A 56,064-nucleotide genomic window follows, 5' to 3' on the forward strand; every position below is an offset into this window, starting at 1 on the left:
ATTCATAGAGATCCGGGGCGCCTGCGAACACAACCTCCGCCAGCTGGACGTGAGCATCCCACGCGACCGACTGGTGGTGATCACCGGCCTGTCCGGCTCGGGCAAGTCATCGCTGGCCTTCGACACCATCTATGCCGAAGGGCAGCGGCGCTACGTGGAGTCGCTGTCGGCCTACGCCCGCCAGTTTCTCCAACAGATGGAAAAGCCCGACGTCGACTCGATCGAGGGACTGTCGCCGGCGATCTCGATCGAGCAGAAGTCGGTGTCGCGCAATCCGCGCTCGACGGTGGGGACGGTGACCGAGATCTACGACTACATGCGGCTTCTGTTCTCTTCGGTCGGGACCCCGCATTGCACGAAGTGCGGCCGTGAGATTCGCCCTCAAACGGTCCAGCAGATGGTGGACCGGATACTGGCTCTGCCGGAGCGAAGCCGCGTGGTTCTGTACGCGCCCTACGTTCGCGGCAAGAAGGGCGAGTACCAGAAGCAGCTGGCACAGATGGCGAAAGATGGGTTCGTGCGAGCTCGAATTGATGGAGAGATGGTCGATCTCGGGGGTGAGCCACCGAAACTGGACAAGCAGAAGAAGCACTCAATCGATATCGTGATCGATCGCCTGGTCATTCGACCCGGACTCGAGGGCCGGTTGGCGTCTTCGCTCGAGACCGCGCTCAAGGTGAGTGGTGGTTTGGTCATCGTGGCGCCCTCGGGCGTTGCCGAGGAGACCCTCTCACAGGATTATTCGTGCGCGAGCTGTGGTACCAATCTCGCCGAGATCACCCCCCGACTGTTCTCATTCAACAGCCCCTACGGAGCCTGTTCGAAGTGTTCGGGCCTGGGCACGATCATGGCGGTGGACGAGGATCGTGTGATCGCGGACCCGGAACGATCGATCGATGCCGGAGCGATTGCGCCGTGGCCGTCGAGCAGCAAGTCCTGGCGCATGCGCATGATCAGGACTCTGGCGAAAGAGATGCGCTTCGAGCTGTCCGAGCCGTGGAACAAGCTCCCCAAGAAGGCGCGCCAGGCGATTCTCTATGGCAGTGGCGACAAGGAGCTGACCTTCGAGCTGAGCGGAAAGAAATCGAGCTACAAGTGGACCGGGGCCTACGAGGGCATCATTCCGGTCCTCGAGCGACGTTACAAAGACACCGACTCGACGTCGATTCGCGCCGAGATCGAAAAGTACATGGCGGTACACACCTGTCCGGAGTGCGACGGACGTCGGCTGCGCCCGGAAGCCCTGGCGGTCAAGGTCTCAGGTCGCTCGATCGATCAGCTCTCGGATCAAACGGTCGATGAGCTGGGCGAGTTCTTCTCGGGCTTGAAGCTGGACAGGCGTGAAACGGCGATCGCCGGCAAGGTCGTGCAAGAGATCCAGGACCGTCTGGGATTCCTCCGAGCTGTGGGTGTCGGCTACCTGTCCTTGGACAGATCGTCGGGCACCCTCTCCGGTGGGGAGAGCCAGCGGATTCGTCTGGCCACGCAGATCGGCAGCAAGCTGATGGGGGTGCTCTACGTTCTCGACGAGCCTTCGATCGGGCTTCACCAGCGCGACAACGCGCGACTCCTGAAGACTCTCAGAGGCATGCGCGACCTAGGCAACTCGGTACTGGTCGTGGAGCATGACGAAGAGACCATCCGATCGGCGGACTGGGTGATCGACCTGGGTCCCGGCGCGGGCATTCACGGCGGCGAGGTGGTCGCCCAGGGCACCCCGCGGGAGGTCGAGGAGCACCCCGATTCTCTCACCGGGCACTACCTGCGGGGCGATCTGCACGTGCCCACGCCCGGGAAGCGAAACCTGCCCGGCGGACGCACGCTGGTGGTGAGCGGCGCCAGCCACAACAACCTGAAGAATCTGACGGTCGAGTTTCCGCTCGGACTCTTCATCGTCGTGACCGGTGTCTCGGGCTCGGGCAAGAGCAGCCTGGTCAACGACATTCTGTACCGAGCACTGGCCCAGCGCTTCTACCGGGCTCAAGAGCGCGCCGGCAAGCACACCCGGATCGCCGGTCTCGAGCACTTGGACAAGGTGATCGCCATCGACCAGAGCCCGATCGGGCGAACGCCGAGATCGAACCCGGCCACCTACACCAACGTCTTTCAGCACATCCGTTCGCTCATGGCGAAGACGCCCGAGGCGCGTATGCGCGGCTACAAGCCGGGGCGTTTCAGCTTCAACGTCAAGGGGGGGCGGTGCGAGGCCTGCAAGGGAGATGGTCAGATCAAGATCGAGATGCACTTCCTCCCCGATATCTACGTCACTTGCGAAATCTGCGGCGGCAAACGCTATGGGCGCGAGACTCTCGAGGTTAGGTACAAAGGCAAGAATATCGCCGAGATTCTGGACATGCCGGTGGAGGAAGCGAGCGAGTTCTTTCGCAATGTGCCGCCGGTGGCGCGGATTCTCGGCACCCTGAACGAGGTAGGCCTCGGCTACATTCGACTGGGTCAACCGGCGACGACGCTCTCGGGCGGCGAAGCCCAGCGGGTCAAGCTCGCTCGCGAGCTCTGCAAGCGCGCCACCGGCCGGACGCTGTACCTTCTCGATGAGCCCACGACCGGCCTGCATTTCGATGACGTCGGCAAGCTCCTGCGACTTCTGCATCGGCTGGTCGAGACCGGAAACACAGTCGTGGTGATCGAGCACAACCTCGAAGTCATCAAGACCGCGGACTGGATCCTCGATCTCGGTCCGGAAGGCGGCGGCGAGGGCGGGCATCTGGTGGCCTCAGGTCCGCCCGAGAAGGTCGCCAGAGTCAAGCAGAGCCACACCGGACAGTACCTGAGAAAGGCGCTCTAGGCCGGGCGGCCGCGTTCGGATCCCGCAAAACGCTGCAGCGAAAAGACTACCTCGAGTCGGCACGGCAGACGCCGAGGCCGCCTCCCGGATGAGTGCGGCAAAAAGCCCAGGCTAGAATAACGCCGTGAGCTCGCCGCCACGCTCCAGCCTCGCCGAAAAAAGGAGGATCCTCCAGCTCGAGACGCTGAACGACCTCGCGGTGGCACTGCACGCGCACCGGCCGGAGCAGGAGCTGGTGGATGAAGTGCTCGAGCGCGTTTGCGCCGTGCTCGATCCGGCGGCCGCGGTGGCGGTGACCCGGGACGCCTACGGCGATCCCCGTGCGGTTTCCGGAGTGGGGTGGGTAGGCGGTCCGCCCGATGCGATCGCCCTCTTTGCCGAACCGGTCTGGAATGAGCTTCTGGCGAGCGGCCAGACCATCGCCCTCAAGGACGGCAAGCTCGCCGGACGCCCGTTCGAAGCTCTGGTGGCGACACCCGTCGCCTATCGCGGCGTTTTTCTGGGTTATCTCGCGCTGCTGGACAAGGAGACTCGCGGTGGAGACAGCGCCGAGCCGGACAGCTCGAGCTTTCCTCCCGAGGATCGGCGCTTTCTCGAGGCGGTGTCGGCGCTGGCGGGCGTTGCGCTGGATGGCGCTCGCCAGCTCGAGAGCCTGCGCGTCCAGAAGGACCGTCTCGAGGAAGAGAACCGTGTGCTCAAGGAGCTGTTTACGGCCGACTTGGAAGATCGGCGGATCGTGGCAAGAGCGCCGGCCATGCGCCGTGCCCTGGAGGTTGCCGAGCGCGTCGCTCCCCGTGGCGTCAGCGTGGTGATCCGTGGGGAGAGTGGGACCGGGAAGGAGTTGGTCGCAAAGCTGCTTCATCTCCGCTCGGGCCGACCCGGTCCGTTGGTGGCGGTAGACTGTGCAGCGGTGCCCGAGACACTGCTCGAAAGCGAGCTGTTCGGCATCGAAGAGGGGGTCGCAACCGGCGTTACCGCCCGCCGAGGCAAACTCGAACTCGCCCACGAGGGGACGCTGTTTCTGGACGAGATCGGTGACATCCGTCCGGAGGTTCAGGTCAAGCTGCTGCGGGCGCTTCAGGAGCGAGAGGTGGTTCGGGTTGGAGCGCGGACTCCGATTTCAGTCGACGTTCGTCTGGTGGCCGCGACCCATCGAGATCTCGAGCGATTGGTGAGCGATGGCAGCTTTCGCCAGGACCTCTACTACCGCCTGAAGGGTGTCGAGATCCAGCTACCGCCACTGCGCGAAAGAAGAGAGGACATTCCTCATCTGGTCCGCCACGTGGTCGAGAGTTTCTGCCAACGAGAGGGCATACCGGTGCTCCGCGTCCACCCGGACGCGTTGGCTCTCCTCCTTGCCTACGATTTCCCGGGCAACGTTCGGGAGTTGCAGAACATGATGGAGGCGGCTGTCTCTCTGGCCGACGAACAGGTAACCGCAGAAGTGGTTCGTCCGCTGCTCGGTGAGGCCGGGGGCGAGGGGCCGAAGGCCCTGGATCTCGGTGCGGTCGAGCGCCAGCACATCGGCAAGGTGCTCCGGCTCACAGGGGGCAACAAGTCGCGGGCCGCCCAGATTCTCGGAATCGATCGCCGGACCCTGCAGCGGAAGGGTTTCTGATTGCGACATAATGCCCGATATGGGACAATGTGCCCCATTCGGACTGAGATTGAGCCGAAACAGCGCAGGCTACGGCTTCCTGTGAGTGCCAGACCTCAGAGCCGCGGCAAGATGTCGCAGCCTGGCGATTCCTGCGCTCGCATCGCAGCTTGAGCTCGAAGCCTCTAACTGTTGATTCTGCGCTTGTTAGCCACCGATCACCCGGGTGTAGTTGGGTTGGCAGCGCCGTTGCTGTTATCGGCGACGTCCCAGGAGGTTCGCATGCTCGAAGCGCTTCGCAAGGTCCTGCCGGTTGTCTCGCCCGTCTCGATGGACGTGGTGATTTCGTTGGGAACTCTGGTCAGCTTCGCGTGGCTTCTTGCCAACGGCTTTGTTCAGCCCCTCGCCGTATACCTTCTCGAGCTCTATTTGGCACTGTAGACTGCCGGTTCGCCAACATCGGATAGAGTCGTGCGCTTGAGGTTCGTGTAAGGATGGCTAGCCACGCCGTGCTGAGGGAGGTCACTTTGACGCTTCCGATGGTCGCCGACATGGAGATCGCGGCGAGCAAGACGGCGACCGCAATGGCGGAGTTCATGGGACTTGCCGCTGACAAGACAGATGAGGTTCGTATGGCCGTCGTCGAGGCGTGTATCAACTCCTTCGAACACAGTCATGCCGATGACAGCCGCGTGTACCTGACGTTTGCGGTCACCGGCAACGAAGAACCTGAGAAGCTGTTGATCACGGTCCGCGACACCGGTAGGGGATTCGAGCCCACGGAGGTCGCCGAGCCGAAGATCGAGGAAAAGCTGAAAGCCGAGCGCAAGCGCGGTTGGGGCCTGAAGATTATCCGCGGCTTGATGGACGAGGTGGGTATTGAGTCCGACGCCGAAGGTACTACGATCACCATGGTGAAGTACGCTAGGCCGGGAGAGGAAGATGACTGACACGTTGAAAGTGACCCTGAAAAAGCGCGATGACCTTTCGGTGATCTATACCGAGGGCTATATCAACAACCAGGGGGGTGAGGAGATCGCCAAGATCGCCTACCGGCTGATCGACGAAGGTGAGAAAAAGCTCCTGCTCAACCTCGAAGGCACGAAGATCGTGAACTCGATTGGCATCTCTATCCTCATCGAGATCATCGAGCGGATTCTCGAGATCGACGGCAGGCTCGGCTTCTGCTCTCTCACCAAGACCATCGCGAAGACGTTCCACATCATGGGACTCACCCAATACGCCGACATCTACGAAGATGAGAACGGCGGCGTCGCCGGCATGACCGGATAGGACGATGCCGCAACCGGTTCCGACGGCTTCGCCAGCGGACGCCTGGGAAGAGCTAGCCGACGCAAGCCAGGGGCGGAAGGCCGAAAGAGATCTCCTCAGGCAGCTGCTCCGGATCCTGATGGGGGAGCTGGGGGCCAGCGTCGCCAAGCTGGTTCTGAACGGAACCGTCAGTTCGCAGCCCGAGCTGGTCGTGGCGTCGGATGGCGAGACATCCGGCGGGAGCGAAGCCCTTGAGGTTCCGGTCCCGGGCGGAGCGGTCTGTTTCGAGGGACTTCCCGCCGGCTCGGCGGCCACCGAGATCGACGGGCCGCGCCGGGCGGCACTCGCGGCCGCCGTAAGAGCTTTTGACCAGTCCGAGCATGTCAAGCGCCGCCAGTTCGAAGTCAACTATCGCGGCGTCGAGCTCGATGCACTCTATGACGTCGGTCTCGCGATCGCTGCGACCCTCAACCTGGACGAGCTCTCCGAAGAGATCTTGCTGCGAGCGGTTTCGCTTCTCGACGCTCGCCGAGGTGCATTCTTCGGCAGCGCGGCCGACGAGTTTCGTCTCGAGCAGACCTTCGGTGGCAGCGCCTCGGAACGGGTCCCGGCGGGGGAGCTCGAACGGTTGCTGACGGGCCAGACTTCCAAAGCGTTCGAGGTCCTGCCGGGGAGCGAGCACCTTCTGGCCGTGCCCATCCGGGTCGAAAGGGAAGTCAAGGGCCTTTTGGTTGTGGCAGACAAGGAGAGTCGCGAAGGTGTCGGGCCTTTCGGCAGCTCAGACCGGCGCACGCTGGAGCTCTTTGCGAATCAGGCCGCGATTGCTCTCGAGAACGCCTACCTTCATCGCCAGGCCTTGGAGAAAGAGCGCCTCGAGCGAGAGGGCGAGCTGGCCGCGGGTATTCAGAAACGACTCCTGCCGGAGACCACACCCGAGGTGCACGGGTTCGAGCTGACGGGATGGAGCCGGTCGGCCCGGACGGTCGGTGGTGACTACTACAACTACATCAGGCTAGAAGAGGGCACCTATTTCGTGGTGCTCGGCGACGTTACCGGCAAGGGAATGCCGGCTGCGCTGCTGGTCTCGACGCTGGATTCGGCCTTGCGACTCTTGTTGAACCAGGGCCTCCGCCGAGAAGACCTGCTGTTCGCCCTGAACAGACACATTTTCAACTCCTCGGCCTCGAACACATTCATCACCCTGGCCGCCCTCGAGCTCGATTCCGCCACGGGACGAGGCCGATACGCGAGTGGCGGCCACAACCCCTCACTTTGGCTGCGCGCCGGACAGGCTCCGCGAAAGCTTGGAGCCACGGGCCTGCCAATCGGTCTCTTCGAGCGGGCGACCTACAGCTTCGAGGAGCTCGAGTTCGAGAGCGGCGACCTACTGTGTCTCTATAGCGATGGCATCACCGAGTGCCTTTCGGCCAGCGACGAAGAGTTCGGACTGGAGCGACTCGAAGTCAGCCTCACCGAGCGCTTTGAGCGTCCTCTGGCCGAGACCGCCGATTCGATCTGCGATCAGATGACCGAGTTCGGGGCCGCGGGCCCCCGGGGCGACGACCAGACGGTGGTCCTGGTTCGAAAGAGCTAGCGCCCCTCGAGTCGTTGACGAAGGGCTAGGCGGTCCACGATCGCGACGACCAGTTTCGCCTGGCAGACTTTGCGCTCGCCGACCCAGACCTCGCCTTCCAGCCGGGCCGTTCGCCGGCTCGAGGCTTCCAGGCTTACCCTGTAGCTCAAGGTCTCCGCCGGCCGGGCGGGCGAGTGAAACCGCGCTCGCTCGATCTCCAGACCCAGGACATGGCTGTCTTGGGGCGCCGGGAGGTTGTAGCGCACGATCAGACTGCCGGCCTGGGCTAGCCCCTCGCCGATGAGGACACCCGGCATTACCGCGAGGTCGACGAAGTGCGAGCGCAGATACCTGGACTGCTCCGGAACGAGAAAGCTCGCTTCGACGTCTCGCGCGGTCAAACGCGAGACACGATCCACGAACAGGAAGTCGTCGCCGTAGGGAAGGACTTGCTTCAGCGCGGCACGGTCGAGACTGCCGTCGGGATGGCGCAGCGCGTCGATTACCGATCGGCCTTCAGCCATCAGACCGCCTGACAACCAGACAAGCATTGGTGCCGCCGAACCCGAAGTTGTTCGACACGACGGTATCGAGGCCGTCCTCGCGACACTCGGTAACCAACGACAGGCCCTCGACGGCGGGGTCGGGGTTATCGACGTTGATCGAAGGGGCGATGAACTCGTGCTCGATCATGCCCAGACAATAGATCAGCTCGAGTGCGCCGGCTGCGCCCAGACCGTGGCCGGTCATCGACTTGGTCGAGGAGAAAGGCGGCAGAACCCGGCCGAAGACCCTTTGCAGTGCTCGAACCTCGGCGAGGTCACCTTGAGCGGTCGAGGTCGCGTGGCAGTTGACGTAGTCGACCGCTTCCGGCTCGATTGCGCCATCGCGCAGGGCCAGGCTCATGCATGCGGCGGCCTGCTCTCCCTTGGGCTCCGGTAGCACCAAGTCATGGCCATCCGAGGTCGCCGCGTAGCCCACGATCTCGCCTCTGATGCGAGCGGTTCGCCGGCGCGCCGCCTCGAGCTCCTCGAGAATCACGATGCCGGCTCCGCCACTGATCACAAAGCCGTCGCGTGCGGCGTCGAACGGTCGCGAGGCTTCAGTCGGCCGGTCGTTCGAGTGGGTCGAGAGAGCCAGGCGCAGGGACTGAAACGAGGCGGTAATGAGCTCGCTCACGTCTTCGCCTCCGCCCGCAATGGCGCGATCGACCACGCCCGCGCGGATCAGCTCCGCAGCGTGGCCTATGTTGTGCGCGGAAGTGGCACAGGCGGAGCTGATGGAGTAGCTTGGTCCGCGGACCTTGAAGACGTTGGCCACGGTCGCGCTTGCAGAGCTCGACATGCCGCGCAGGAGCGTGTACGGGTCGATGCGCCGGAGTCGACCGGAGAAGTAGAGCTCACCGGCTCTTCGGACCGCGTCAACGCTGCCTACGGCGCTGCCGATGATGCAAGCGCAGCGGGAGTCTTGAAGTTCTCCGTCGCCCAGTCCGGCATCGGTCACGGCGTCCCGCGTCGCCAGGGCGCAGTAGAGGGCACCGTCGGACATCCCGGGCAGGATCTTCTTGGGCAATCTGGCCGCCTGCTTCTTTGTGTCGATGTCGACGATGGCGCCGGCAATCAAGCTCCTGAGGCCGTGATCGCGCCACGCGGGCATCGCGCGCACGCCGCTGCGGCCCTCGCGAAGCGATCCGACCACGGTCGCGTAGTCATTGCCCAGGGGCGAGATCAGCCCGACTCCGGTTACCGCGACCCGGCGTTTCACCTCTTGGGTTCCAGCAGCTTGATGACGTCGCCGACGGTCTGAAGCGACTCGAACTCGTCGTCCTCAACCACAATGCCGAACTCTTCTTCGAGATCCATGACCAGCGTCAGCGCTTGGAGGGAGCCAATCTCGAGGTCTTCGCGCAACGAAGTCGCGTCGGTCACCTCGGTGGCCTCGATCTCTAGGTCTGAAGCCTCGATCAGGTATCGGATGGCTCTCTCGCGCGTCGATGGAATGTGTGCGCTGCCTGCCATGATCCTGACCCTATCGGACTCTCGATCTATCGAATGATGGCCGCTTCGATGGCCAGACCCGGACCGAAGCCGAGTGCCACCAGGGGGAGCTTCGCCTCCGCTCGGCGCAGCTTCTCGAGCAGGAACAAGACCGTTGGCGAGGACATGTTGCCGTAACGCTGGAGGATCTCGTATGAGGCCGCGAGGGCGTCGCGCTCGAGGCCGGCTGCTCGCCCGACGGCGTCGAGGATCCGCGGACCGCCCGGGTGGATCGCCCAGGACTCCACGCCCGGTATCGAAAGGCCATTGCGGGCCAGCCATTGTTCGAGCCAGGGCCGGACATGGTCGTGGATCAGATTCGGTACCCGTGCCGACAGCGTCATCTCGAAACCGTGGTCCCGCACGCGCCAGGTCATGGCGTCTTCACTGTCGCTCATAATTCGCGATCCGTTGGCGGTCACCTGCCAGGCTTCGGAGTGGCCGTTGCCGACCGCTGCTCCGACCACGGCGGCCGCGCCGTCCGAAAAGATGGCGTTGGCGACGATCTGCTCCGGATCCCAGCCGTAGTGGGCGTGAAGGGTGCAGAGCTCGACGGCGCAGAGCAGCACAAGCGCATCCGGGTCGGCTTCGACGAAGGACCGCGCGACTCGCAGTCCGTTGAGCGCCCCATGGCATCCCATGAAGCCGATGTGCGAGCGTTCTACGTCCGCTGGGAGTCCGAGCTGTCTGATCAGCGCCACGTCGACTCCCGGTGCGCTCAAGCCGGTGCACGAGACCGTGACCAGGTGAGTGACGGCGCTCGGACGCATCCCCGCGTCGTCGAGGGCCGACCGTGAAGCCCGCGTCGCGAGCGGAGTGGCCTGCTCCTCGTAGCGCTGCATGCGCTCGGCGGTCGTGGGACCGCGGTCGCCCTCCCCGCGCCAGGCGGGGAAGAAGCCCTGGTGGCTGCCGGGTTGGTCTTCGGGTCCGTCGTCGAGGACGCTGTGACGAGACGCGACTCGGGTCCACCGGTAGAGCATCGTGAGCATTCGCTCGCGTTCGCGGTTGCTCGGGAACAGGCGCTGGGCGACCTCCGCGGCCCGCCGCTGCGGCACCGGTTGACCCGGGACCGCGGTGCCGAAGCCGAGGATTGCGAGGCTCAAGGGGCTTCCTCCCCTGGCGCGGCGTTGAGATGGGTCATGAGCGGCTTTGCGAGTCCGGGTGCCGTCCCGAGCAACCGGGTAGCCGAGAGAACCAGGAGCGGCTGTCGCAAGGCCCAGGCGACACCTCGGCACCAGTGTTGCCGGCGAGCTATCCGGCGCTGATACCTTCGTCGCCAATGCCGTTCGAGAGAATCGTGCCAGTCGCGCGCCCCGCTCGCCGCGAGCGGAGCGACTTCGCGCGCGGCCTCGAGGGCCCATGAGATGCCCTCGCCGGTGAAGGGCTCGACGTATCCGGCGGCGTCGCCGATCAGAAAAACCCGCTCAAAAGAAACTCGCGGGGCCCGTCTGCTGAGGGCGGCGGTGCCGCGCCAGTGGCAAGACGAATCCCCCACGTCCGGTAGACCGGCTTCGGCAAGTAGGTCCGCGATGGCTCCCCCGAGTCCCCGACCTTCTTCGATCGCCTCACGGTCCAGAGCCGCCGCGACACTCAACCGGCCGGCCTCGGCCTTGACCAGGCCGACGTAGCCAGAGCGACCCACCGCCATGTGGATTACACCGGCTGCATACGAGTGGTGGATATCCTCGACGACCGCACCGGCTCCGATCCGGGACCCTGGAACCGAGTGGGATCTGGTTTCGGAACTGGGGCCGAGAAAGCTGCCTCCGAGGCCATCAGCGGCGATCACGACTCGTGCTTCGATCTCACACTTCGCATGCGGCAGCCGGACGAGCCGGGACTTCGATTCGACGGTTCCCAAAACCGCTCTCGAGCCGGGAAGGAACTCGACACCGGCGGTGATGGCTGCCCTGACCAGTGCAGCGTCGAAAGCGGAGCGTGACACCGCGATACCGCGCGGTATCGAGAGCCTCACGGCTCGGCCGCCGGTCCACAGTTCGAAGCGATCGAGCGGTTCACCGCCGAGCGAAGCCGGCTCGTCTCCCAGACCCGAATCCGTCAAGAGAGCCAACGTTCTGCCGTTGAGACAGCCGCCGCAGACCTTGGGACGCGGGAACCACTGGCGGTCGATTAGCAAGACGCGAACGCCGGTGCGCGCCAGCTCGCGGGCGACAAAGGCGCCTGCCGGCCCGGCGCCGACCACCGCGACCGGCCATATCGTGGCCGCCGCCTGGGCCGCCTCGATGGTGGCCGCCGGACTCAGCTCCGTCTCCAGGTCAGGAGAAAGCGCTCCGGGAAGCGGCGCAAAATGTTCGCTCGGTCGAGGCCCGCGCGCGCGGCGAGGTTAGTCATTTCCTCGAGCGTAAATGCCGCCGCGACCGATCGAGGGCCATCGGTGTGAACGACCGGCGAGCGGGTCAGAAACTGGCACCCGGCCACGGCAAACGCGTAGCCGAGTCGGCTGCGCAGGAGATCACTTATTTGAACCAGTCGAATCGCCGACGCCCTCAGGGCAACAAGGAAACTCACTGCCTGGCTCTCGCTCAGGTGGTGAAGAAACAGTGAGCAAACAACGGCGTCGTAGTGCGGGAGTCGATGCTCGATGACGTCATGTTCAAAGAAGCCTACCTCGGCGCCGCGCTGAGCTGCGCGTTTGCGCGCGTACTCGAGCGCCGTCGGACTCATGTCGCAGCCGTCCACCTCGAGGGCGACTCTACGGCGTTTTGCGGTTTCGCTGAGAGCGATGGCCACGTCTCCTCCTCCGCAGGCAGCGTCGAGCACTCGAAAGGTCCGTTTCTCGCTCCTCGTCGAGAACTTCTCGAGCTCCGGCCAGAAGTGCCGAGCCGTGCCCGAGACTCGGTTGATTCGGTCGAGCCCCCGGAGCGCCTGCCGGTGCGCGGCCGGTTCGAGACCGGGTTGGTCCATGATCTCCGGCTGCCGATCTCGATCCCGGAGGGAGCGGAAGGCTGGCGCTGTCATTTCGGTCGAGACAGAGCGCCCGCTAGGTTTTGGGTGTGACCGAGCTCAGCGCAACCGGAGGAGCGCTGATGCCGCCGGTATAGCCGTCATTTCCGAGCCGCCGAGCCGTATCGGCGCCGAGGCCGGCCAAGCCCGAGAATGCGCGTAGCAGGCTGTCTTCCCAGATGAAGTCCGGAACCGCCGGGCCAAGCGCTCCGTTCTGGATCAATCGTACGCCGCGGGCACGGGCCCTGAAGCCGACTCGCTGCGGTTCGAAGCACTCGAGGTTCTCGAGCCAGCCGATCCAGAGACCGCCGTCGGCCGCGGCCAGGAGATCGTCCGCCGATTCCGTTCCGGGCATCAAGAACAAGTTCTCGGCTCGAGCGTTGTTGCCCCCGATCGCATGGGCCGTGGGTGGCAGCCCCAGCACCGCCGCCTGCCTTTGATCCAGGGTAGGCGTCTTGGGCGCGCCTTTTGCGATCAGGTCCACCGGATGTTTGGCCGTGCCTTCGAGGTCGAACGGAAAGGGAAGCCCGGCCGGTTCGGTGCCGTCGTCCTTCAGGTTGAGCTGGCGGTCAAAGACCTGGACGTTGATGTGCTCCCGCAAGAAGCTGGTGCCGTCGTAGTACGACATGGCTGAAAACGAGGTCTGGTTCAAGAGATCGACCAGCTCGATCGTCGTGGTCGGCGACAGCAACGCCGGCAGTGGCCCCGCGGGCAACTCGGTCGGCGCTCCGGTCGCGTGCCGCCTTTGCGCGCGCTCGATCAGCGCCTCGGCTTCGAGGGTGCGGAAGCTGCGCGAGGCATCCAGGCTGCGCCCCGCGCCGGGTCTACGACCGGTATGGACCTCCATGCCGATCGCCGTCGCCTCCGCCGTGCGCCGGACCTTGCGGCTGTTGAAGACCAGCACTCGAGCGTGAGTCCAGGTGACCTGGAGGTTCTGGCGCCGGGCAGGGAGCTCCAATAACCAGGATCGCATTCGTTTCGGGCTCATGCCCGCAATCTCGGGATCCAGCAGCGGACCTTTGTCTGGAAGCTTGGTGAGATCGGCCGGAAGGTGAGGCAGCCCCGATAGGGGCTCGCGCACCCGAGCCTGTCCCATCGCGAAACGAACCGCGTCCGACAGCTGCCCGATCTCGGCGGCTCCGGTGCGGAAGCTCCCGACTCTGCCGAGGTCGAGCACGCGCACCAACACGGTGCGCTCGGGTCGGACCTTGAGCTCGACCCGCCTGTTCTGCCGCCTGGCGGCCCCGCGTCGCACTTCCAGCCAGACGACCTCGGTCTCGTCGGCTGGAGAGTGGTCGAGGACCGTTTCGATTCTTTCGGCGATGTCCTCGACCTCGAGGAGGGGGGTGGCCGGTTCCTCAGGAGGTAGCTCAGCCGGCCGCTCGGCGGGCTTTGACTGGGATCTCGATCTCGATCGCCTCCGTCTACGCGGCATGTTCGGCTCCATTGGTGGTCAAAGTGGTGAGAGCCGCGTTTCCCTCACGGCTCGAGAGTACGGATCGGGTCAAGCGCCGCGAGAGGTTCGCGGTGCTCCGTGTCCTTGTGCGGATGTAGTTGTCGCTGGTGCCGTGCCAGACGCCCTGCGTTTCTCTCTCCCAGAGCACCTCGGAGAGAGAGCCCAGCTGGCTGTCGACGAAAGCGCGCTCGCCTTGCGCGGCAACGGCCAGAAGCTGTCGAACCCTTTCCTTCTTCGCCGCGGCGTCAATCTGCCCCGCTAGGCCGGCGGCTTCGGTACCCGGCCGGATCGAGTAGGGAAAGACGTGAACTCGGGCGAAGTTCAGGTCGCGAACAAAGGCCAGGCTTTCCTGGAACTCGGCGTCACTTTCCCCGGGGAATCCCACGATCACGTCGGTGGTGATGGCGATACCGGGGACTCGTTTTCGCAGCAGAGCAACGAGGTCGGCGAACTCTCCGGCACCGTAGGGGCGTCGCATGCGCTCGAGCGTGGCGGAACTGCCACTTTGAAGTGACAAATGGATGTGGCGGCAGAGGCGCCCCGACTCAAAGACGCCCAGAAGTCTTTGGTCGAACTGCCAAGGTGCGATCGAGGTCAAGCGCAGCCGGCGGGCGGTGGTCTCATCCAGGAGGCGCACGACAAGATCGAAAAGGCCCGTGTCTCGCCACCGATACGAGGAGATCTGTACGCCGGTAAGGATGATCTCGGGATATCCGGCTCTGACCAGCTCGCGCACCTCGGTCACGATATCGGCGGGAGGGCGGCTTCGCTGGCGCCCGCGGGTCGTCGGGATGATGCAAAAGGAGCAGCGCACATTGCAGCCGTCTTCGATCTTGACGAGGGCTCGCGAGTTGCCGAACTCGACCGCTGCGTAGGGCATATCGGCTTCGTCGGGTCGAGCGATGGCGGTGCGCTCCAACTCGGGGAACGCGCACCGAACCGCCTCTAGAAGCCGCTCCTTGTCATGATTGGGCACGATGAGATCGGCGCCGGTAGCCGCGCGCGCCCGGATCTCGTCCTCGGCTACGTAGCACCCGGTCAGGACGGTTCGAATCTCGGGGTTCAGCCGCCGCCCTCTGCGCGCGACCTTTCTCGAGTCGCGCGCCGCGACGTGCGTCACGGTACAGGTATTGACCACGTGCAGATTGGCGGAAGCCAGATCTCGCGTGACGCGGAAACCGGCTTGGCTGAAGTCGCGGGCCAGATGCTCGAGCTCCGCTTGATTCAGCTTGCATCCCAGATTGGTGAAACAAACTTGCATGGGCGCTGGAGAGGATATCGAACCCGGCCGCTCTCCGGCTACGACTTCGGTCGGCCGCATGAATCCGCCTGCGCCGGCCATATAATCGCGGGAGCTGGCCTCGCCCTTGCAGTCGAATCATTTCGGTCGGCAGGTCGGTAGAGGGCGTGAGTTTGCATGCGAAGAAGACACTGTTATTTGTTTCGCTGTGAGTCTGTTTTCGTGGCCGGCGCCGTCCCTGCCTCAGGACGCCGGCGAAAGCGTGTCGATGGGCGCTCGATGATCTTACGCAGAAGTCGTGCTTTTCCGATGGTCTTGATTGCCATTTTGGCTATGCTGGGCCTGACGGCAGAGCCGGATATGGCGTTCGCTCAGACACCGGAGAACGACCCTTTTGTCGCGGATCGGCTGGATATGGTCGAGAGGCAGATTTTCGCGCGCGGCATCGAGGAAGAAAACGTGCTCGAGGCCATGAGAAGCGTACCCCGGCACCTCTTCGTGCCCGAGGAGCTTCGCGACCAGGCCTACGTCGATTTTCCGCAGCGGATCGGGTCGGGCCAGACGATCTCGCAGCCTTACATGGTCGCTCTGATGACCGCCCTCTTGAACCTGGAAGGCGGCGAGAAGGTTCTGGAGATCGGCACCGGCTCCGGGTACCAGGCGGCGGTACTGTCGGAAATGGGGGCGACGGTCTACACGATAGAGATCCGGAAGGAGCTTGCCGAGCAGGCAAGGGGTACGCTCGACCGACTCGAGTACGGAAATATCCACTACCGAGTCGGTGACGGCTATCAGGGTTGGCCGGAGGCAGCTCCGTTCGATGCCATCGTCGTCACCGCGGCGCCGCCCGAGATTCCGCAGAAACTGGTCGAGCAGCTCGAGGTGGGCGGCCGGCTGGTCATTCCCGTCGGCCGGTACTTCCAGGACTTGGTGGTGGTCACGAAGGGCGAGGACGGCGTCAAAAAGCAGCGGGTTGCCGCGGTCCGATTCGTACCGATGGTCACCGACATCGATTGAACGAGCGCTCTTTGGGCAAGGTCCTGGTCATCACCGGCGGAAGTCGGGGCATCGGTGCCGCGACCGCCCGGCTCGCCGGCGAGCGCGGCTATGACGTCTGCATCTCGTACCGGGAACGGCACGAGGCGGCTGCCGGCGTGATCTCGGATCTCGAGGCTTTGGGACGCAGGGCGATTGCGGTTGCCGCGGACGTCGGTGTGGAGTCGGAAGTCGTGGCGCTTTTCGAAAGGGTCGACGCAGAGCTGGGAACCCTCGACGCCCTGGTTAACAACGCTGGGATTCTCGAGACCCAGCAGCGACTCGAGCGGATCTCCGCGGCTCGGCTCGAGCGCGTTTTCGGTACCAACGTCGTGGGCTCGTTTCTGTGCGCGAGGGAAGCGGTGCGGAGAATGTCGACGAACAACGGAGGCAACGGCGGCGCGATTGTCAATGTCTCCTCGATCGCGGCCAAGCTGGGCTCTGCGGGAGAGTACGTCGACTACGCCGCCTCGAAGGGCGCCATCGACACCTTCACCATCGGCCTGGCGGGTGAAGTCGCCACCGAGGGGATTCGCGTCAACGCGGTCCGCCCCGGCTTCACCTACACCGACATTCACGCCTCCGCCGGGGAGCCGGACCGGGTCGAGCGAGTCAAGGAGCTCGTTCCCATGAAACGCGGAGGCCAGCCCGAGGAAGTGGCAAAGGCGATTCTCTGGCTGCTCTCGGACGAGGCGTCCTATTCGACCGGGACTTTCATCGATGTCTCGGGCGGCAAGTAGTGCCCGAAGGCGGCTCGGATCGGGCCCGCTCGGCAGCCGTCTTTGGCGGTATCGACATCTACCTCCTCGACCAGATCCTCCGGGGCCGGATCCGGTCTGGGATGACCGTGTTCGAGGTTGGTTGCAGTGGTGGACGCAACCTCGTCTACCTTCTTCGAGCCGGTTTCGAGGTCTACGGCGTCGACCCGAACGGCGGTGCCATCGAGAGCCTCCGGCTTTTGGCAGGTGAGCTGGCTCCCGATCTTCCCGCCGCGAACTTTCGGCCGGAGGCGATCGAGGAGACGACGTTCCCGCCGCATTTGGCCGACTTCGTCATCAGCTGCGCGGTCTTGCACTTTGCCGGCGATGATCGGGAATTTAGGGAAGCACTGGACGCTAGCTGGAGGATTCTGAAGCCGGGCGGAATCTTCTTCTGCCGGCTGGCCTCGACCATCGGTATGGAGGATCGCTTTCGGCGCCTGGAGGGTCGCCGATTCTCACTGCCCGACGGGAGCGAGCGCTACCTCGTGGATGAGGCGATGCTGTTGGACCTCACCGACCGGCTCGGCGGAGAGCTCTTGGATCCGATCAAGACAACCGTGGTTCAGGACCAGAGATGCATGACCACCTGGGTGGTGCACAAGCGCGCGTGATCGAATCCGCCAGTATCAAGTTTCGCCATGGCCTTCGGCATGGGACGAGAACTCCGACCACCCGGCATGGTCTCTTCAGTTCTCGCGATGTGGCGCATCGGGAAACAGCCGCCCGTTTTCGGGCGGATCGGCGATGTCGCGGCCGGCGGTGGCCTCGGTGGATTGGCGGACGGTCCCTTCGATTCCCGCGGGCGCTTTGAGATCTCGCTTGGTTTGGAGTGTGACCATCATCTCCTCGAGCCGTCGGCCCATGGGCATGAGGCGGCGGTCGTAGGAGCCGACCGCGCGGTTGTAGGCGTTCAATGCGGTGGCCAGGCCGCGCCCCATGTCCGAGAGGTCGGTGCCGAACTTGGCGGCGCGCTCGTAGAGCTCGCGAGCTGCGGCGGCGATGGCCTCGGCGTTTTCAACCATGGAGCTCTGTTGCCAGTAGATCGCGACGGTCCTGAGCAGAGCCACGAGAGTGGTCGGCGTCGCGAGCAGTACCTTCTGGCGAAGCGAATCGACCTGCAGATTGGGATCGCGCTCGAAAGCCGCGGCGAGAAAGGGGTCACCGGGCAGGAACAGGACCACCATGTCGAGGTCGCCCTCCAGGCTCTCGGCGTAGGCCCGGGCCGCGAGCGTCTTGACGTGGTCGCGGACTGCTTTGGCATGGCGATCGAGCGCCGCTTCTCTCGCCTGCGGGGCGGTGGCCTCCTGGGCCTCGAGGTAGGCGTTGAGCGGGGCCTTGGCATCGACCGCGATGCGGCGTCCGCCGGGAAGGCGAACCACCATGTCGGGGCGGCTGCCATCGGAGAGCGTCTCCTGCTCGACGAAGTCGCAATGCTTGCTCATGCCGGCTAGCTCGGCGACGTTTTTCAACGCGACCTCTCCCCAGCGCCCGCGAACCTCCGAGCCGCGCAGAGCCGAGGCCAGCGAGGTGGTTCTCTCCTGCAGGCCTTCAGTGACCAGGGCGAGCTGCCTCATCTGCTGATCGAGGCGCGAGTACGCTTCGGTGCGAGCGCGCTCGAGCTCGACAGTGCGCTGGTCGAGGCGCTGCAAGCTCTCGCCGAGCGGCTTGACCAGGTCCTCGATCGAGCGGCGGCGCTCGTCGAGATCCTTGCCGGATTCCGCTCGAGCCGTTTCGAGCCGCTGGCCGGCGAGCGTCAAGAACTCCTCGATGTTGCTCGTCATGGCGCGGTGAGCGAGCGCTTCGAACGCCTTCTCGAACTCCTGCTTGGCGGCCTCGAAGAGCCGGCCGCGCTCGGTCGCTACGGCCAGCTGACGGTCGAGATCGCGGACGGTCTCCTGGGCAGCATCGAGCTCGCTGTCGAGCTCTCGCCGGCGCTGGGTCTCGGTCTCGGCGGCGGCTTCGGCTACGGCGAGCCTTCCAGCGACCCCTGCGCCGGCGGCGCCGTACTTCCGGCCGAGGTAGTAGCCCAGCAGAACACCCAAACCGGCGCCGATCAGCAGAAGGCCGAGGCCGGGAAGGAGTGGTATCGAAGATGTCATCAAGAATGGTGGAGCAGAAGGGACTTGAACCCTCGACCCCCACGTTGCGAACGTGGTGCTCTCCCAGCTGAGCTACTGCCCCACAGGAAGACGCAGTTTACTACGTTTGGCAACCGGTCCACCGCCTCGATCTCTACGGGAAGCGGCGCTAGGACCGCCAGCAGCGGCTTCGAAAATCAGTCGGGAGGGGACACCAAGGAATGGTGTCCCCGATTGGTGTCCCCGATTTCCGCCTACCACTTCACCTTGGTGCCGCTGTACGGGAGCCTGGCTCTGGGGAAACCGCGCGTCTCGAGCTCCGCGGCGAGCACCTTGCGGGCCGGATCTTCGCCGTGATTCAGGAAGATCCTCTTGGGCTTGCCCGGCAGCGACTCGACCCAGCGCTGAAGCTCGTCGCCATCGCCGTGAGCGGACAGACCGTGAAGGCTCATCACCTCCGCGCGAACGGGCACCGTCTGCCGGTGAATCGCGACTGTCTCGGCACCATTCACCAGCGCGCGGCCACGCGTGCCCCCGGCCTGGTAGCCGACGAAAACGACCGCGGACCTTTCATCCGGGAGCAGTCGTTTCAAGTGGTGGACGACGCGGCCGCCGGTGGCCATGCCGCTCGCCGCGACGATCACCGTGGGTTTGCGACGCCGGTTGAGCGCCTTCGACTGCTCGACGCTCCGGCAGCGGTTGAAGCGGTCGGGACCAAGTCCGCTGATCTCTCGCTCGATGAGCTCGGCCAGCTCTTCGTCGTGCTCCTGCTTGGCCTGACGATAGAGATCCGTCGCCTTGATCGCCATCGGGCTGTCGAGGAAGACGTCCTTGGGATCCAGATCGCCCGACTTGACCAGGCCGGCGAGGTGATAGAGGACCTCCTGAGTGCGACCCAGGGCGAAAGCGGGAATGACGACGGTGCCGCCTCGCTCGAAGACCCGCCTGATCGTCTGTCGGAACTCCTTTGCCGGGTCGGTCCTCTTGTGATCGCGGTCGCCGTAGGTCGACTCCAAAACCAGAGTGTGCGGTGCGTTCGCCGAGGGCTCGGGGTCCTTGAGAATCGGAACACCGTAGCGACCGACGTCGCCCGAGAAGAGCCAGGTGCGATGCTTTCCGTCGGAGCCCTTGGCGCTGATCTCCACCGAGCCGGCGCCGAGCAGATGGCCGGCGCGCGCGTACCTGAAGACGACCCCGGGCGCGACGTCGTACTCGTGTTCGAAGGCGCGGCGCTTCAGAAGCCTGAGGGTCTTGCGAGCGTCGTCGGCCGTGTAGAGCGGCTTGGGTTCCTTGTGCTGGCTGTAGCCCTTCTTGCGGGCGTAGCGAGCCTGCTCCTCCTGCAGATGGCCGGCGTCCTGGAGGATCAGCGAAACCAGCCCTCGACTGGCCTTTGAGCAGTAGATCGGGCCCTGGAATCCCTCGGCGACGAGGCGGGGCAGGAGTCCGGTGTGATCCAGATGGGCGTGGGTCAGAATGACGGCCTGGAGCTCGTGCGGACGGAACGCGAACTTGCGCCAGTTGCGCCGCTCGAGCTCGTCATCGCCTTGATACAGTCCGCAGTCCACCAGGACCGAGGTCTTCCCCCACCGCAGGTAGGTACAGCTTCCGGTGACGGTGCCGCAGGCTCCCGAGAATATAACTTCGGACATGAGTGACGAGCCCCCCCCATCGAACGAGGTCAGCTTATCACCGCTGCAACCGCCTCCTTGGACGGTGCGTTGGACGAATCTGCTCGACAGTGCGGTGCGAATACCGTTCACCCGGATCACGTTTGGCCTGGACGTGATCCTGGGCTTGGTGCCGATTGTCGGCGACTTTGCCGGCCTGATGTGCGGCGTTCCGATTCTGGTGGTGGCGGTCCGGAGAAGGCGTCCCTTTGGGGTGATCCTTGCCATGCTCGCCAATGCGCTTCTGGACGCGGTGGTGGGCTCGATACCGCTGCTAGGGAATCTGTTTGACTTGTTCTGGAAGGCTCATCAGAAGAACCTGCAGCTGCTTCAAGAGCCGGGTTCCTTGGCGCTGGTCCTCAGAGAGGCGTGGTGGAAGCTGGCCGGACTGATCGCCGTGGTCGCGCTGTTGCTGATCCTGGCGGTTTATCTGGTGGTCGTGTTCTTGTGGTGGTATCAGAGGTTCGTGAGTGGCTGGGGCGTGACGGGAATAAGTTAGAGGGGCGATCCAGGCAAAACCATTTGGTAGGGGACACCAAGTGGCTGGGGCTGTTGGGGCGATGGCGCATGCAAAAAGCAGTCGGGAGGGGACACCAAGGAATGGTGTCCCCGATGATGGTGTCCCCGAACGTGCTAAATTGAGTGGCAGGCGGACAACGGAGGAACCCATGGCAGAGAACATCGACAAAGGCCCCCCTGAAGACGCGGCCGAGCGATTGGAGTCGGCTCGCGAGAAGTTCGGTGAAGTCGTCGAGAGCAAGATCCGCGGCATCAAGGACGGTGCCGGCAAAGCAACCCAGAGCGTCAAGGAAAAGGCCGAGCGCGTGTCCGCCGGGGCGCGAGAGAAGTATGAAGGCGCCCGCGAGGGAGCGCGCCATGGTTACGAGAAGGTGACCAAGGATCTCGAGCATCTCGGTGAAGACGTCAACGAGTACGTTCGTCAGAACCCTGGCAAGGCCATCGCGATGGCGGTCGGAGCCGGTTTTCTGCTCGGCATTCTGCTGCGCGGCCGCCGAGAATGACCCGGACCTTCGAAGGTTGGCACTGACCCTGCGCAGGAACCGAGAGAGGTTGCCGGCGGAGGCCGGTCAGACGAGAACCTCGCTGGCCGACGAAATACTCGACGAGATCCTTCCCGAGGAGATCGACTGGCGCCAGCTGGTTTGGAGTTATCCGAAATCGACCCTGACACTGGCCGCGCTCGGCGGCTACTTGCTCGGGCGATCGCGCGGACGCAGGCTGTTCAAGGCGGCCACCGAGTACGTCAGCGAAACGGTCAACGACGGCTTCAACGAGTTCTTCGGCCGCAAGGTTCTGTAGCCGCACTGGCCCGCATTTCACACCCATCCCGACTGCGCAGCCGGACTCCGGCGCGCTGGAGTCTTTTTCGGATTGCGTAGAGTTCTTCACATCTCGGACGTCCACTTCGGTCCGCCGCACTTGCCCGACCTGTCGAAATCGATCGTGGGAATGGTCAATGTTCGAAGGCCCGATCTGGTGGTTGTATCGGGGGATCTCACCCAGAGAGCCAAGCCCGAGCAATTTCGGCAAGCTCGGGCGTTTGTCGACAGCTTGCCGGTGCCGTCGATCACGGTTCCCGGCAATCACGACGTGCCGTTGTGGCGCGTCTGGGAGCGGGTGTTCAACCCATACGGTGCCTATCGCAAGAACTTCGACAACAACCTCGAGCCACTCTTCGAAGACGAAGAGCTGTTGGTCATCGGCATCAACACCGCGCACGGCTGGACTTTCACCGAAGGCCGGATTCGGCTGGCGCGACTGCAGCGAGTGGCCCAACGGCTTGAGCGTGCGCCGGAGGGCCTGTTCAAGGTTGTGGTGGCTCACCACCATCTGATTCCTCCGCCCCGCTTCGGCACCCAGCGAGTGCTGTCGAACGCGGCGGAAGCGGTGGACCTCTTCTCGAGCGCCGGGGTCGATCTCATTCTCTCGGGTCACCAGCATCAGTCCTTTATCGCGAACTCCGAGGAGTTCTACCCCAAGGGGCGACCACCGGTGGTCATCCTGCACTCCGGCACGACCACCTCCAATCGGGGGCGAGGCAGTGAGAAGGACAAGAACACCTGCTACTGGATCGAGCTGGACAGTGAGCTGATCCGGGTTTCGCTGCTGCGCTGGGAAGACTCGCTCCACCGATTCACCGAACAGAGCCGACATCTCTATCCACGCCAGAAAAGGGTGCCGTATTCTCTCGAAGGGCTCGGCTTCGGCTCGTTCGACAGTGCCGATTGATTCTCCCCGATACACCATTGATCGCTGGCTCGGCCCGCTCCGGGGCATCGAGCGGTACCGGCTGGACAACGGACTGGAGGTTCGGCTGGTGCCTAGCTCGCAGGCCCCGATTGTGGTCGCGTCTCTCTGGTATCGGGTAGGCGCTCGGGACGAGCCCCCGGAGTACAGCGGCATCGCTCACTTTCTCGAACATATGATGTTCAAGGGCAGCGACCGCTTTCCCATGGGCTCGATCGATCGACTGACCCAGTCACTCGGCGGTGACAACAACGCCTTCACGAGCCATGACGTAACGTCGTACTACTTCAGCTTCGCGAGCGAGCACTGGCAGACCGCGCTCGAGATCGAGGCGGACCGCATGGAGCACTTGACTCTGGACGAGCGCGAGATCGAGCGCGAGCGCGAGGTGATCCTGGAAGAGATCTCCATGTACGAGGACGATCCCTGGGATGCCCTGGAACTGCGCACCAGGGAGACCTACTACCGGGGCTATCCCTACGGGCGACCGATCCTGGGGAGGCGCGAGACCGTGCGAGCCATCGACCGGAATGCGCTCGAGAGCTTCTACCGGGCCAACTATGGTCCCGACAATGCGGTTCTGGTCTTGGCCGGCGACCTCGGAGGCGGGGCCCTGGCCGAAGTCGAGACTCGGCTCGGCAAGCCGAGGCCGATTGGCATCGACCGTCGAGCGCCGCGAGGCTCATTCGCCATACCCGATGAGCTGCGGCGAGTGCGCCACGACAAGGGCAGGAGCCCGCGTCTTCTGGTGGCGCTGCCGGCGCCGCGGGCGGACCACGATGACTTCGCTCCCTGGCGACTGTGGATGACGGTTCTCGGCGGGGGCCGCTCGAGCCGCCTGCATCGGCGTCTGGTCGACGAAGGCAAGCTCTGCAGTGCGATGTCCGCCGAGTTGACCGAGGCGGCCGGGCCCGGTGTCGCGATGATCAGCGCCGAGCTGCTGCCCGGAGTCGAGCCGGCGCGAGTCGAAGACCTGGTCCTCGACGGACTCCGTGAGCTGCTGCGCCATCCTCAGTCGCCGGTCGAGCTCGAGAACGCCAAGCGCATGCTCTTGGCGGATTGGGTTTTCGGCCTGGAGCGCATCCTCCGTCAGGGACTTGCGGTCGGACAGGCGGAGGCGGTATTCGACGCGGGCTATCCGGAGCGCCACCTACGCGGTCTCCTGGGCTGCGAGTCCGAAGACCTCGAGACCGTGGCTCGCCGCAACCTGACCACGGCCGGCGGAGATCTCGGAGGGGTGGTCGGTTGGGCCCGGGCGGGAGCCGACTGAAATGGCATCGATTCGAGTTCGGCGGGTTCCGGGTGCGCCGGTGGTCGCGGTTCGGGTGTGGTTGCCCGGGGGTAGCACCGCGGAGACGTTGCCGGGCCAGGCGCTGGTGAGCGGCAGGCTTCTGCTCGAGGGCACGCGAACGAGAAGCTGGCGAGTGATCTCGGAAGCGGCGGAGAAGCGGGGAGCCGCGATGGTTGCCGACGCCGGCTACGAGGCTCAGGGTCTTGCGATCGACGCGCTTGCCGACGACTGGGAGCTGGCTCTGGACTGGGCTGCCGAGTTGGTTCTAAGCTCGGTCTTTCCGCAAGAGCGCTGCCGATGGCTCGCACGACAGGCCGCGGCAGAGCTCGAACAGCTTGCCGACCATCCGGACGTCAAGACTTCGTGGGCTTTCGCCCGGCAGCTTTACGGCACAGGGGCTCGTGGCCGCCCGCTTCAGGGCAGCGTCGAGAGCCTAGAGAGTCTGGAGGCCGAAGCCTGCGAGTCCTTTCACCGGTCTTGCTTGCAGCGAGGTGCCATCGTCACCGTCGCCGGAGACATTGTCGAAGGCGCCGTCGAGGCCAAGCTCCTCGGCCTGTTCGGCGGCTTGCCGAGTCCCGGCGGCCTTCCCTCGACACCCGCGGACTCCGGCGGCGAGACCGTGTCTCATCAAGAGGTCGAGCTCGAAGAGTCCGAGCAGGCGCATTGGTTTGGAGGCGCCGTGACCGCATCGCGCAGAGATCCCGACTACTGGCCCCTGGGCCTGGTGGGGATCGTCCTCGGTGCCGGGGGGCACCTGAACGGACGGATAAGTCGTCGGGTCCGAGAGCTCGAAGGTCTGGCATACAGCTGCAGCATTGCCACCGTCGCCGGCGCCGGGCGCGAAGCCGGCAGCTTCACCGTTGCCGCGGGAACCTCGCCCGAGCGCGTCGATGAGGTGGGAGTGGCCGTCGCCGAGGAGCTCGAGGCTCTGGTGCATGATGGAGTCACCCAAGAGGAGCTTCGCGATGCGCGTGCCTATCTGCTTGGAAGCGAGCCGTTTGCGCGCGAGACCGCTCGCCAATGGGCCACGCTGCTGGCTCAGGCCGAGCTCTTCGGCGTTCCCCTCGACGATAGCGGCTGGGTGACCGATCGCTGGCTCGCCGTAACCGAGGGGAGGGCTCTCGAGGTGGCGCGCCTGCACCTCGATCCCCGCCGCCTCAGGGTGACCGTAGGGAGGGGACACAAACTCTAATGCGAGGCCCGAACTGCGAGCCTACCTGGACTAGAGTCGCATTACGAATTGTGTCCCCTACGGCGGCAGGACGAGGTAGACGTCCGAGGGCGGGTCCAGAAAGCGCATGCGCCCGGTACCGCGGTCGACCTCGAGCTCCAGGGGTGGTTCGCCGCCGAGGCCGACGGTGACCCTGAGGTCGCTGACCGAGCAGTAGCTGCCGTCCGTGCGGGCGGTACGACTAATGGCGCGCTTGGACTTGGTCAGCACATGAACGCGATCCCCTCCTTTTGTGCGGGCGATTCCCAACCATCGCTTCCCCGGCGCCGCCTGGTTGGCGAGCATCCGGGCCGGGCCGTTGTTGTTGAAAACAACCAAATCGACGCCGCCGTCGTGATCGAGGTCTCCGGTCGCCAGTCCTCGACTGACCTCTGACAGAGTGAAGGCTTCGCCGGCGCTGGAGGAAACTTCCTCGAACGATCCGTCACCGCGATTGCGATGTAGCTGATTGGGCTGGTCGAGAGGGTAGATGTCGCCCTGCGCGGCCAGATCCAGAAGGATTCGTACTGCACCGTTGGCGATCGCGAGGTCCGGCCAGCCGTCGTTGTCGAAATCGATCGGAGCCACACCGAAACTGGTGTAGGGCATGCTCGGTGCCGCCAGGCCGGTCTCCCGGCTGCGGTCTTCGAACAGGCCGTCGCCGAGATTGCGATAGAAGGTATTGGATTCCTCGGCCAGATGAGTGAGGAAGAGATCTTCGCTGCCGTCGCCGTCGAAGTCCGCGGCGGCGAGTCCCATGCTCGCTTCGGGAGAGCCGTGTCGATTCAGCGCGGTGCCCGAGAACAGGGCGTCGTCGGCGAAGGTGCCGTCGCCGCGGCCCAGCCACAGGTGGTTGGCCTCACCGTCGTTGGCCACATAGAGATCGAGCCGGCCGTCGCCGTTGAAGTCGCCGGAGATAACGCCGAGGCCGGCGCCGCGCGCCCGGCCAACTCCCGACTTCACCGAGATGTCCTCGAAGGTCCCGTCGCCCCGGTTGCGCAAAAGCAGATCGCTTTCCGACGTAAAGGCGCTCGGGCCGCAGTAGTCCAGTGCCGACGTCGAGGCGAAGCATCTCGGGTTCTCGTCGACGTCGAACTGCACGTAGTTCGCCGCGAACAGATCGAGGTCTCCGTCCTGATCGATGTCGACGAAGGTCGCGCTCGTACTCCATCTGGGGTCGTCGGCGCCGCTTCCGGCAGTCACGTTTTCGAACGACCCATCACCGCGATTGCGCCAGAGCTGATTCGAGCCGTAATTGGTGAGATAGAGGTCGAGGTCGCCGTCGTCGTCGTAGTCGCCGGCCGCGAGGCCCATGCCGTAGCCGGTGTCGCGAAAGCCGGCGGTGACCGAGACGTCGACAAAGGCGGCGGCAGCCTTTCCTGCCGCGGTCTCGTGGAGGTCATTGCGATACAGCCGATCCCCGAGCGGTTTGTCAATCGGAAAGAGCGCCTGGTCGAGTGTCTCTCCGGTTGCGAGAAGCGTCCCCTGGCGGAAGAAGAGGTCGAGGTCGCCGTCACCGTCGAAGTCGACCAAGCCGCCGCCCTGCCCGGTCATTTCTGGGAAGTAGAAGGCTCCTACCATGCCATTGAAGTGGCGAAAATCCAGCCCGGCCTCGGCCGAGCGGTCCTGGAAGGTCGGCTTGCCCGTTGCGGCACTCAACGCCGCTGCGCCGGCGACCAGAATCAGAACCCCGGTGATGGCTTCGCCGACTCGGAATGTTCGCGTGTTGTTATCGTGAGATTCGCACAAGGTCGCTAAGCCTAGCATCGAGAACGGGATGGACGGACTGCCGGCAACTTTCCACAGTTGCTGTGGAAAACACTGAGGAAATGGATGTGGAAAAAGCACGGATCGAAGCTCACGACGCGGGTTCCAACGGATTGAACAAGGGATTGTGCAATGATTCTAAGTAGTTGAATCCTTGCGACTTATGGGAATCACGCGAACTCGCTCGAGACCTGTCGTGAGGCTCCCCCGGCTTTTCCACAAGAGATTCTGTCCAGTACCTAAACGTCTGTGGATCAAGAACTTAGCTACCGCGCGGATTGCCGGTCTGTGAATTGCCGCCCTTGGTTGCTATAGTTCGCGCCGCGCTTCGCCCCGCCGCTGGCTTCCTGAAGATGACGGAACCCGATTCACTCAGAAGATCGCCGCTCGATGCCGAGCACCGGGCCGCCGGCGCAAAGATGGCCCCGTTCGCCGGCTGGAGCATGCCAGTGAGCTACACCGGCGTCATGGAGGAGCATCGGGCGGTTCGATCGACGGCCGGTCTCTTCGATGTTTCGCACATGGGAGAGGTGATCGTAGCCGGGGGACAGGCCGAGGCGTTCTTGCAGCTGGCAACGCCCAACGACGTCGGCAAGCTCGAGCCGGGGCAGGCTCATTACAGCTCGTTGTTGACCGAGGCCGGGACCTACATCGACGATCTGCTCATCTACCGGTTGGCCGCGGAGGAGTTCCTGCTGGTGATTAACGCCGCCAACGCCGAGAAGGACCTCGAGCATCTCCATGCCGTCGCCAGGCGTGAGTTCGGAGACGGCGCCGATCTGTCGATTCGGGACGCGACCGATTCGTTCGCGCTTCTTGCGCTGCAGGGACCGCGAGCCGCGGCGCTGCTGACTCCGCTGGCCGACGAGCCGCTGGATACGCTGGGCTACTACCGTTGCAGATGGAGCTGCGTGGCGGGCAGGAAGGTTTTTCTCGCCCGTACTGGATACACGGGTGAGGACGGTTTCGAGATCTTCGTCGATGCCGAAGCCGCGGGCGGGCTCTGGCGGGAACTGATGACGGCCGGCCGGAGCCACAGTCTGGCGCCGGCAGGATTGGGTGCCCGCGATACCCTCCGAACGGAGGCCGCGATGGCCCTCTATGGCCACGAGATCGACGACACCACGACGCCATTCGAGGCGAGGTTGGGATGGACGATCAAGCTCGACAAGGGGCCTTTTGTGGGGCGCGACGCACTGATCGAGGCCAAGTCCAGGGGTCCCGCTCGCAAGTTGGTCGGGTTCGAGATCACCGGTCGTGGCATCGCGCGCCAAGGCTACTCGGTGTTCGTGAACGGAGCTTCCGTGGGCACGGTCACTAGTGGTACCTTCAGTCCGACGCTCGAGAAGGCGATCGGCATGGCTTATGTGCCGAGTGAGTTAGCCCGGGTCGGGCGTGAGATGGAGATTGAACGGCGTGGGCGCAGGCTCTCGGCCGTGCAGGTGAAGCTACCGTTCTACAAGCGCGAAACGACCTAACGCATGAACCCTGGGGGGTTGAGAGATGTATCCGCAGGACTACAGATACTCGAAAGACCATGAGTGGGTGCGAGACGAGGAAGACACCGTCGTCGTAGGCATCACGGATTTTGCACAGAGCGAGCTCGGCGACGTCGTCTACGTGGAGCTGCCCGAGGTCGGTGCTACGTTCGAGACCGATGATGAAGTCGGGACGATCGAGTCGGTCAAGGCCGTGGCGGAAGTCTATACGCCCCTTGCGGGCGAGGTCGTAGAAATCAACGAGGCGCTGGTCGACGGACCCGAGAAGGTCAATGACGACCCCCACGGCGAAGGCTGGCTGTTTCAGCTGCGGGTCTCGTCGCCCGGACAGGCCGACCAGCTCATGACGGCCGAGGCCTACGAGGCCTTTATTCAAAGCGAAGGTTGACCGGCGGCGGAATCAGAGCTTCGGCACGAGCCGAGCTCGGGATGCTCCTCTTCTTCTTGATCTGCTGGGTAGTGTTCTGCGTCCATGCGCTGGCCGGGTACCCCCTGGCCGGCTACCTGCGCCTCAACCTCTACCACCTGTATGGACTGGCGGCGAGCGGCGGTTGGCTCCTGGGCAACCTCGCGGTCGGTCGGGAGCGACGCTTCGAGCGCCAGGGCGGCGATCCGCTGCCACCGGCGACTCGTCGACGCCTGTTCTTTCTGGAGCTGCTGGCTCCGGGCGGAGCTCTCTTTCTGTTGTGGTCGCTCGCGCCGAAGCCGATACGGATCGGGGTTCCGATGGCGCCGATCTACGCGACGGGAGTCTTCGTCCTGTTCTTTCTCGTGCCGGTGAGCCTGAAACGCGTGTTCGGCCCCAAATAGCCAGCCGGCCTCCCGCTCAGCGACCTAGGCCCTCGTAGCGGTCGAGCAGCATGGCGTCGCCGTACGAATAGAACCTATAACCGCGCTCCACGGCGAGCCTGTAGGCGTCGAGCACGCGCCTCCGGCCGGCGAATGCCGAGACCAGCATCAGCAGCGTAGAGCGCGGCAGGTGGAAGTTGGTCAGCAGCCGGTCCACCACCTTGAACTCGAAGCCGGGCTTGATGAAGAGCTCGGTCGAGCCCTTGGCGGCAACGAGACCACCGGGTGAGCGCACCGCGGACTCGAGGGTCCGTACCACCGTTGTACCCACCGCGACGATCTGGCCGCCGCTCGCCCGGGTCCTCTCGATTGCCAGAGCGGCGCTGTCGTCGATCTCGAAGCGCTCGGATTCCATTGTGTGGTCGTCGATGCGGTCGACACTCACCGGCCGGAAGGTCCCGGGCCCCACGTGGAGAGTGAGCTTGGCGACTCCGATGCCGCGCGCCTCGATTCTCCCCAGCAGGTCCCGGTCGAAGTGAAGACCTGCGGTTGGAGCCGCGACCGCACCGGGGACCTCGGCGTAGACGGTCTGATAGCGGTCGCGATCGGTGTCGGTGTCGTCGCGGGCGATGTATGGGGGCAAGGGCACATGGCCGAGTTCCGACAGATGCCGTACCGGGGGCGAAGAGAACCGAAGCAATAGGCGATCCGGCGCCAGGTGCTCGAGAACCTCCACCCGCAAGTCGTCGTGGAAGAGAATCCGAGTGCCTGGCCGCATCCGCTTGCGCGGCCGACCCAGACAGATCCACTCGCTGGCCCGATCGATTCCTGCCTCGGGGTCGCGAGGAGCGACCAGGAGGATCTCCGCCCGACCTCCGCCCGGCCGCCGGCCAAACAGGCGAGCCGCGAGGACGCGGGTGTTGTTGACCACCAGAAGATCCCCGGGGCTGAGCATCTCCGGCAGTTCGGAGATCTGATGATCCTCGGGCCGGCCGATCGAGGGCACGGTCAGCAGGCGGCTACGACCGCGCTCGAGCGCCTGCTGAGCAATGAGCTCGGGGGGCAGATCGTAGTCGAAATCCGATGTCAGCACTGGCCTGATCTTCTCACCAGCGTTCGTTGCAGCAGAGCGTTGGTGAGAAGGCCGGGCTAAGAGGCCTCCGCCGGGCCTCGCCGCAGCCGGGACTGCAGATCGTCCCCCACCAGGTTGAAGGCAACGACTGTGATGACGATCGCAAGCCCGGGCAGTGTCGACGTCCACCAAGCGGTCGCGATGTCCGGAACACCGTCGGCAATCATGTTGCCCCATGACGGCGTCGGCGGCCGGATACCCAACCCCAGAAACGACAGCGCGGCTTCGAGGAGCAGGACGTCACCGATTCTGAGCGTGGTTGCCACCACGACGGGAGCCGCCGCATTGGGTAGCAGGTGACTGATCAGGGTTCGCAGCTGGCTCGCGCCGGAGGCTCTCGCCGCGAGGGCCATTTCGGTGTTCTTGAGCCGCAGCAACTCGGCTCGCACTAGCCGACCCACGGACATCCAGCTGGTCGCACCCAGGACGACGATGACGGTGATCGGACCGGCATTCAGGAACGCTGCCAGGGCGAGTAACAGAAAGAGCCTGGGGAAGGCGACGAAGCCGTCGACGAGTCGCATGAGCGCGGTGTCGGCTAGCCGTCCTCCCACGGCGGCCGCGCTGCCGACGATCACGCCCAGGAGACTCGCCAGCACGGCCGCCAGGAGGGCGACCGCCAGAGAGACCCGGCTGCCGTGCAGGAGGCGAGCCCAGACGTCGCGGCCGACCCGGTCGGTTCCAAGCGGAAAGAACCGCTCGCGCGTGATTCGTCCGCGCTCGGTTCGCTGGATCGACTCCGTCGGAATCAGACGGCTCCCGTCCTCGGTCGTGGCGGCCACACCGTCGGGAGTAACCTCGACTCTGCGCGCCAGAAGGCGGCTGCCGTCTCGGCCAAGGACCTCGAAGCGCCTCGAACCCGGAGCCAGATTGGCGCCGTTGACGGGGTCGTATTGGACGGTCGGATCGGCTTGGCTCAACCAGGGGGCCAGCACGGCCACGAGCACCAGGGTAAACAGCACGGCGGCGCCGAGTCCCGAATCACTCCTACCCACGATGGGCGATCTCCCTGCGGACCCGCGGATCGACGGCGGCATGCCCGAGATCCGCGAGCAGATTGCCGCAGACGACCATGGTCGCCGCCAGAAGCGTGGCGCCGAGGATGACTGGGTAGTCTCGGGCCAGGATCGCACTGTAGGCGAGCCTGCCCATCCCCGGCAACGAGAACACCACTTCCGTGACCAACGCGCCGCTGATCAGGTAAGGCAGCGAAAGACCAGCGATCTGGATGACCGGCACCAGGGCGTTCTTGAGCGCCAGCACCCACAGAATGCGTCCCTCGCCGACTCCGGCGGCTCGCGAGCTGCGGATGAAGTCCTCGTGGCCAACCTCGAGAAGGGAATTGCGCACGAATCGGGTCACGCCGCCGGCCATCGCCAGACCCAGGACCGAGGCCGGCAGCACCAGATGATGAGCGGTATCCAGCAGCCGCCGCGGCGACGACCAAGCGCCCCAGTCGAGGGCCTCGATCGAGGATATGCCGCTCGCCGGGAACCAGCCCGCCCGGTAGCTCAGCAGCAGCAGGGCCATCAAGCCGAGCCAAAAATGGGGAGTGGAGTAGAGAATTAGGGACAGCCATCGCACTACCCGGTCGGTTAGCGAGCCCTGGCGGCGAGCGGCCAATGCGCCGAGCAGGATTCCGACTCCGAACTGAATCAAGAGGGCTGTGATCGCCAGCACCGCGGTCGGCGCCAGGTGGTCGGCGAGAACCCGGGTGACCGGCCGGTTGTGGGTGAACGAAAACCCCAGGTCGGCGCGCAGAACAACCGAGCCGAGCCACCGGACGTACTGCTCCGGCAGGGGCCGATCGAGGCCTAAGGCGTGGCGCAGCTGATCCTGCTGGGCCTGCGACATGCGCGCGTCGAGGTATCGCGTCGTCGGGTCGCCCGGCGCCAGGTGGACGGCGAAGAAGGCCAGAGTCAAGACGATCCCGATCACCAGGATGGCGGTGACGGTGCGCCGAAGAAGAAACCCAGTCAAGGATTCCCTACGAGGAAACGGGCGCCAGCCACCACTCGTCGAGGTTGAAGTACGCGCTCAGCGGATTCGGCTGTGCGTTCTTCACCTTCTTGGACACGCCGTAGTGGCGCATCGGCTCCCAGAGGAAGGTGTAGGGCTGCTCCTCGTGGAGAATCTCCTGGATGCGGTGGAGCGGGGGAGCGGCATCCTCGGGTCGTGCCGGGCGCCTGGCGAGCGCGATCAGCTCATCGACCTGGGCGTTCGAGTAGCAGCCGTAGTTCTTGCCGTCTTCGATGGAGTCGGTGTGGAAGGCGTAGGTGAGATTGAGTGACGTGTCGATTCCCCAGGCGCTAATGATGGCGTCGACACCGTGGCTCTGATGCCGGGCCCAGAGCGAGTTGAACTCGAGCAGGCTCACTCGAGCTTCGACGCCGATTTTTCTGAGTTGCTCCTGGACGAGGACGGCAACGTCCGCGCGGATCTGATTGTCGCCGTTGGTTGCGAGCTCGAATGAGAACTTGCGGCCGTCCTTGTCCAGGTAGCCGTCGCCGTCGTCATCACCCCATCCGGCCTTGGCCAGGAGTCTTCGGGCTGCGTCGGGATCGTAGGGCCAGGGCACGAGGTCGGGGTTGAAGGCCCAGACCGATGTGAGGATCGGCGACACGGCCGGACGAGCGGATTCCCCCCACAGGGCTTTGACGATCGATTCACGATCGATGGCCAAGGTCATCGCCTTCCGGATACTCGCGTCCTCGAACAGACCTTGGCAGCCGTTCCAACCGATATAGGTGTACTGGCGATGCCACTTCGAGATCAGATCGGTGCGCCCGGATCTCTCGACGTCCGCGGCGCGTTTCGGAAGCACGTGCTCGACGAAATCGACCTGTCCCGCCAACAGGTGCTCGACCTGGTTGGTCCGGTTCGGGATGACCCGAAACACCAGTCGGTCGAGCTTGGGATATCCCTGTCGGAAGTGGTTCTCGTTACGCTCCAGGACGATCTGTTGCTGAGGCTGCAGTCTGGCCAGCATGAACGGTCCGGAGACGACAAGGTTGTCGAGGAACCAGGTTTCGTTGCCGCGCCACTCGGAAAACGGCAGCTTGGACCACGCATGCTTGGGAAGGATCACGCCTTCGTTGAGATCGCTCAGACGGGACGAGTAGACCTCGGAGAAGCGGAACTCGACGGTGTGGTCGTCGAAGGCGACGACCCGCTCGATGGCGTCTTTGCTCTGAGCCTCTTCCCAGGCGACTTCGGGATTGACCTGAGCCGTATAGGTCCAGACGACGTCGGCGGCCGTAATGGGAACCCCGTCGCTCCATTCGATTCCAGGGCGCAGGAGGAGTCGAAGCGTCTTGCCATCCTCTGACCAGGTGTAGTCTTGCGCCAACTCGGGCTCGAAGGTGGGCGGATGCTCGGCGTAGTCGGGCTGTTCCTGGAACAGGGACAGAAACAGCTGGTCGAGAATATCCTGCTCGAAGCGCGATCCGCCTCCGGTCAGCTGGTTGACGCCGGTGATGTCGACCCCTGTGGCGATGACGACCGTACCCCCGCGAGCCGACTCGTTGCCGGTCGTATAGGTCCCGCCGGGGGCTCGGTCGCAGGCGGTGAACGAGGCGACGAGCACGGCGCAACCGAGCGCAAGCCGGCCGGACATCGGAGCTCCGTACTGAGGGTTCTTCATTGACCGGAGGGTTTTTGCCATCGTAGCGAATGCCTCGGAGACGGTCAATCGGAATGCTATTCTGCTTCGGTCATGGCGGGCGAGCCCAACCCGATTTCGCGCAAGCTGGTTTTCGGTTCGATTCTTTTGAGCCTCTTCGTGATGTTGGACCTCGGTCTGCTGGGGTGGTTGATCTTCCGATCTCTGTCGGAGCGCGAGATTCAGCAGGTGCTGTTGGAAACGGAGGCCGAGGCCAGGGGCTTGGCGGAGCGGCTGGGGGAGCGTATCGAAGAGGAGCAGGGCGACAAGGACCTCTACACGGTGGTAGCGATCGAGCGGGAGCTCCAGACCTACATCGACGACGTGTTGAACAAGCGAGATATCGTCCAGAGCGTCGAGATCCGCGACCGCGAGGGCAAGCTCGTGTTTCACAGCCGCACCGAAGCCGGAATGATCGAAGGGGATGCGGGGCCACTGCGGATGGAATCGATGGAGATTCCGCCGAACATCGAGCAGAAAGTGGTGGAGCGTGACGGAAGGTACGAGCTGGATGCGCCCATCGGTGAGGTCGGTTTCGTCCGAATCGGTTTGAGTGAAGTCGAGCTGGGCAAGCGAATCAACGTGCTCCGTGGGCATCTGTTGCGTCAAACGGGGCTCATCGCCGCTGTGACGCTCGCCATCATGGCGATGGCCTACCTCATCATCTGGCGCCTCTGGACGCGGGGCCGCATTCTCGAGGCCAAGGCCTTCGAGGCCGAGCGGCTGGCCTACATCGGAACGTTGGCCTCGGGCCTGGCCCACGAGATCCGCAATCCCCTGAACTCCCTCAATCTCAACATGCAGATGTTGGAAGAGGAGACGCACGCGAGCACCGGGGGATCGACCAGAAAGCTGCTCTCGATCACCAGATCCGAAATCGGGCGCCTCGAACGCCTGGTCACCGATTTTCTTCAGTATGCGAAACCCAGAGCGCTCGATCTGGAGGAGGTTCCGGCGAGCACTCTGCTTCAGAACTGCCGCGACCTTCTCGAGCGGGAGGCCCACGCCGAGGGCGTCGATCTGGTCGTCGAAGATCGGTCCGCGAGTGCTCGGGTGGCCGTAGATACCGAGCAGATGTCGCAGCTCCTGCTCAATCTCGTGCGCAACGGCCTGGCCGCTGCCAAGGCCAGCGGGCGCGAAGCCGAGGTGCGTCTCATCGCCCGCCGGGAGCACGGCCGCGTACTGCTCGAGGTCCTCGACAACGGCGCCGGCATTCCCGCCGGCGAGCTACAGCGGATTTTCGAGATCTTCTACTCCACCAAGCGCGGCGGCACCGGACTCGGACTGGCGGTGGTCGAACGCATCGCCAGCGCCCACGGAGCAGAGCTTTCGGTTCAGAGCACTCCCGACCTCGGAACCCGATTTCAGGTAGCTCTGCGTGAACTGCCCGCCGAACCGCTGGCGCGGCCCCTGACAAGGGCGGCCGAAGGCTCGGCGGGCGCTTAGTGTCCCGTGCGGAACACTAGTGCCCGGACTCGGGATCCGACCCCATCGTGTCGAGATCGTCTTCGGTAGCGAACTCGTCCGGCTCTTCGTTGCCGCAGACCGTGCACAGAATCTCGACGAGCTTGCCTTCGGCCCACTCGAAGGTGTAGCAGGGCGTCTCGCAGTTGAGACAGACCAGGAAATCAGGCTCGGACATAACGCTCCTCCAACCGCTATTCTAAGCCGCCGAATGGGCACCGGGGCTCCCGCCATCCGAGCGCTGCTGGAGCCCCTGAAGTCGAAAGCGGTCGATGGCTCCTGCCATCTGTCCGGGTTTCTCCCAGTGAATGGCGTGTCCGGCGTCGGGGAGGGTCACCAGCCAGGAGTGGGACAGATGGTGCTCCATGGCACGGGCGACCTCGAGGCTGAAAAGGCCGTCATGCTCGCCCCAGAGAAGGAGCGTCGGTTGTCGGATCGTGGCGAGATCCTCGGGTCCGTAGGCGTGGTCCGGAGTGGTCGACCGGAGGACGTGCCTGACCGCCGGTGAGGAATAGACTTGCAGAAAACCCCTCCGCGACAATTCGATAACGAAGGGCGTTCGGTGAAAGAGCGCCTGGTAGAGCCGGTCGACGTCGTCGAGGCCAGCGACGGTGGTGAGATCCTGGATCCGCTCCCAATCCTGATCCCGGTAACCTCCGGCGTCGACGAGTACGAGCCGTTCCAGCAGATCGGGCCTCTCCAGCGCCACTCGTACCGACATCCAGCCTCCGAGGCTGATTCCGGCCAGAGTCACGGCGCGACCGGGTGCCCACCACTCGATCAGCGCCGTGACTGCCTCGCTGCCCTCCACCACGTTGAGTCCACCGTTCGGACAAACCGTGCCGCCCAGAACCGAGAGCTCCGGGATCAGGAGCTTGACCTCTTTCTGTAGTCGTTTGACGGCCGCGATCCAGGCTAGCGCGGTCGCGCCGAGACCGTGCAGGAGGACCCAGCGTTCGCCGTCCGGCGGGCCGATCTCGTAGCAAAGCAGGGTCGTGTCGCCGACTTCGTGCTTCACTCTCCGGGCTCCCAGGGCCCTCAGAACCGCCGCCGTCCAGACGTAGTAGAGCTTGAGCAGCACGCGGCGGACAATAGCACCGGCACCCGTTGACCCGATGTTCGGGGTATGCTAATTTTCGCTTCCTCGCGCGTTAGCGCCCAGGAGGAGTTCGTCATGTACGCAGTGATCGAAACAGGTGGAAAGCAGTATCGGGTCGAGCCCGGGGATGTACTCGACGTCGAACGTCGCGACTTGCCGGAAGAGTCGAGCGAACTGCGTTTCGACCGGGTGCTGATGGTGCGAGGTGACAAGGACGTGCAGCTGGGCACGCCCCTGGTCGAGGGGGCTTCGGTGACGGCGACGTTGGTCGACGAAGTCCGCGCCCCCAAGATCATGGTATTCAAGTTCAAGCGACGCAAGGGGTACCGGCGTCTGATCGGGCATCGGCAAGATCTGATGCGAGTTCGAATTGATAAGATCGAAGCCTAGTAGGCTTATTGGAGTTCGCTCATGGCACACAAAAAAGGACAAGGCTCCAGCCGCAACGGCCGCGATTCCAATCCGCAGAACCTGGGCGTCAAGCGCTACGGGGGCCAGAAGGTGACCGGTGGAACGATCATCGTGCGCCAGCGGGGCACCAAGATCTTTCCGGGCGTCAACGTCGGACGTGGCAAGGACGACACCTTGTTCGCGAAGACCGACGGTGTCGTCGAGTTCAAGCGCCGAGGCCGTTCGCGCCGCGTGGTCAACATCACGCCCGCCGCGGACTAGAACGGGCCACACCGGGTGAGCGCCTAGCGCTTATGCGGCCGTTGTGAATTTCATCGACGAAGCCGACCTTCACGTGTGTGGAGGTCGAGGCGGAAACGGCTGCATGGCCTTTCGCCGCGAGAAGTCCGTTCCCAAGGGAGGTCCGTCAGGTGGCGATGGCGGTCGGGGCGGCTCTGTGCTGCTGGTCGGCGATTCGGGCATGAACACTCTCTATCCGCTCCGGCACCAGAGGCTATACGCGGCCAAGAGGGGCCAGCACGGAGAAGGCTCGAACAAGACCGGCCGCTCAGCCGAGGACTTGCGAATCAAGGTGCCGTTGGGAACCCAAGTCTTGGATGCCGGTGGATCTCTGCTGGGCGAGGTTCTGAGGCATGGTGAGGAGCTGTGCGTCGCCAAGGGCGGAGACGGCGGCCGGGGCAACGCGCGTTTCGCGACGTCCACCAACCGCGCGCCGCGGCGTAGCGAGCCCGGCTACGAAGGCGAGGAGCGCGACATCCACCTACAGCTCAAGCTGCTCGCCGACGTTGGCGTCATCGGCCTGCCCAACGCCGGCAAGTCGACGTTCATTCGCACGGTGTCGGCGGCTCGGCCCAAGGTGGCCGACTATCCGTTCACGACTCTGGTCCCCAATCTCGGCGTCGTTGACGGTGGTTACGACCGCCAGCCGTTCGTAATCGCGGATCTGCCCGGTTTGATCGAAGGCGCCGCCGACGGTGCCGGCTTGGGACATCGTTTCCTTCGCCACATCGAGCGCTGCAGGATCCTGCTGCATTTCGTGGATCTGTCAACGGGCGAAGCGAGCTCGGTGGCCGATCTGGAGGTTCTGGAAAAGGAGCTGGGCGCCTATGCCGCGGAGCTACTGGAGCGCCCGAGGTGGATCGTCGGGACCAAGCTCGACGCAGCCGTCGAGGAGCGTCGCGGTGAGCTGGCGGCCGCGGCGCAGGCTCGCAACTTGCCGTACTATGAGATCAGTTCGGCAGCCCGCTTGGGCACCGCCGAGCTGATCGGTGGCCTGGAGAGCGTGCTCGCGCGTCTGGACACATGAAACTCGGAATCTTCGGTGGTTCGTTCGACCCCATTCACTCAGGGCATGTGATCCCCGTGCGCAGGGCGGCCGAGGTTCTCGGCCTGGACCGGGTCTTCTACCTTCCCACCGCGCGTCCGCCTCACAAGCCCGGCCGCCAGTTCGCGCGCTCTCAGCGCCGCTTCGCGATGGTGGAGATGGCTCTGCTCGACGAGCCCGATTTCGAGGTCTCGGCCTGGGAGTTGACCCCGGGAGAGCGCGCTTACACCGTCGACACGGTCGAGCGCTTTCATCGTCGGGACCCGTCGGACGAGCTTCACCTCATCGTGGGAGCCGACTCGTTCAAACAGCTCCCGACTTGGCGCAGATGGCGCGACATCGTAAGGCTCTCGTCTCTCGCCGTTCTGACTCGTCCCGGCTGGGACTACCGATCGGTGGAGCAGAGTCTTCCCGAGGAGCTGAGAGACGTGGTGACCGCGGGTAGGGTTACGTTCGTCAGAAACCAGCCGGTCGAGATCTCGTCGACCGAGCTCCGCCATCTGTTCCGCACCGGCGCCGAACTGCCCGAAGGGGCCGTACCGGACCTGGTGGTAAAGTACATACGGAAGTACTCCCTTTATAGATGAGCCACGACGTCGCCGTTCGTTTGGATATCCCCGAAAAGCTCCGTGGCGTCGTCCGATCGGTTCTCGACCGCAAAGCCGTGGATTTGCGCGTTCTCCACATCGGCGACGTAAGTGACTTCACCGAGTTCTTCCTGATTTGCAGCGGTACCAGTGAACGCCAGGTTCAGGCGATCGCCGACGCCGTGGTCACCGGAGCCAAGGAAGCGGGAATCCGCCCGCTGGGGGTAGAGGGCTACAGCCACGGTAGTTGGATTCTGGTCGACTATGGAGACATGGTGATCCACATCTTCAGCTCGGACAATCGAAGCGTCTACGGGCTCGAAAAACTGTGGAGCGATGCCACCGACATCACCGACACCTTTCTGAGCGGTGACTGAGCTCCCGCCGGGCCTGGGTGTCTTAGCCCGATCTTCACCTTCGATCCGCGAGCTCTATCGCCAGGCCGACCGTGCCGCCAAGAGCCGGGCGCCGGTGCTGATTCTCGGCGAGCCGGGCACCGGGCGCTCGACGCTGGCTCGCGAAATCCACGCCGCGGGCGGGCGGGCCGCGGCGGTGCTGGTCGAGGTCGACGCGGCGGCGATACCGGCGAGCCTCTTCGAGAGCGAGTTCTTCGGCCACCAGGTCGGCGCGTTCACCGGCGCCGAGACGGCGTCCGAAGGTCGGGTCGGGAAAGCCAGCGGCGGTTCTCTGCTGCTCGATCACGTCGAGGACATTCCGCTTTCGGTCCAGGCCAAGCTGCTCCGGCTCTTGAGCGAAGGTCGCTACGTGCCGCTCGGTGGTCGCGAGCTAGAGGCCGATGTGCGCTTTTTTGCCATCGGCTCGCACGAGCTCTCAGAAAGAGTGGACAACGGCAGCTTCAGGGAGGATCTCTACTACCGTCTCGAGGTGGTGACCCTGGTCATCCCGCCGCTGCGCCAGCGTCTGGCAGATCTCGAGCCGCTGGTCGAGTTCTTCCTTGCCGATCTGTCGGAACGATTCGACAAGGGTAGGCTCACTCTCAGCGGGCGAGCTCGGGGGTGGATGTCCAAGTACTCGTGGCCCGGGAACCTGCGCGAGCTGAGAAACGTGCTCGAGCGGGAAGTGGTGCTGGCCGAGGTCGCCGCCGCCGGCGCCCGGCTCGATCCCAGTCCGCCGTTGGGCTCGTCCGAGGTTCCGCGAAGCTTGACCGAAGTGGAAAGTGAGCAGATCCAGCGCGCGCTCGCCTTTACCCGGGGCCATCAGGGACGGGCCGCCGAGGTCCTGGGTATCAGCCGTAAGGCCCTGTGGGAAAAACGAAAGCGGTACGGACTGCCGTAGACTCGCCTCTTGAGCCATCTCAATCTCATCTCGCTCGTGGGCTGGTTCGCACTGTGTGGCCTGGCCTGGCTCGCCGGCGGCTGCCGGCGGCCCATCCCCTGGCGCACATTCTGGGGTTCGACAGCGCTGGTGTTCGGGCTCGGCGCCGTGGTCTTCTTGCTGCCAGCAACGCGCGGCGTGCTTCTGGTCCTGAACGACATCGTCCTCGGTCTTCTCAGCAGCAGCGCCAAGGGCGCCGAGTTTCTGTTCGGTCCGCTGGCGCTCTCTCCAGGGCAGGCCACCGGAGCCGGCGAGCCCTCCATAGGCTTCGTGCTCGCCGCGCAGGTCCTGCCGGCAGTCATTTTCTTCGCCTCGATCATGGCGGTGCTGCACCACTTCAGGCTGGTCGAGCCGGTCGTGAGGTTCTTCGGCCGGGTGTTTCAACGGACCCTCAGGCTCTCGGGCGCCGAGGCTCTGACCGGCTCGATCCACATGTTCTTCGGCGTCGAGACGGCCGCGGCGGTACGTCCATATCTGGGCGGCATGACCCGGTCCGAGTTGTTGACGGTGGTCGCCTCGAACCTCTCGACCGTGGCCTCGACCACGCTCGCGGTCTATGTGATCTTTCTGAAAGAAGCGTTCCCACAGATCGCGGGGCATCTTCTTTCGGCCTCTCTACTTTCGATTCCGTGCTCGGTTCTGGCAGCCAAGCTGATGCTGCCCGAGACCGAGACGCCCGAGACCGCCGGCGAGGTTCCGACCATGGCGCGAGAGGAAGAGCACTCGAGTGTCATGGGCGCTCTGGCCGCCGGTGCCTGGGACGGACTCAAGGTCGCGGCCGGAATCACGACGATCTTGATCGCCGTGCTCGGGCTGGTGGGTGTTTTGGATCTTCTGCTGGGGAAGATTGGCGGTGTCTTCTTCCAGCTGAACGAACCGCTGACCATAGCGGGAATCCTGGGCTGGCTATTCAGGCCGCTGGCCTGGCTGCTCGGCATCGAGGCCGGCGACCTGCCGACGGCGGGGAAGCTCCTCGGCCAGCGGCTGATGCTGACCGAGGTGGTCAGCTATCAAGAGCTCGGCGCGCTCGCGTTAGCCAAGGAGCTATCGCCGAGAACGATTCTCGTACTGTCCTACGCGCTGTGCGGCTTCGCTCACGTCGGCGGCATGGGGATCGCGGTCGGCGGTTTTGGCGCTCTGGCGCCGAGCCGGCGCGAAGACCTGGCCGCCCTGGCGTTGCGAGGCCTGGTCGCGGCGACGCTGGCCACGCTGCTCACCGGTGCCCTGGCCGGTGTCTTCTTTCACGGTCAGGCGGGGATTCTGGGGCTGTAGCATCTGGGGGCCATCGTGTCGTTCTCCAATGTGTATGACGACGCCGAGCGAGCTGAGGCCTATGCGACACTCGAGTTCCCGGGCACGTACTATCTGGCGTATCGCGATCTGCCTGCGATTCTCGCCGAGGAGGTCACCGGAAGTGCCGCTCTCGATTTTGGCTGCGGCGCCGGCCGCTCCACGAGGTTTCTGAAGAAGCTCGGTTTCGATGCGATCGGTATCGATATTTCGAGCAGCATGATTCAGCAGGCCAAGAAGATCGACCCGAATGGGACCTATCAACTGGTGGACGAGGGCGACTTTGGCCTCTTTGGACCTCGGTCCTTCGATCTTGTCCTGTCCGCGTTCGCGTTTGACAACATCCCCGGCGTCGCAAAACGGCGCGGCCTATTGCGCGGCTTGCGGCGATTGCTCAAAGACAAAGGCCGGATTGTCCTGCTCGGTTCAACGCCCGAGATCTACACGCACGAGTGGGCCTCATTCACCACCAAGGCCTTTCCGGGGAACCGCCGCGCGAAGAGCGGAGAGAGCGTTCGGATCGTGATGAAGGACGTCGAGGATGGGCGCCCCGTGGAAGACCTGATCTGGTTTCACTCGGACTATCTGAGCCTCTTTGAGGCATCGGAACTCCGGCTCGCAGCTCACTACCAGCCGCTCGGGCTCGAGGACGAGCCGTACGAGTGGCTGACCGAGGCCTCGATCGCCCCCTGGGTCACCTACGTACTGGGCAAGAAGTAATAGTCAGGAGGCCGGATGAAACCACCCGAGGCACCGAAGTTGGCAGCCCTCATCGATCTGTCGGGGAAGGCCGCTTTGGTTACCGGAGCGGGACGCGGCATTGGGGCCGGGATCGCCCGCCGCTTTGGCCAGGCGGGCGCCGCGGTGGCGGTGCACTACCGGTCGAGCGCCGATGGGGCTCGCGCGGTCGTGGAAGAGATCGAGGAGACGGGGGGGCGGGCGATCGCGCTTCATGCGGACGTGACCGATGGCGCGGAAGTCGCGCGCCTGGTCGACGAGACCGTGAATGCTCTCGGAGATCTCGACATCCTGGTCAACAACGCCGGCATCTACCCGGTGAGCCCGCTTCTGGAGATGGCGGACGAGGAGTGGGACGCGGTCGTGGACGCCAACTTGAAGAGCGTGCACGTTTGCACGCGGATCGCGGCCGCGAGAATGGTCGCGCAGGGCGGCGGCGGAGCCATCGTCAACATCGCCTCGATCGAGGGCCTGGCGCCCGCGAAGCTGCATGCCCACTACACCTCGGCCAAGGCCGGGGTCCTCATGCACACTCGGGCAGCGGCTCTGGAGCTCGGCCCCGAGGGCATACGAGTCAATGCGGTCGCGCCGGGTCTGATCTGGAAGCCCGGCATCGAAGAGGACTGGCCGGAGGGAGTCCAGAGGTGGCTCGAGGCGGTGCCGTTGGGTAGTCTGGGCCGGCCGGAGGACGTGGCCGATGCTTGCCTGTTCCTGGCCTCGCCGGCGTCCCGGTGGGTCACGGGCGCGTCGATCGCGGTCGACGGCGGCATGCTCTCAAAGGCGGTGTTCTGATGATGCTCGACGGCAAAGTCATTCTGGTAACCGGCGCGGGAAGCGGGATCGGTCGCGGCATCGCCCAGGCTCTCGCGGCGGAAGGCGCCAGGGTCGCGGCGAGCGACCTCGAGATCGAATCCGCGGAGGCGACCGTCGCATCTCTGGCCGAGGGCGCCAAGGCGATCGCGCTCGGTCTCGACGTAACCGACTCGAAGGCGGTAGCAGCCGCGGTCACCGATGCGGCAGGCCTGTTCGGTTCAGTCGACGGGCTGGTCAACAACGCCGGCGTTTTGCGCATGCGGCCCGCTCTGGAGTCTGACGACGCGGACTGGGTCCCGCAGTTCGACGTCAATGCTCGAGCGCTTCTGACCTGCTGCCAGGCGGCGGCAAAGCAGATGATCGACCAGGGCGGGGGCTCGATCGTCAACGTCGCGTCCAACGCCGGCAAGGTCGGCTATCCCAACATGGCGGCCTACAACGCCTCCAAAGCCGCGGTGATCAGTCTCACTCGCTCGCTCGCCTCCGAGTGGGCTCCGCACGGCATCAATGTCAATGCCGTATGCCCAGGCGGCGTCGCCACGCCGATGCTCGACGAGGTCGCCAACTGGGTCGGCAAGCGCGAGGGCCTGGATCCGAGCGAATTGGTCGCACAGATGTACCCGGCGCAGCTCCGGCGCCACGTCGCGCCGATCGAAGTCGGTCGCGTGGTCGCGTTCCTGCTCTCCGAACGCGCGACGATCATCCGCGGCCAATCGATCAACGTCGACGGCGGCGACACGCCGTACTAGTCGCTGCCGTTGGAGCGGTCGACCACCGCTTGCCCTTGAGCGAAGCGAAGGGTGTCGACCGAATCGATAGTGTCGCGCCGGTGTCGCCCCTTCGCGAACGAAGAGAGGTTCGCTTCGGGGCGCACGCGGCGCTCCTTCAGGCACTGAATCCAAAGACCAGGAGGGGAGCCCCGATTGTAGCGGTCGACGCCCGCTTGCCCTTGAGCGAAGCGAAGGGTGTCGACCGGCTTGGCAGACAACAGGCGTCGACGGCGGGCCGCCTGCCGAACTGCCGCCGAACGTGCGGCGGCGAGAGAAAAGACTTCGCTTTGCTCAGAATGACGGTAGAGAGAGTCTACCGCCCCTTCCACTCGGGCTTGCGCTTGCCCAGGAAGGCCGCTACGCCTTCTTCCTTGTCCTCGGACGAGAAACATAGGCAGAAGAGGTCGCGCTCGTAGTTGACGCCGTCGTCGACCGAAGTGGACCAAGAAGCGCGCACCGCCTGTTTGGCGACCTTGAGCGTCAGCGGGCTCTTCGAGCCGATGCGCTCGGCGAGCTCCAGGGTCTTCTCGCGCAGCTCCTCGGGCGGGAAGGTGAGCTCGACCAGGCCCATGCTCTTGGCTTCGTCGGCGCCGATCATGTCGCCCGAGAGCACCAGGCGCATGGTCTGCCCCAGGCCGATGAGGCGCGGCAGACGCTGGGTGCCGCCGCCGCCCGGAATCAGCCCCAGATTGATCTCCGGCTGGCCGAAGCGGGCCTTCTCGGACGCCACGCGAATGTCACACGAGGACGCCAGCTCGCAGCCGCCGCCGAGGCAGAAGCCGTTGATCATGGCGATCACCGGCTTGGGAAAGTCGGACATGACGTCGAAGACCCGCGGGCTCGCCATGGCGTCGCGCTGATCAAAGGGTGAACGACCCTCGAACTCACCGATGTCGGCGCCGGCTATGAATGATTTCTCGCCGGCCCCGGTGATGACCACGACGCCGATGGCGTCGTCGCTCTCGATCGCCTCCAGATGGGCCATCATGTCGACTCGAACCTGCTCGTTGAGAGCATTCAGCTTGTCCGGCCGGTTGATCGTCAGGACCGCGGTGCGCCCCACGTCTTCGCGAAGTACTGCTTCTCCCATTGTGTTCCTCCAGTGGGTTCGTAGGTTGTCTTATCCGGAGTTCTTCGAGCCGACGGCCTTCGCGAAATGCTGCCAGAGCCGGCGCTGCGGCGGCAGCTCGAGCAGGTTCTCCGGGTGCCATTGCACCGCTCGCAGCCACCACCCCTCGTCGCGGTGCTCGGCGACTTCCAGGACTCCGTCCGGGGCGTAGGCCACCGGCTTCATCTCCGGAGCCAGGTCCTTGACCGCCTGGTGGTGCCGGGAATTGACCTCGGCCTTGCCTTCCGCGAGCGTCTCGCCGAGGGGACTCGACGTGTCGGTGACCTCGACGGGATGCGCCAGATGATCTTCCGGCTCTTCGAAGTCGTGATCGGTCGTATGGGGCAGCTGACTCGGTAGATCCTGCCAGAGGGTTCCCCCCAGAAAGACGTTGACCACCTGCAGGCCCCGGCAGATGGCCCAGATCGGCGTCTTGGCAGATTGCGCGCCTTTCATCAGGGACCATTCGATTCGATCCAGCTCCGGCACCAGGGTGAGATTGGCGTTCGGGCGGGCTTTCTCTCCGTAGCGCTCGGGCTCGATATCCGGACCTCCCGCGAGAACCAGCCCACCGGCCTCGGCCGCGAGCTGTTCGAGCGTGTCGTCGTCGGTCCCGTCGTCCTCGGGGCTCACGACGATCAGGCGCTGGCCGTCGATGCCGACGGACTGCAGCGCGTGCAAGTAGTTCTCGGCCTTGCGGCGGCTGCGAATGCAAACGACGACGCGGTTCACGAGGTCTTTCCGCCGATTCGCTCTACCAGAGCCGCCAGGCCCAGGCCGCCGGACACGCAAAGGGTCGCGATGCCGCGCCGGCCGTCTCGAGGCTCGAGACCATGAAGCAGGGTGACCAGAATTCGCGCACCGGTGCAGCCGATGGGATGCCCGAGCGCGATGGCGCCGCCGTCGGGGTTGACCCGGTCGCGCGCGAACGGTAGCTCTTCGAGGCACGCCAGCGCCTGACTGGCGAAGGCCTCGTTGAGCTCGACCCGGTCGATCTGGTCGTAGTCGAGTTGGTTGCGCTCCATGATCGCCCGCACCGCGGGCACCGGGCCGATACCCATGATCCTCGGGTCGACGCCGACGACCTCCCAGTCGATGAGCCGGGCCATCGGCTCGAGGCCGTGCTTCTCGACCGCTGCGGCGGAGGCGACCAGGATCGCGGCGGCGGCGTCGGTGATGCCCGAGGCGTTGCCCGCGGTCACCGTGCCGCCCTCGCGAAACACCGGCTTGAGCTTGGCAAGGGACTCGGCCTTGACCCCGTCCCGCGGATGCTCGTCCCGGTCGACCGTGACGACGCCCTTTCGAGACTTGACCTCGATAGGAACGATCTCGGCTTCGAAACGGCCTTTCTCGCGGGCCGATTGGCAGCGATTCTGGGTCTCGGCGGCATAGGCGTCGGCAGCCGCGCGATCGACGTGCTTGGCTTCGTTGGCGAGCTCCTCGGCGGTCTCGCCCATGACCATCTCCGAGAGCGGATCGTTGAAACCGTCCTTGTACATGCCGTCGGTGAGCTCGGCGTGCCCCAGCCGGTACCCCCAGCGCGCTCGAGGCAGAAGATACGGCGTGTTCGACATGCTCTCGGTGCCGCCGGCCAGGACCAGCTCGGCCTCGCCCAACAGGATCGCCCGGGCGCCGTCGAAAACCGCCTGCAGACCCGAGCCGCAGGCCTGGTTTATCGTGAAGGCCGGCCTCTCGACCGGCACAGCGGCTCGGTACGAGATCTGGCGGGCCGTGTTGGGTCCGCCTCCCGCCTGGCGGGCGTGGCCGAAGATGGTCTGATCGACCGCTTCGCCCGAGATCCCCGCCCGCTCGAGGCAGGCTTTGGCGGCGGCGGTGCCCAGGTCGGCGGCGGTCAACGAAGCCAGCGCGCCGCCGAACTTGCCGATCGGCGTGCGCACCGGCGCTACCAGGAAGAGGGGCTGACGCTCCACGGTCACGTGCCTACGAAGACCGTTTTGGTCTCGGTGTAATAGTCGAGCGCCGCCTTGCCGAGCTCGCGCCCGTAGCCGCTTTGCTTGAAGCCGCCGAACGGCGCTCCCGAGTCATACCAGTTGTACTGGTTGATCCAGACCGTGCCGGCCTGGAGCTGAGCCGCGACCCGGTGGGCCTTGCCCACGTCGCGAGTCCAGACCCCGGCGGCGAGACCGTAGATCGAGGCGTTGGCCAGTGCCACCGCCTCCTCGGGCTCGTCGAACGGAATCGCCACCAGCACCGGGCCGAATATCTCCTCCTGGGCAACGCGCATGGAGTTGTCGACTCCGGTCAAGATGGTCGGGTGCATGAAGTAGCCCTTGCCCTCGACGTCGGCCACGGTGCCGCCGGTCGCGACCTCGGCGCCCTCCGCCTTGCCGATATCGACGTAGCCCATGACCGTGTCGCGCTGGCTCGAAGAGACCAGGGCACCCATGCGCGTCTTGGGGTGGAGCGGATCGCCGGGCTGCAGCCGCTCGGTTCGCGCCACCAGCTTCTCGAGCAGCTCGTCGTGAACCTGGCGCTCGACGAAGAGCCGCGACCCCGCCGCGCAGACCTCGCCCTTGCCGTAGAAGATGCCGTTGTAGGCGCCCTTGACCGCGGCGTCGACGTCGCCATCGGCGAACACGATGTTGGGCGACTTGCCGCCGAGCTCGAGGGTGACCCGCTTCACGGTATCGGCGGCCTGCTTCATGATGCCTTGTCCGACCTCGGTCGAGCCCGTAAAGGAGATCTTGGCGATCCCCGGGTGGGAGACCATCGAGCCGCCAACCGCCGTGCCGCCACCTGTGACCACATTGAGAGTGCCGGCCGGCAGGCCCGCCTCGACCGCGAGCTCGGCGAACTTGAGCGCGGTGAGCGGCGTGTAGGACGCGGGTTTGTGGATGACCGTGTTGCCACAGGCCAGGGCCGCGGCGATCTTCCACAGCGCCTGAATGATCGGGAAGTTCCAGGGCGTGATCGCGCCGACCACGCCCATCGGCTCGCGCAGGGTGTAGGCGAAGACGAACGGCCCCTCTACCGGGAAGGTGTCGCCGTGGATCTTGTCGGCCCAGCCGGCGTAGTAGCGCAACGCGGCGACGCCCGCGGGCACGTCGACATAGCGAGACTCGAAGATCGGCTTGCCGTTGTCGAGCGTCTCGACCAGCGCGAACTCGTCGATGCGCGCTTCGAGCGCGTCGGCGATCTTCCAGAGAATGCGGCCGCGGTCGCGCCCGGAGGTCTTTCCCCACTTACCGGTGAATGCCGCTTGCGCGGCTTCGACCGCGCGGTCGACGTCGGCCGGTGAGCCTGAGGCAACCTCGCAGAGGGTCTCCTCGACCGCCGGATTCTCGGTCGCGAAGGTCTTGCCGCCCTCGGGGGCGGTCCACTCGCCGCCAATGAAGAGCTTGGCCGGCGGGAGCTTGGGGTCGGTCACTGGATCAAACGCCTGTGAATTCGGGCTTGCGCTTCTCGATGTAGGCGGCCAGGCCCTCTCTGGCGTCGTCGCTCTGAAAGAGCTGCTGCTGGACCTCGCGCTCGATCGCGAGACCACTCTCGAACGGAACTTCCCAGCCCGACTGAACCGAGCGCTTGATCCGGCCGACGGCCTTGGAGGCCTTGTTGGGCGGGCAGAACTGCTTGGCGTAGTCGTGGACCTGGTCCATGAAGTCGTCGCCTTCCAGGACCTTGTTGACGATGCCCAACTCCTGGGCCTGCTCGAAAGAGATGAGACCGCCTTCGACCATGAGCTCGATCGAGCGGGTCTTGCCGATCATCCGTGACAGGCGCTGGGTGCCTCCCGTTCCTGGGAGCACTCCGAGGGTGACCTCGGGCAGTCCGACCTTGCCGGCGTCTTTTTTGGCCAGCATCATGTCCGCGGCCATCGCGATCTCGAGACCGCCACCGACGGTGTGGCCGTTGAGCGCGGCGATCACCAACTTGGGCGTGTGCTCGAGCCGATTCAGGGTTTCGTTGGCATGCAGGCAGAAGTTGTACTTGAAGTACGGGTCCGACTTCTTGAGCATGTTGATGTTGGCGCCGGCGCAGAAGAACTTCTCGCCCAAACCGGTCAAAACGATGACGTGAACGTCGGCGTCGAAGCGGGCTTTGAGGACTGCGTCGTCGAGCTGACGCATCATCTCGTGGGTGTAGGTGTTCGCCGGCGGGTCGGTCAGGGTCATGTAAGCGACGCCATCTCTGACCTCGTACTGAACTAGGATGCGCTGGGGTTCAGCTGAAGACTCAGCCATAGTTTTTCCTCCGGAGCTTGGGGCGAGCGAGTCGCGAAACTGTTGGGGTTTTTCTTCCGGGCTGGCACCGTTGCCGGTAGCCGAAAGCCGCCGAGATTCTGTCACGACGCTCCGAGCGAGGCAATCCGCAGCAGTTGCGAACCCGTGGGAACTCGAGTGCCTTCGATCCCTACTAGAATTCGGCTACGAGGAATGCGGATGGACGGGGACTGAGCAGGTGATGGAGACAGTCGCGGGCTGGTTGTTGGCGGCGCTGGGGCTCTACTTGGGCGCCGGTCTCGTTTTCGCTGTCGCCTTCGTGACCCGAGGTGTCCAGCGGATCGACCCGCAGGCCCGAGGTGGCAGCTGGGGATTTCGCCTGGCCATCCTGCCGGGTACCGCCGCCTTCTGGCCGATCCTGCTGCGGCGGTGGCTTCGCGGCCTGCCGCCGCCCGAGGAGAGCAACGCGCACAGGGAGCTCGCACGCAAGGGGAGCGGTCGATGATCCGGCGCCTGCGGCGGCGACATCGGTGGATGCTGGCGGTGGTCACGCTGGTTGTGGTGCCGCTCTTTCTCGCCGCCCTCGGGGCGAGACCCGATCGTGTGTTCGAAGAGCCTCCGATAGCTCTGATGCCTCCGGAGGGCGACCTCGAGAGCGGCGTCCTGGTGCTCTACAGCCTGGGTCACGGCGAGGAAGTGGCGCGCGTCGAATGGCCGGGCGAGGACAGCCCGTGAGCCATGCTTACCGGGCCGTGGGCTGGAACCGGCAGAAGCGTCTCTACGATCTGACGATTGCGGGCGGCGTCGTTCTCTACCTGGCCGTGTTCATCGGCACGGCTGCCGTGCTGCGGCCCAACGCCACCATCGAGACCCTGCTGATCCGAGCACTCGGCACCGGCGCGCTGCTGCTCTTGCATCTGATTCTGTCGATCGGTCCGCTTTGCCGACTGGACTCCCGCTTCCTACCGCTTCTCTACAACCGCCGTCATCTCGGCGTGACCATGTTCATTCTGGCGCTCGCCCACGGCGCCTTTTCGACCGTCCAGTTTCACGCCCTCGGCAACGTCAACCCGTTGCTGAGCGTGCTGACCTCGAACGGCCGCTGGGGCGATCTGGCTCAGTTCCCCTTTCAGCCTCTGGGCGCCGCGGCCCTGGTCATCCTGTTCCTGATGGCCGCCACGAGCCACGATTTCTGGCTCGCCAACCTGACACCCCCGGTGTGGAAGACGCTCCACATGCTGGTCTACCTTGCCTATGGCCTGCTGGTGCTGCATGTCGCCCTCGGCGTGCTGCAGGCCGAACGGCACCCGCTGGCGGCAGGTCTTCTGGCTCTGGGCCTGGCGTGGATTCTGAGCATCCACCTCATAGCCGGCTGGCGCGAGCGCGCGGCCGATCGCGAGGTCGACGGCGCATCCGGAGACGATGGATTCGTCGAAGTCTGCCGGCTGCGAGACATTCCGGAGAAGCGAGCGAAAGTGGTCTGCCTGGCGGGCGAGCGGGTTGCGGTCTTTCGCTATGACGGCCGGGTCTCGGTGGTGTCGAACGTCTGCCAACATCAGAACGGTCCGCTGGGTGAAGGCCGGATCATCAACGGCTGCATAACCTGCCCCTGGCACGGCTTTCAGTACGAACCGGCGAACGGATCTTCGCCGCCGCCGTTCACCGAGAAGGTCCCGACGTTTCGGGTGCGGCTGGACGGCGATCGGGTCCTGGTAGATTCACGTCCGAATCCACCGGGAACCGCCGTCGAGCCGGCCCGCGTTCCAGTGAACCGAGAAGCCGGGGAGGCCGCATCATGACCTCGGAGCGGGAGTTCTACGTTGGCTACCAGGCCAAGGTTCCCGGAGACTTAGCCAGGTTTCTGCGCCGCGCCGTGGTGCTCCTGGTGATGTTCGCCGCGGCGGTGGCCGCGACTCTCGCGGTGGCCCAGGGCCGATTCGATCCCGGTGTTTGGGAGTATGGCGTCGTTCGTAGCTTCGAGGGCGTGATTCGGGAGAGCCCGCACCCGGTTCTGCTCGTCGAGGGTCCCGGAACGGCCGAGAATCAGAATCGCCGACCTCTCCTGCTGGTCGCCGTCGGCAAGCGGGGCGCCGGCGCCGAGATCGCCGGTTTTGACGGGCAGCCCGTGAAGCTCAATGGCTCGCTGATCTACCGCGAGGGCGAGACCATGATCGAGGTGGTCGGTGGCAGCGTCGAGCCCCTCGGCGAAGCTCGGCTCGGTCTGCGGGCCGAATCCACGGACCTCGGGATCCGAACGCTACGCGGCGAGATCGTCGACAGCAAGTGCTTTCTGGGGGTGATGAAACCCGGGCGGGGGAAGCCCCATCGAGGCTGCGCCTCGCGGTGCATCAGTGGAGGTGTGCCGCCGGTGCTGCGAGTCGAGACGCGGAGCGGCGACTATTGGCATTACCTGGTGGTGGACGAAAACGGTACTGCCGTCAACGACCGCGTGCTCGAGTACGTGGCCGAGCCGATCGAGATCACCGGCCGAGTGATTCGGCGCGATAGTCTCTTGTACATTCAAGCCGATCCCGAGACCTACCGGCGAACCGGACGCGGCTGAGCCAACCGAACGCATGACAAACGAAATCGCAGTTCGCGAATCGACCTATCCCGTTGCCGTCCGCCAGCTTCCGATGGAAGTCCTGCAAGACGGGCCGTATGAGGTCTCGTTCGCGCGCGACGACGAGGAGCTCGATCTCGCCTTGCGACTGCGATTCGCGGTTTTCAACGAGGAGTTGGGCGAGGGACTGGAGTCCTCGTACGAGACCGGCCGCGATTTCGACGTCTTCGACACCTGTTGTCATCACCTGGTCGTGCGCGATACCCGGACCAGCGAGGTCGTGGGCACCTATCGGATGCAGACCGCGGGCATGGCGGCCCGCTACCGGGGCTTCTACAGTTCGGGTCTTTTCGATCTCGGGAGTCTGCCCGACGAGGTCGTCCGATCTTCGGTCGAGGTGGGGCGCGCCTGCGTGGCGAAGTCGCACCGGAGCAAGCTGGTCTTGTTTTTGCTCTGGAAGAGCCTGGCTCTCTACGTTGCCCACAACCAGGCACGTTTCCTTTTCGGGTGCTGCTCCTTGACCAGCCAGGACCCCCGAGAGGGCTGGCGAGCCATGAACTTTTTGGAGCGTGGGAACCACATGCATCCCGTGCTTTCGGTCGCTCCACTGGCCGACCATGCCCTGGCCGGCGGGCCCTCGCCCGGCGATCGCGACAAGGACTCCCCAGAAGTCGAGTTGCCGATTCTCTTCAAGACCTACCTGCGCTTTGGGTCGAAGGTCTGCGGTCCGCCGGCGATCGATCGCGAATTCAAGACCATCGACTACCTGGTCATGATGGACATCGACGGTCTGAGGCCGCGGGTCCACAAGTTGTTTTTCGGCTAGAGCGTCGGGAAATCTGGAGATGGCGCGCCTTCGAGCCGGATGGAGGTTGTTGGTCATAGCTGTCGCCACGGCGGTGGCTTTCAAAATGACCTTGCTCGGCCGCTTGCTGACGTTCCGCCGGCGTGCAGCCGAGGCTCGCTGGCGCCACCGCTGTTTTGGTGCCTGGGGCAGGATCGTGGTGCGAGTGCTGAACATCGACGTCACGGTCGTCGGTTCGGCGCCGAGGCCCCCTTTTTTCTTGGTATCGAACCATCTGAGTTACCTGGACATCGCGATCCTGGCGAGCCTGGTGGACGCGGTCTTCGTCGCCAAGAGCGAAGTGCGCGGATGGCCGGTGGTCGGGTTTCTTTGCAAGCACATGGGCACCATCTTCATTGATCGTACGGCACGCCGGGACATTCCGCGCGTGATCGGGCGCATCGAGAAAGCGCTCGAGGTCGGTGAAGGAGTGGTGCTGTTTCCCGAGGGCACCAGCACGTCGGGGGCGTCGGTCGCGCCCTTTCGACCCTCGCTTCTGGCTCCGGCCGCGCGCGGCGGCCTGCCGGTGGCCGCCGCCGCTTTGAGCTACAGTACTCCTTCCGGTACCGAGCCGGCTCATCTGGCGGTGTGCTGGTGGGGGGACATGACATTCAGCGACCATTTCCTGCGCCTGCTTTCGCTTCCCGGCCTCTCGGCAAGGGTCGCTTTCGGCGTCGAGTCGATTCAGGATGACGATCGCAAGCGGCTCGCCGAGCGCCTGGAGACGGCGGTGCGCGGACTATTCATACCGGTGGCGGGAGCGGTCTCGTGACCCGTTTGGCGGTCGTCGAGCAGAATCTGGCGATGCTTCGTGACGGGCTGGCCTTGGTGAACGGCCTGGCCGACGATGTCTACGTGGCCGAAGATATCGGGGCCGGATCCGGCCTGGGTCCGCACATCCGGCACGTCATCGAGTTCTATCGGGCGCTGTTCGAGGGCCTGCCGGCCGGCAGGGTCGACTACGACCGGCGCGACCGGGACCGCGAGATCGAGCGCCGGCGGGGAGCCGCAACGGCGGCGATCGAGGACATTATCGTCAAGCTCGAGACCGTAGAGCTGAACCCGGATGTCGAGCTCCTAGTCAACGTCGACGCTCCAATCACCGGCGAGCCGGCGATATGGAGTCGATCCTCGGTGCTTCGAGAGCTCCAGTTCGCGCTTTCGCACACCATCCACCACTATGCCTTGATCGCTCGGCAGCTGCGTGACCGAGGGGTGGATCCGGGAGCGGACTTCGGCATGGCGCCATCCACGATTGCCGCCCGCGAAGTCGGGGCCGGCTGACGAACCGATGCAACCGCCCATGGCGGCCGGGCGGCGCGCGGCTGTTGTCCTGGTGGCCGGCTATCTGCTCGCGCTGACGGCTGCGCACGTTTGGAGAGCGCGCCCAGAGGTGGGCCGATCGCCCGATGAGGGACAGCAGAGCCTCACGATCGCCGGGCCCGCGGAATCGGAGGAGGTGTCGGTCGCCTTCCGGCAGAGCTGCACGACCGAGCAGCTCACTACTCGGCCGGCGCTCCTACTGCTTCACGGCAGTCCCGGCTCCTCGCGCGACTTCACCTCCCTGGCCCCGGCGCTTGCGGGGCGCTTTTGCGTCCTCTCTCCCGACCTCCCCGGCTTCGGGCGCTCGCAACGAGAGGTTTCGGACTATTCGATCCAAGCGCACGCCCGAGCGTCCCTAGAGCTGCTGAACGCCCTCGGGGTAGGGGAGTTCCACGTTCTCGGCTTCAGCATGGGAGGTGGCGTGGCGCTGGAGCTGGCGTCTCTGGCTCCGGATCGCGTCCGCTCGGTCATCCTGCTCTCGGCGATCGGTGTCCAGGAAGCCGAGCTGCTCGGCAACTACCACCTGAACCGAGCCGTCCACGGAGCCCAGCTGGCGGGGCTCTGGCTGTTGCACGAAGCCGTTCCCCATTTCGGCTTCCTGGACGACTCGATGCTCGATCTGCCCTATGCCCGCAACTTCTACGACACGGATCAGAGGCCCCTGCGGCGGATTCTCGAGACCCTCGAGGTGCCGGTGTTGATTCTCCATGGGCGGAACGATCCGCTGGTGCCGCTGGCTGCGGCCAGAGAGCATCATCGGATCTCGCCGCAGAGCGAGCTGATTCTGTACGACGCGAGCCACTTTATGGTCTTCCAGGCCGAGCCGGAGCTGGTCGAGCCGATCGCGAGCTTTCTTGCCCGTGCCGAGTCGGGTCGCGCGCCGAGGCGCTCGGATGCGACGCCGGAACGTCTCGCGCGGGCGTCCGAGCCTTCGAATCCCAAGCTCCTGGGAGAAGCCCGAGGCATCGCTCTGTTCGTCTTGATGAATCTGCTGGCTCTGGCGACCTTCGTGAGCGAGGACCTGGCGAGTATCGGCGCGGGCCTGCTGACCGCCCAGGGCCGGATCGGATACCTCGCGGGTTGCCTGGCTTGCTTCGTAGGCATCTTCGCGAGCGACGTCGGTCTCTATCTCATCGGCCGTGTCCTGGGCCGGCCCTGGATTCGGCGGGCACCTTTGCGATGGTGGATCTCCGAGGACTCGGTGCAGCGAAGCCGCAGGTGGTTTGACGACAAGGGGCCTTCGGTGGTCTTTGCCAGCCGCTTCGTGCCCGGCACGCGGGTGCCGACCTACGTCGCGGCCGGGGTGGTCGCGACCCCCTTCTGGCGATTCTCGTCGTACCTGGCGCTGGCCGTCACGGTCTGGGTGCCGCTGCTGGTCGGGATTTCGTTCCTCTTGGGCGTCAGGATCTTGGAGTACTTCGAGATATTCCGACGCTGGGCGCTCCCGGGCGCGTTCGCGCTCGCGCTTCTGCTCGTTGTCGGGTTGCGCCTGCTGAGATCGCTCGGGACTCGCCGCGGCCGGCTGCTGCTCGCGAGCCGGTGGCGCCGACTGCGGCACTGGGAGTTCTGGCCGACGTGGGCCTTCTATCTGCCGGTGGTAGCTCGGATTGCGCGCCTCGCCGCCCGCCATCGGAGTCTCACCGTCTTCACAGCCGCCAACCCGGCGATTCCAGCCGGCGGTTTCGTCGGCGAGTCGAAGTCCGAGATCTTGGAGCAGATCGGCGCTGACTGGGTCGCGGCGTTCCGGCTCATTCGGGCCGAGAGTGAAGATCCGGTCGCCGAGGCGCTGGAGTTCATGAGCGAACGGTCGCTCGACTTTCCCGTGGTCGTCAAGCCCGACGTCGGCGAGCGCGGACGGCAGGTCTCGATCGTGGCGACTCGAGATCTGCTCGCGGCGGCTCTGGCGGCGCCTCGTGCGGATTGTCTGGTCCAGGAGTATCTGCCGGGTCCCGAGCTCGGCGTCTTCTACGCGCGCCGGCCCGGCGACGAGCGCGGTCGAGTCTTTTCGATCACCGAGAAGCGTCTACCGGAAGTGATCGGAGACGGAGGCACGACGCTCGAGAAGCTGATTCTCGAAGACCCACGGGCAAACGCCATGGCTCCGGTGTATCT

At 64.9% G+C, this 56,064-nt stretch carries 59 protein-coding genes and 1 tRNA gene (1 of these 60 only partly in view); 37 read left to right on the plus strand and 23 right to left on the minus strand.

All coding sequences use genetic code 11. The annotated features are described in order from the left end of the window. Positions 1-4 precede the first annotated feature (4 nt). The 6 genes from uvrA to GY769_15300 all read left to right on the plus strand — a co-directional run bounded on the left by uvrA (position 5) and on the right by GY769_15300 (position 7,269). Positions 5-2,806, plus strand: coding sequence for an excinuclease ABC subunit UvrA (gene uvrA, locus GY769_15275; protein MCP4203283.1), 2,802 nt, complete (start codon positions 5-7; stop codon positions 2,804-2,806). 124 nt (positions 2,807-2,930) lie between these two features. After that, the gene (locus GY769_15280; protein MCP4203284.1) at positions 2,931-4,424 is read left to right on the plus strand and encodes an AAA domain-containing protein; all 1,494 of its coding nucleotides are present in this window, start codon (positions 2,931-2,933) and stop codon (positions 4,422-4,424) included. Between the two features lie 261 nt (positions 4,425-4,685). Next, complete coding sequence (locus tag GY769_15285; GenBank protein ID MCP4203285.1) at positions 4,686-4,844, plus strand: hypothetical protein; 159 nt, start codon at positions 4,686-4,688, stop codon at positions 4,842-4,844. 98 nt (positions 4,845-4,942) lie between these two features. Further along, positions 4,943-5,353, plus strand: coding sequence for an ATP-binding protein (locus GY769_15290; protein MCP4203286.1), 411 nt, complete (start codon positions 4,943-4,945; stop codon positions 5,351-5,353). Next, a complete protein-coding gene (locus GY769_15295; protein MCP4203287.1) occupies positions 5,346-5,696 on the plus strand; it encodes an STAS domain-containing protein in 351 nt (116 codons plus the stop codon). The genes GY769_15290 and GY769_15295 overlap by 8 nt, the downstream gene beginning before the upstream one ends. Positions 5,697-5,700: 4 nt before the next feature. Beyond that, complete coding sequence (locus GY769_15300) at positions 5,701-7,269, plus strand: SpoIIE family protein phosphatase (GenBank protein MCP4203288.1); 1,569 nt, start codon at positions 5,701-5,703, stop codon at positions 7,267-7,269. On the opposite strand, the gene GY769_15305 is transcribed toward GY769_15300, so the two are convergent. The 8 genes from GY769_15305 to mtaB form a co-directional block, all read right to left on the minus strand. Further along, entirely contained in the window at positions 7,266-7,772 is a 507-nt protein-coding gene (locus GY769_15305; protein ID MCP4203289.1) for a hypothetical protein, read from the minus strand. The genes GY769_15300 and GY769_15305 overlap by 4 nt on opposite strands. Further along, positions 7,765-9,012 (minus strand): beta-ketoacyl-[acyl-carrier-protein] synthase family protein, encoded by a 1,248-nt coding sequence (locus GY769_15310; GenBank protein ID MCP4203290.1) that lies wholly within the window; start codon positions 9,010-9,012, stop codon positions 7,765-7,767. The genes GY769_15305 and GY769_15310 overlap by 8 nt, the downstream gene beginning before the upstream one ends. Further along, entirely contained in the window at positions 9,009-9,266 is a 258-nt protein-coding gene (locus GY769_15315) for an acyl carrier protein (protein ID MCP4203291.1), read from the minus strand. Before GY769_15315 ends, GY769_15310 begins: the two co-directional genes overlap by 4 nt. 26 nt (positions 9,267-9,292) lie before the next feature. Continuing rightward, positions 9,293-10,645 (minus strand): type III polyketide synthase, encoded by a 1,353-nt coding sequence (locus GY769_15320; GenBank protein ID MCP4203292.1) that lies wholly within the window; start codon positions 10,643-10,645, stop codon positions 9,293-9,295. Then, positions 10,384-11,487: an NAD(P)-binding protein gene (locus GY769_15325; GenBank protein MCP4203293.1), complete on the minus strand. Its 1,104-nt coding sequence runs from the start codon at positions 11,485-11,487 to the stop codon at positions 10,384-10,386. Before GY769_15325 ends, GY769_15320 begins: the two co-directional genes overlap by 262 nt. A 56-nt stretch (positions 11,488-11,543) precedes the next feature. Continuing rightward, positions 11,544-12,209: a methyltransferase domain-containing protein gene (locus GY769_15330; GenBank protein ID MCP4203294.1), complete on the minus strand. Its 666-nt coding sequence runs from the start codon at positions 12,207-12,209 to the stop codon at positions 11,544-11,546. Positions 12,210-12,285: 76 nt separating this feature from the next. After that, positions 12,286-13,683 (minus strand): hypothetical protein, encoded by a 1,398-nt coding sequence (locus GY769_15335; protein MCP4203295.1) that lies wholly within the window; start codon positions 13,681-13,683, stop codon positions 12,286-12,288. Then, positions 13,673-15,025 (minus strand): tRNA (N(6)-L-threonylcarbamoyladenosine(37)-C(2))-methylthiotransferase MtaB, encoded by a 1,353-nt coding sequence (mtaB, locus tag GY769_15340; protein ID MCP4203296.1) that lies wholly within the window; start codon positions 15,023-15,025, stop codon positions 13,673-13,675. The genes GY769_15335 and mtaB overlap by 11 nt, the downstream gene beginning before the upstream one ends. Positions 15,026-15,304: 279 nt before the next feature. Here mtaB and GY769_15345 point away from each other — a divergent pair, with 279 nt between their 5' ends. The 3 genes from GY769_15345 (at position 15,305) to GY769_15355 (ending at position 17,351) form a co-directional block, all read left to right on the plus strand. Next, a complete protein-coding gene (locus GY769_15345) occupies positions 15,305-15,961 on the plus strand; it encodes a protein-L-isoaspartate(D-aspartate) O-methyltransferase (GenBank protein ID MCP4203297.1) in 657 nt (218 codons plus the stop codon). Between the two features lie 11 nt (positions 15,962-15,972). Next, the gene (locus GY769_15350) at positions 15,973-16,719 is read left to right on the plus strand and encodes an SDR family oxidoreductase (GenBank protein ID MCP4203298.1); all 747 of its coding nucleotides are present in this window, start codon (positions 15,973-15,975) and stop codon (positions 16,717-16,719) included. Positions 16,720-16,820: 101 nt separating this feature from the next. Continuing rightward, on the plus strand, positions 16,821-17,351 hold the full coding sequence (locus GY769_15355; GenBank protein MCP4203299.1) for a methyltransferase domain-containing protein: 531 nt from the start codon (positions 16,821-16,823) through the stop codon (positions 17,349-17,351). 75 nt (positions 17,352-17,426) lie between these two features. On the opposite strand, the gene rmuC is transcribed toward GY769_15355, so the two are convergent. The 3 genes from rmuC to GY769_15370 form a co-directional block, all read right to left on the minus strand. Next, complete coding sequence (gene rmuC, locus GY769_15360) at positions 17,427-18,839, minus strand: DNA recombination protein RmuC (GenBank protein MCP4203300.1); 1,413 nt, start codon at positions 18,837-18,839, stop codon at positions 17,427-17,429. Positions 18,840-18,845: 6 nt separating this feature from the next. After that, positions 18,846-18,921: transfer RNA gene (locus tag GY769_15365), tRNA-Ala, on the minus strand. A gap of 151 nt (positions 18,922-19,072) precedes the next feature. Beyond that, positions 19,073-20,467 (minus strand): MBL fold metallo-hydrolase, encoded by a 1,395-nt coding sequence (locus GY769_15370; protein ID MCP4203301.1) that lies wholly within the window; start codon positions 20,465-20,467, stop codon positions 19,073-19,075. Here GY769_15370 and GY769_15375 point away from each other — a divergent pair. The 6 genes from GY769_15375 to GY769_15400 all read left to right on the plus strand — a co-directional run bounded on the left by GY769_15375 (position 20,466) and on the right by GY769_15400 (position 25,236). Further along, a complete protein-coding gene (locus GY769_15375; GenBank protein ID MCP4203302.1) occupies positions 20,466-20,984 on the plus strand; it encodes a DUF4112 domain-containing protein in 519 nt (172 codons plus the stop codon). The genes GY769_15370 and GY769_15375 overlap by 2 nt on opposite strands. Positions 20,985-21,153: 169 nt before the next feature. Continuing rightward, positions 21,154-21,507: a DUF883 family protein gene (locus GY769_15380; GenBank protein ID MCP4203303.1), complete on the plus strand. Its 354-nt coding sequence runs from the start codon at positions 21,154-21,156 to the stop codon at positions 21,505-21,507. A gap of 16 nt (positions 21,508-21,523) precedes the next feature. Further along, positions 21,524-21,805 carry a hypothetical protein gene (locus GY769_15385; protein MCP4203304.1) on the plus strand — a complete coding sequence of 94 codons (282 nt, stop codon included), beginning with the start codon at positions 21,524-21,526 and terminating at the stop codon, positions 21,803-21,805. A gap of 72 nt (positions 21,806-21,877) precedes the next feature. Further along, a complete protein-coding gene (locus GY769_15390) occupies positions 21,878-22,735 on the plus strand; it encodes a hypothetical protein (GenBank protein ID MCP4203305.1) in 858 nt (285 codons plus the stop codon). After that, positions 22,725-24,023 carry an insulinase family protein gene (locus tag GY769_15395; GenBank protein ID MCP4203306.1) on the plus strand — a complete coding sequence of 433 codons (1,299 nt, stop codon included), beginning with the start codon at positions 22,725-22,727 and terminating at the stop codon, positions 24,021-24,023. Before GY769_15390 ends, GY769_15395 begins: the two co-directional genes overlap by 11 nt. A gap of 1 nt (position 24,024) precedes the next feature. Further along, positions 24,025-25,236, plus strand: coding sequence for an insulinase family protein (locus tag GY769_15400; protein ID MCP4203307.1), 1,212 nt, complete (start codon positions 24,025-24,027; stop codon positions 25,234-25,236). A 57-nt stretch (positions 25,237-25,293) separates the two neighbouring features. Here the strand turns inward: GY769_15400 and GY769_15405 are convergent, their stop codons facing one another. After that, complete coding sequence (locus GY769_15405) at positions 25,294-27,003, minus strand: VCBS repeat-containing protein (GenBank protein MCP4203308.1); 1,710 nt, start codon at positions 27,001-27,003, stop codon at positions 25,294-25,296. A gap of 371 nt (positions 27,004-27,374) precedes the next feature. Here GY769_15405 and gcvT point away from each other — a divergent pair, with 371 nt between their 5' ends. The 3 genes from gcvT to GY769_15420 are packed head-to-tail and all read left to right on the plus strand — an operon-like array spanning position 27,375 to position 29,330. Next, positions 27,375-28,499, plus strand: a complete 1,125-nt coding sequence (gcvT, locus tag GY769_15410) for a glycine cleavage system aminomethyltransferase GcvT (protein MCP4203309.1) — start codon at positions 27,375-27,377, stop codon at positions 28,497-28,499. A 25-nt stretch (positions 28,500-28,524) separates the two neighbouring features. Beyond that, positions 28,525-28,908 carry a glycine cleavage system protein GcvH gene (gcvH, locus tag GY769_15415; protein MCP4203310.1) on the plus strand — a complete coding sequence of 128 codons (384 nt, stop codon included), beginning with the start codon at positions 28,525-28,527 and terminating at the stop codon, positions 28,906-28,908. Positions 28,909-28,949: 41 nt separating this feature from the next. Continuing rightward, entirely contained in the window at positions 28,950-29,330 is a 381-nt protein-coding gene (locus tag GY769_15420) for a hypothetical protein (GenBank protein MCP4203311.1), read from the plus strand. A 16-nt stretch (positions 29,331-29,346) separates the two neighbouring features. On the opposite strand, the gene queA is transcribed toward GY769_15420, so the two are convergent. Genes queA through GY769_15440 form a run of 4 tightly spaced genes read right to left on the minus strand, consistent with a single transcriptional unit; the run spans position 29,347 to position 34,057 of the window. Next, positions 29,347-30,402 carry a tRNA preQ1(34) S-adenosylmethionine ribosyltransferase-isomerase QueA gene (queA, locus tag GY769_15425; GenBank protein MCP4203312.1) on the minus strand — a complete coding sequence of 352 codons (1,056 nt, stop codon included), beginning with the start codon at positions 30,400-30,402 and terminating at the stop codon, positions 29,347-29,349. A 56-nt stretch (positions 30,403-30,458) separates the two neighbouring features. Further along, positions 30,459-31,436 (minus strand): ABC transporter permease, encoded by a 978-nt coding sequence (locus GY769_15430; GenBank protein MCP4203313.1) that lies wholly within the window; start codon positions 31,434-31,436, stop codon positions 30,459-30,461. Further along, on the minus strand, positions 31,429-32,421 hold the full coding sequence (locus GY769_15435; GenBank protein ID MCP4203314.1) for an ABC transporter permease: 993 nt from the start codon (positions 32,419-32,421) through the stop codon (positions 31,429-31,431). Before GY769_15435 ends, GY769_15430 begins: the two co-directional genes overlap by 8 nt. 7 nt (positions 32,422-32,428) lie before the next feature. Next, the gene (locus tag GY769_15440) at positions 32,429-34,057 is read right to left on the minus strand and encodes a hypothetical protein (protein MCP4203315.1); all 1,629 of its coding nucleotides are present in this window, start codon (positions 34,055-34,057) and stop codon (positions 32,429-32,431) included. A gap of 99 nt (positions 34,058-34,156) precedes the next feature. Between GY769_15440 and GY769_15445 the strand changes: the two genes are divergently transcribed. Then, positions 34,157-35,548, plus strand: a complete 1,392-nt coding sequence (locus GY769_15445; GenBank protein MCP4203316.1) for a hypothetical protein — start codon at positions 34,157-34,159, stop codon at positions 35,546-35,548. A gap of 16 nt (positions 35,549-35,564) precedes the next feature. Here the strand turns inward: GY769_15445 and GY769_15450 are convergent, their stop codons facing one another. Next, complete coding sequence (locus tag GY769_15450) at positions 35,565-35,744, minus strand: hypothetical protein (protein MCP4203317.1); 180 nt, start codon at positions 35,742-35,744, stop codon at positions 35,565-35,567. A 21-nt stretch (positions 35,745-35,765) separates the two neighbouring features. Continuing rightward, the gene (locus tag GY769_15455) at positions 35,766-36,647 is read right to left on the minus strand and encodes an alpha/beta hydrolase (GenBank protein ID MCP4203318.1); all 882 of its coding nucleotides are present in this window, start codon (positions 36,645-36,647) and stop codon (positions 35,766-35,768) included. A 93-nt stretch (positions 36,648-36,740) separates the two neighbouring features. Here GY769_15455 and rplU point away from each other — a divergent pair, with 93 nt between their 5' ends. Genes rplU through GY769_15505 form a run of 10 tightly spaced genes read left to right on the plus strand, consistent with a single transcriptional unit; the run spans position 36,741 to position 43,912 of the window. Then, complete coding sequence (gene rplU / locus GY769_15460; protein ID MCP4203319.1) at positions 36,741-37,055, plus strand: 50S ribosomal protein L21; 315 nt, start codon at positions 36,741-36,743, stop codon at positions 37,053-37,055. 21 nt (positions 37,056-37,076) lie between these two features. Beyond that, entirely contained in the window at positions 37,077-37,337 is a 261-nt protein-coding gene (gene rpmA / locus GY769_15465; GenBank protein MCP4203320.1) for a 50S ribosomal protein L27, read from the plus strand. 43 nt (positions 37,338-37,380) lie between these two features. Next, positions 37,381-38,382 carry a GTPase ObgE gene (gene obgE, locus GY769_15470; GenBank protein ID MCP4203321.1) on the plus strand — a complete coding sequence of 334 codons (1,002 nt, stop codon included), beginning with the start codon at positions 37,381-37,383 and terminating at the stop codon, positions 38,380-38,382. Beyond that, on the plus strand, positions 38,379-38,987 hold the full coding sequence (nadD, locus tag GY769_15475; protein MCP4203322.1) for a nicotinate (nicotinamide) nucleotide adenylyltransferase: 609 nt from the start codon (positions 38,379-38,381) through the stop codon (positions 38,985-38,987). The genes obgE and nadD overlap by 4 nt, the downstream gene beginning before the upstream one ends. Then, positions 38,984-39,364, plus strand: a complete 381-nt coding sequence (rsfS, locus tag GY769_15480; GenBank protein MCP4203323.1) for a ribosome silencing factor — start codon at positions 38,984-38,986, stop codon at positions 39,362-39,364. Before nadD ends, rsfS begins: the two co-directional genes overlap by 4 nt. Beyond that, positions 39,357-40,283 carry a sigma-54-dependent Fis family transcriptional regulator gene (locus tag GY769_15485; GenBank protein MCP4203324.1) on the plus strand — a complete coding sequence of 309 codons (927 nt, stop codon included), beginning with the start codon at positions 39,357-39,359 and terminating at the stop codon, positions 40,281-40,283. Before rsfS ends, GY769_15485 begins: the two co-directional genes overlap by 8 nt. Before the next feature lie 9 nt (positions 40,284-40,292). Next, positions 40,293-41,594, plus strand: a complete 1,302-nt coding sequence (locus GY769_15490; protein MCP4203325.1) for a nucleoside permease nupX — start codon at positions 40,293-40,295, stop codon at positions 41,592-41,594. 15 nt (positions 41,595-41,609) lie between these two features. After that, positions 41,610-42,332 (plus strand): methyltransferase domain-containing protein, encoded by a 723-nt coding sequence (locus tag GY769_15495; protein MCP4203326.1) that lies wholly within the window; start codon positions 41,610-41,612, stop codon positions 42,330-42,332. A gap of 15 nt (positions 42,333-42,347) precedes the next feature. After that, positions 42,348-43,142 (plus strand): glucose 1-dehydrogenase, encoded by a 795-nt coding sequence (locus GY769_15500; GenBank protein ID MCP4203327.1) that lies wholly within the window; start codon positions 42,348-42,350, stop codon positions 43,140-43,142. Further along, the gene (locus GY769_15505; GenBank protein MCP4203328.1) at positions 43,139-43,912 is read left to right on the plus strand and encodes an SDR family oxidoreductase; all 774 of its coding nucleotides are present in this window, start codon (positions 43,139-43,141) and stop codon (positions 43,910-43,912) included. The genes GY769_15500 and GY769_15505 overlap by 4 nt, the downstream gene beginning before the upstream one ends. 334 nt (positions 43,913-44,246) lie before the next feature. On the opposite strand, the gene GY769_15510 is transcribed toward GY769_15505, so the two are convergent. Genes GY769_15510 through GY769_15530 form a run of 5 tightly spaced genes read right to left on the minus strand, consistent with a single transcriptional unit; the run spans position 44,247 to position 49,243 of the window. Then, positions 44,247-45,023 (minus strand): crotonase, encoded by a 777-nt coding sequence (locus GY769_15510; GenBank protein MCP4203329.1) that lies wholly within the window; start codon positions 45,021-45,023, stop codon positions 44,247-44,249. A 30-nt stretch (positions 45,024-45,053) separates the two neighbouring features. Then, on the minus strand, positions 45,054-45,773 hold the full coding sequence (locus GY769_15515) for a gamma-glutamyl-gamma-aminobutyrate hydrolase family protein (protein ID MCP4203330.1): 720 nt from the start codon (positions 45,771-45,773) through the stop codon (positions 45,054-45,056). Further along, the gene (locus GY769_15520; GenBank protein MCP4203331.1) at positions 45,770-46,951 is read right to left on the minus strand and encodes a thiolase family protein; all 1,182 of its coding nucleotides are present in this window, start codon (positions 46,949-46,951) and stop codon (positions 45,770-45,772) included. Before GY769_15520 ends, GY769_15515 begins: the two co-directional genes overlap by 4 nt. Positions 46,952-46,974: 23 nt before the next feature. After that, positions 46,975-48,429 (minus strand): aldehyde dehydrogenase family protein, encoded by a 1,455-nt coding sequence (locus GY769_15525; protein ID MCP4203332.1) that lies wholly within the window; start codon positions 48,427-48,429, stop codon positions 46,975-46,977. Positions 48,430-48,433: 4 nt separating this feature from the next. Further along, a complete protein-coding gene (locus GY769_15530; protein MCP4203333.1) occupies positions 48,434-49,243 on the minus strand; it encodes an enoyl-CoA hydratase/isomerase family protein in 810 nt (269 codons plus the stop codon). 220 nt (positions 49,244-49,463) lie between these two features. On the opposite strand from GY769_15530, the gene GY769_15535 reads away from it, so the two are divergent. The 8 genes in view from GY769_15535 to GY769_15570 are tightly spaced (at most 19 nt apart) and all read left to right on the plus strand, a layout consistent with a single transcriptional unit that may run on beyond the window. Then, entirely contained in the window at positions 49,464-49,727 is a 264-nt protein-coding gene (locus tag GY769_15535) for a hypothetical protein (protein ID MCP4203334.1), read from the plus strand. After that, positions 49,724-49,957, plus strand: a complete 234-nt coding sequence (locus tag GY769_15540; protein ID MCP4203335.1) for a hypothetical protein — start codon at positions 49,724-49,726, stop codon at positions 49,955-49,957. The genes GY769_15535 and GY769_15540 overlap by 4 nt, the downstream gene beginning before the upstream one ends. Next, on the plus strand, positions 49,954-51,021 hold the full coding sequence (locus GY769_15545; GenBank protein MCP4203336.1) for a Rieske 2Fe-2S domain-containing protein: 1,068 nt from the start codon (positions 49,954-49,956) through the stop codon (positions 51,019-51,021). The genes GY769_15540 and GY769_15545 overlap by 4 nt, the downstream gene beginning before the upstream one ends. Next, complete coding sequence (locus GY769_15550; protein ID MCP4203337.1) at positions 51,018-51,785, plus strand: hypothetical protein; 768 nt, start codon at positions 51,018-51,020, stop codon at positions 51,783-51,785. The genes GY769_15545 and GY769_15550 overlap by 4 nt, the downstream gene beginning before the upstream one ends. A 13-nt stretch (positions 51,786-51,798) precedes the next feature. Next, positions 51,799-52,611, plus strand: coding sequence for a GNAT family N-acetyltransferase (locus tag GY769_15555; GenBank protein MCP4203338.1), 813 nt, complete (start codon positions 51,799-51,801; stop codon positions 52,609-52,611). A gap of 19 nt (positions 52,612-52,630) precedes the next feature. After that, positions 52,631-53,401 carry a 1-acyl-sn-glycerol-3-phosphate acyltransferase gene (locus tag GY769_15560; GenBank protein ID MCP4203339.1) on the plus strand — a complete coding sequence of 257 codons (771 nt, stop codon included), beginning with the start codon at positions 52,631-52,633 and terminating at the stop codon, positions 53,399-53,401. After that, complete coding sequence (locus GY769_15565; protein MCP4203340.1) at positions 53,398-53,913, plus strand: hypothetical protein; 516 nt, start codon at positions 53,398-53,400, stop codon at positions 53,911-53,913. The genes GY769_15560 and GY769_15565 overlap by 4 nt, the downstream gene beginning before the upstream one ends. A gap of 7 nt (positions 53,914-53,920) precedes the next feature. After that, a protein-coding gene (locus tag GY769_15570) for an alpha/beta fold hydrolase (GenBank protein ID MCP4203341.1) crosses the window boundary here: on the plus strand, positions 53,921-56,064 show its 5' portion. The gene runs 430 nt beyond the window's last position; the window shows 2,144 of its 2,574 coding nt (coding positions 1-2,144); it begins with the start codon at positions 53,921-53,923; its stop codon lies beyond the right edge, outside the window.

It is taken from the genome of bacterium, assembly GCA_024224155.1.
GTDB lineage: Bacteria > Acidobacteriota > Thermoanaerobaculia > Multivoradales > JAHEKO01 > CALZIK01.

Coding starts and splice junctions, on each gene's coding strand:
- mtaB (MCP4203296.1), bottom strand. CDS start 15,025: ATGCGGCCGACCGAAGTCGTAGCCGGAGAGCGGCCGGGTTCGATATCC.
- GY769_15500 (MCP4203327.1), top strand. CDS start 42,348: ATGAAACCACCCGAGGCACCGAAGTTGGCAGCCCTCATCGATCTGTCG.
- GY769_15355 (MCP4203299.1), top strand. CDS start 16,821: ATGACCGTGTTCGAGGTTGGTTGCAGTGGTGGACGCAACCTCGTCTAC.
- gcvT (MCP4203309.1), top strand. CDS start 27,375: ATGACGGAACCCGATTCACTCAGAAGATCGCCGCTCGATGCCGAGCAC.
- GY769_15375 (MCP4203302.1), top strand. CDS start 20,466: ATGAGTGACGAGCCCCCCCCATCGAACGAGGTCAGCTTATCACCGCTG.
- GY769_15450 (MCP4203317.1), bottom strand. CDS start 35,744: ATGTCCGAGCCTGATTTCCTGGTCTGTCTCAACTGCGAGACGCCCTGC.
- GY769_15290 (MCP4203286.1), top strand. CDS start 4,943: ATGGTCGCCGACATGGAGATCGCGGCGAGCAAGACGGCGACCGCAATG.
- GY769_15510 (MCP4203329.1), bottom strand. CDS start 45,023: ATGGGAGAAGCAGTACTTCGCGAAGACGTGGGGCGCACCGCGGTCCTG.
- GY769_15285 (MCP4203285.1), top strand. CDS start 4,686: ATGCTCGAAGCGCTTCGCAAGGTCCTGCCGGTTGTCTCGCCCGTCTCG.
- gcvH (MCP4203310.1), top strand. CDS start 28,525: ATGTATCCGCAGGACTACAGATACTCGAAAGACCATGAGTGGGTGCGA.
- GY769_15420 (MCP4203311.1), top strand. CDS start 28,950: ATGCTCCTCTTCTTCTTGATCTGCTGGGTAGTGTTCTGCGTCCATGCG.
- rplU (MCP4203319.1), top strand. CDS start 36,741: ATGTACGCAGTGATCGAAACAGGTGGAAAGCAGTATCGGGTCGAGCCC.
- GY769_15315 (MCP4203291.1), bottom strand. CDS start 9,266: ATGGCAGGCAGCGCACACATTCCATCGACGCGCGAGAGAGCCATCCGA.
- rpmA (MCP4203320.1), top strand. CDS start 37,077: ATGGCACACAAAAAAGGACAAGGCTCCAGCCGCAACGGCCGCGATTCC.
- GY769_15445 (MCP4203316.1), top strand. CDS start 34,157: ATGGCGGGCGAGCCCAACCCGATTTCGCGCAAGCTGGTTTTCGGTTCG.
- GY769_15555 (MCP4203338.1), top strand. CDS start 51,799: ATGACAAACGAAATCGCAGTTCGCGAATCGACCTATCCCGTTGCCGTC.
- nadD (MCP4203322.1), top strand. CDS start 38,379: ATGAAACTCGGAATCTTCGGTGGTTCGTTCGACCCCATTCACTCAGGG.
- GY769_15320 (MCP4203292.1), bottom strand. CDS start 10,645: ATGGGCCCTCGAGGCCGCGCGCGAAGTCGCTCCGCTCGCGGCGAGCGG.
- GY769_15440 (MCP4203315.1), bottom strand. CDS start 34,057: ATGTCCGGCCGGCTTGCGCTCGGTTGCGCCGTGCTCGTCGCCTCGTTC.
- GY769_15335 (MCP4203295.1), bottom strand. CDS start 13,683: ATGCCGCGTAGACGGAGGCGATCGAGATCGAGATCCCAGTCAAAGCCC.
- GY769_15300 (MCP4203288.1), top strand. CDS start 5,701: ATGCCGCAACCGGTTCCGACGGCTTCGCCAGCGGACGCCTGGGAAGAG.
- GY769_15305 (MCP4203289.1), bottom strand. CDS start 7,772: ATGGCTGAAGGCCGATCGGTAATCGACGCGCTGCGCCATCCCGACGGC.
- GY769_15370 (MCP4203301.1), bottom strand. CDS start 20,467: ATGTCCGAAGTTATATTCTCGGGAGCCTGCGGCACCGTCACCGGAAGC.
- GY769_15530 (MCP4203333.1), bottom strand. CDS start 49,243: ATGGCTGAGTCTTCAGCTGAACCCCAGCGCATCCTAGTTCAGTACGAG.
- GY769_15345 (MCP4203297.1), top strand. CDS start 15,305: ATGGCGTTCGCTCAGACACCGGAGAACGACCCTTTTGTCGCGGATCGG.
- GY769_15535 (MCP4203334.1), top strand. CDS start 49,464: ATGGAGACAGTCGCGGGCTGGTTGTTGGCGGCGCTGGGGCTCTACTTG.
- GY769_15540 (MCP4203335.1), top strand. CDS start 49,724: ATGATCCGGCGCCTGCGGCGGCGACATCGGTGGATGCTGGCGGTGGTC.
- GY769_15295 (MCP4203287.1), top strand. CDS start 5,346: ATGACTGACACGTTGAAAGTGACCCTGAAAAAGCGCGATGACCTTTCG.
- GY769_15330 (MCP4203294.1), bottom strand. CDS start 12,209: ATGGACCAACCCGGTCTCGAACCGGCCGCGCACCGGCAGGCGCTCCGG.
- GY769_15550 (MCP4203337.1), top strand. CDS start 51,018: ATGACCTCGGAGCGGGAGTTCTACGTTGGCTACCAGGCCAAGGTTCCC.
- rmuC (MCP4203300.1), bottom strand. CDS start 18,839: ATGACATCTTCGATACCACTCCTTCCCGGCCTCGGCCTTCTGCTGATC.
- GY769_15380 (MCP4203303.1), top strand. CDS start 21,154: ATGGCAGAGAACATCGACAAAGGCCCCCCTGAAGACGCGGCCGAGCGA.
- rsfS (MCP4203323.1), top strand. CDS start 38,984: ATGAGCCACGACGTCGCCGTTCGTTTGGATATCCCCGAAAAGCTCCGT.
- GY769_15400 (MCP4203307.1), top strand. CDS start 24,025: ATGGCATCGATTCGAGTTCGGCGGGTTCCGGGTGCGCCGGTGGTCGCG.
- GY769_15560 (MCP4203339.1), top strand. CDS start 52,631: ATGGCGCGCCTTCGAGCCGGATGGAGGTTGTTGGTCATAGCTGTCGCC.